The organism is Chromohalobacter sp. HP20-39 (genome assembly GCF_033052815.1).
In the GTDB taxonomy this organism is placed as follows: domain Bacteria; phylum Pseudomonadota; class Gammaproteobacteria; order Pseudomonadales; family Halomonadaceae; genus Chromohalobacter.
Genome location: NZ_JAWHTP010000006.1, coordinates 1 through 57,671, shown reverse-complemented (window position 1 = coordinate 57,671; position 57,671 = coordinate 1). Strand labels below are relative to the sequence as shown.

49 protein-coding genes and 4 tRNA genes (1 of these 53 running past the window's edge) are annotated in these 57,671 nt (G+C 60.8%); 22 read left to right on the top strand and 31 right to left on the bottom strand.

What is annotated here, in order from left to right; translation table 11 throughout:
- Together mfd and RVY79_RS12930 are read left to right on the top strand one after the other, a co-directional pair.
- Positions 1 to 2,595, top strand: the 3' portion of a protein-coding gene (mfd, locus tag RVY79_RS12935) for a transcription-repair coupling factor (RefSeq protein ID WP_317464663.1). Its footprint begins 858 nt before the window's first position; the window shows 2,595 of its 3,453 coding nt (coding positions 859-3,453); its start codon lies beyond the left edge, outside the window; it ends in the stop codon at positions 2,593 to 2,595.
- A gap of 159 nt (positions 2,596 to 2,754) precedes the next feature.
- A complete protein-coding gene (locus RVY79_RS12930; RefSeq protein WP_317464661.1) occupies positions 2,755 to 3,867 on the top strand; it encodes a L,D-transpeptidase family protein in 1,113 nt (370 codons plus the stop codon).
- Here the strand turns inward: RVY79_RS12930 and RVY79_RS12925 are convergent.
- The 6 genes from RVY79_RS12925 to topA all read right to left on the bottom strand — a co-directional run bounded on the left by RVY79_RS12925 (position 3,849) and on the right by topA (position 10,035).
- Entirely contained in the window at positions 3,849 to 4,490 is a 642-nt protein-coding gene (locus RVY79_RS12925) for a L,D-transpeptidase (protein WP_317464659.1), read from the bottom strand. The genes RVY79_RS12930 and RVY79_RS12925 overlap by 19 nt on opposite strands.
- Positions 4,491 to 4,662: 172 nt before the next feature.
- The gene (locus RVY79_RS12920; RefSeq protein WP_317464656.1) at positions 4,663 to 4,926 is read right to left on the bottom strand and encodes an Lpp/OprI family alanine-zipper lipoprotein; all 264 of its coding nucleotides are present in this window, start codon (positions 4,924 to 4,926) and stop codon (positions 4,663 to 4,665) included.
- Between the two features lie 377 nt (positions 4,927 to 5,303).
- Positions 5,304 to 6,416, bottom strand: coding sequence for a cobalamin-independent methionine synthase II family protein (locus tag RVY79_RS12915; protein ID WP_317464654.1), 1,113 nt, complete (start codon positions 6,414 to 6,416; stop codon positions 5,304 to 5,306).
- A 189-nt stretch (positions 6,417 to 6,605) separates the two neighbouring features.
- On the bottom strand, positions 6,606 to 6,845 hold the full coding sequence (locus RVY79_RS12910; protein ID WP_317464653.1) for a hypothetical protein: 240 nt from the start codon (positions 6,843 to 6,845) through the stop codon (positions 6,606 to 6,608).
- 98 nt (positions 6,846 to 6,943) lie between these two features.
- On the bottom strand, positions 6,944 to 7,405 hold the full coding sequence (locus RVY79_RS12905; protein ID WP_317464651.1) for a DUF6586 family protein: 462 nt from the start codon (positions 7,403 to 7,405) through the stop codon (positions 6,944 to 6,946).
- Positions 7,402 to 10,035 carry a type I DNA topoisomerase gene (gene topA, locus RVY79_RS12900; RefSeq protein WP_317464647.1) on the bottom strand — a complete coding sequence of 878 codons (2,634 nt, stop codon included), beginning with the start codon at positions 10,033 to 10,035 and terminating at the stop codon, positions 7,402 to 7,404. The genes RVY79_RS12905 and topA overlap by 4 nt, the downstream gene beginning before the upstream one ends.
- A 420-nt stretch (positions 10,036 to 10,455) precedes the next feature.
- Between topA and pyk the strand changes: the two genes are divergently transcribed.
- Positions 10,456 to 11,925 (top strand): pyruvate kinase, encoded by a 1,470-nt coding sequence (pyk, locus tag RVY79_RS12895; protein ID WP_317464646.1) that lies wholly within the window; start codon positions 10,456 to 10,458, stop codon positions 11,923 to 11,925.
- Between the two features lie 159 nt (positions 11,926 to 12,084).
- Positions 12,085 to 14,280, top strand: coding sequence for a DUF3141 domain-containing protein (locus tag RVY79_RS12890; protein WP_317464645.1), 2,196 nt, complete (start codon positions 12,085 to 12,087; stop codon positions 14,278 to 14,280).
- 27 nt (positions 14,281 to 14,307) lie between these two features.
- On the opposite strand, the gene oadA is transcribed toward RVY79_RS12890, so the two are convergent.
- Both oadA and RVY79_RS12880 read right to left on the bottom strand, forming a co-directional pair.
- Positions 14,308 to 16,122, bottom strand: a complete 1,815-nt coding sequence (oadA, locus tag RVY79_RS12885; RefSeq protein WP_317464643.1) for a sodium-extruding oxaloacetate decarboxylase subunit alpha — start codon at positions 16,120 to 16,122, stop codon at positions 14,308 to 14,310.
- A gap of 13 nt (positions 16,123 to 16,135) precedes the next feature.
- Positions 16,136 to 17,551 carry an acetyl-CoA carboxylase biotin carboxylase subunit gene (locus RVY79_RS12880; protein WP_317464641.1) on the bottom strand — a complete coding sequence of 472 codons (1,416 nt, stop codon included), beginning with the start codon at positions 17,549 to 17,551 and terminating at the stop codon, positions 16,136 to 16,138.
- Between the two features lie 175 nt (positions 17,552 to 17,726).
- Here RVY79_RS12880 and RVY79_RS12875 point away from each other — a divergent pair, with 175 nt between their 5' ends.
- The 3 genes from RVY79_RS12875 (at position 17,727) to lipA (ending at position 21,128) form a co-directional block, all read left to right on the top strand.
- Positions 17,727 to 18,701 carry a LysR family transcriptional regulator gene (locus RVY79_RS12875; RefSeq protein ID WP_317464639.1) on the top strand — a complete coding sequence of 325 codons (975 nt, stop codon included), beginning with the start codon at positions 17,727 to 17,729 and terminating at the stop codon, positions 18,699 to 18,701.
- 88 nt (positions 18,702 to 18,789) lie between these two features.
- On the top strand, positions 18,790 to 19,812 hold the full coding sequence (locus tag RVY79_RS12870) for a zinc-binding alcohol dehydrogenase family protein (RefSeq protein WP_317464637.1): 1,023 nt from the start codon (positions 18,790 to 18,792) through the stop codon (positions 19,810 to 19,812).
- 266 nt (positions 19,813 to 20,078) lie between these two features.
- Positions 20,079 to 21,128, top strand: coding sequence for a lipoyl synthase (gene lipA / locus RVY79_RS12865; protein ID WP_317464635.1), 1,050 nt, complete (start codon positions 20,079 to 20,081; stop codon positions 21,126 to 21,128).
- 117 nt (positions 21,129 to 21,245) lie between these two features.
- Here lipA and lipB read toward each other — a convergent pair whose 3' ends face one another.
- From lipB to RVY79_RS12810, 11 genes are all read right to left on the bottom strand, one after another.
- The gene (lipB, locus tag RVY79_RS12860; RefSeq protein ID WP_317464633.1) at positions 21,246 to 21,902 is read right to left on the bottom strand and encodes a lipoyl(octanoyl) transferase LipB; all 657 of its coding nucleotides are present in this window, start codon (positions 21,900 to 21,902) and stop codon (positions 21,246 to 21,248) included.
- 6 nt (positions 21,903 to 21,908) lie between these two features.
- On the bottom strand, positions 21,909 to 22,205 hold the full coding sequence (locus RVY79_RS12855; protein ID WP_317464632.1) for a DUF493 domain-containing protein: 297 nt from the start codon (positions 22,203 to 22,205) through the stop codon (positions 21,909 to 21,911).
- A 118-nt stretch (positions 22,206 to 22,323) separates the two neighbouring features.
- The gene (locus RVY79_RS12850; RefSeq protein WP_317464630.1) at positions 22,324 to 23,526 is read right to left on the bottom strand and encodes a D-alanyl-D-alanine carboxypeptidase family protein; all 1,203 of its coding nucleotides are present in this window, start codon (positions 23,524 to 23,526) and stop codon (positions 22,324 to 22,326) included.
- A 24-nt stretch (positions 23,527 to 23,550) separates the two neighbouring features.
- Entirely contained in the window at positions 23,551 to 24,465 is a 915-nt protein-coding gene (locus RVY79_RS12845) for a septal ring lytic transglycosylase RlpA family protein (protein ID WP_317464628.1), read from the bottom strand.
- The gene (gene mltB / locus RVY79_RS12840; RefSeq protein WP_317464782.1) at positions 24,465 to 25,490 is read right to left on the bottom strand and encodes a lytic murein transglycosylase B; all 1,026 of its coding nucleotides are present in this window, start codon (positions 25,488 to 25,490) and stop codon (positions 24,465 to 24,467) included. The genes RVY79_RS12845 and mltB overlap by 1 nt, the downstream gene beginning before the upstream one ends.
- A gap of 57 nt (positions 25,491 to 25,547) precedes the next feature.
- Positions 25,548 to 26,666 carry a rod shape-determining protein RodA gene (gene rodA / locus RVY79_RS12835; protein WP_317464627.1) on the bottom strand — a complete coding sequence of 373 codons (1,119 nt, stop codon included), beginning with the start codon at positions 26,664 to 26,666 and terminating at the stop codon, positions 25,548 to 25,550.
- 13 nt (positions 26,667 to 26,679) lie between these two features.
- The gene (gene mrdA / locus RVY79_RS12830) at positions 26,680 to 28,581 is read right to left on the bottom strand and encodes a penicillin-binding protein 2 (RefSeq protein ID WP_317464626.1); all 1,902 of its coding nucleotides are present in this window, start codon (positions 28,579 to 28,581) and stop codon (positions 26,680 to 26,682) included.
- Between the two features lie 63 nt (positions 28,582 to 28,644).
- Positions 28,645 to 29,112: a 23S rRNA (pseudouridine(1915)-N(3))-methyltransferase RlmH gene (gene rlmH, locus RVY79_RS12825; RefSeq protein ID WP_317464625.1), complete on the bottom strand. Its 468-nt coding sequence runs from the start codon at positions 29,110 to 29,112 to the stop codon at positions 28,645 to 28,647.
- Positions 29,109 to 29,480 carry a ribosome silencing factor gene (gene rsfS / locus RVY79_RS12820; protein ID WP_317464624.1) on the bottom strand — a complete coding sequence of 124 codons (372 nt, stop codon included), beginning with the start codon at positions 29,478 to 29,480 and terminating at the stop codon, positions 29,109 to 29,111. Before rsfS ends, rlmH begins: the two co-directional genes overlap by 4 nt.
- Positions 29,481 to 29,620: 140 nt before the next feature.
- Positions 29,621 to 30,277, bottom strand: coding sequence for a nicotinate-nucleotide adenylyltransferase (nadD, locus tag RVY79_RS12815; protein ID WP_317464623.1), 657 nt, complete (start codon positions 30,275 to 30,277; stop codon positions 29,621 to 29,623).
- Positions 30,264 to 31,550, bottom strand: a complete 1,287-nt coding sequence (locus RVY79_RS12810; RefSeq protein ID WP_317464622.1) for a glutamate-5-semialdehyde dehydrogenase — start codon at positions 31,548 to 31,550, stop codon at positions 30,264 to 30,266. The genes nadD and RVY79_RS12810 overlap by 14 nt, the downstream gene beginning before the upstream one ends.
- Before the next feature lie 126 nt (positions 31,551 to 31,676).
- Here RVY79_RS12810 and RVY79_RS12805 point away from each other — a divergent pair, with 126 nt between their 5' ends.
- From RVY79_RS12805 to RVY79_RS12795, 3 genes are read left to right on the top strand one after another with little or no spacing between them, the layout of a single operon-like run.
- Positions 31,677 to 32,546 carry a hypothetical protein gene (locus tag RVY79_RS12805; protein WP_317464621.1) on the top strand — a complete coding sequence of 290 codons (870 nt, stop codon included), beginning with the start codon at positions 31,677 to 31,679 and terminating at the stop codon, positions 32,544 to 32,546.
- Complete coding sequence (locus tag RVY79_RS12800; protein ID WP_317464619.1) at positions 32,539 to 33,474, top strand: GGDEF domain-containing protein; 936 nt, start codon at positions 32,539 to 32,541, stop codon at positions 33,472 to 33,474. Before RVY79_RS12805 ends, RVY79_RS12800 begins: the two co-directional genes overlap by 8 nt.
- A gap of 2 nt (positions 33,475 to 33,476) precedes the next feature.
- On the top strand, positions 33,477 to 34,880 hold the full coding sequence (locus RVY79_RS12795; RefSeq protein WP_317464781.1) for a bifunctional DedA family/phosphatase PAP2 family protein: 1,404 nt from the start codon (positions 33,477 to 33,479) through the stop codon (positions 34,878 to 34,880).
- 22 nt (positions 34,881 to 34,902) lie between these two features.
- Here the strand turns inward: RVY79_RS12795 and RVY79_RS12790 are convergent, their stop codons facing one another.
- The 3 genes from RVY79_RS12790 to mpl are packed head-to-tail and all read right to left on the bottom strand — an operon-like array spanning position 34,903 to position 37,509.
- On the bottom strand, positions 34,903 to 35,526 hold the full coding sequence (locus RVY79_RS12790; RefSeq protein ID WP_317464618.1) for a LysE family translocator: 624 nt from the start codon (positions 35,524 to 35,526) through the stop codon (positions 34,903 to 34,905).
- On the bottom strand, positions 35,523 to 36,149 hold the full coding sequence (locus tag RVY79_RS12785; protein ID WP_317464616.1) for a flavin prenyltransferase UbiX: 627 nt from the start codon (positions 36,147 to 36,149) through the stop codon (positions 35,523 to 35,525). The genes RVY79_RS12790 and RVY79_RS12785 overlap by 4 nt, the downstream gene beginning before the upstream one ends.
- Positions 36,139 to 37,509, bottom strand: coding sequence for a UDP-N-acetylmuramate:L-alanyl-gamma-D-glutamyl-meso-diaminopimelate ligase (gene mpl, locus RVY79_RS12780; protein ID WP_317464615.1), 1,371 nt, complete (start codon positions 37,507 to 37,509; stop codon positions 36,139 to 36,141). Before mpl ends, RVY79_RS12785 begins: the two co-directional genes overlap by 11 nt.
- Before the next feature lie 142 nt (positions 37,510 to 37,651).
- Between mpl and RVY79_RS12775 the strand changes: the two genes are divergently transcribed.
- Positions 37,652 to 38,911 (top strand): 6-phosphofructokinase, encoded by a 1,260-nt coding sequence (locus RVY79_RS12775; protein ID WP_317464613.1) that lies wholly within the window; start codon positions 37,652 to 37,654, stop codon positions 38,909 to 38,911.
- A gap of 95 nt (positions 38,912 to 39,006) precedes the next feature.
- Here RVY79_RS12775 and RVY79_RS12770 read toward each other — a convergent pair whose 3' ends face one another.
- The 6 genes from RVY79_RS12770 to hemA form a co-directional block, all read right to left on the bottom strand.
- Entirely contained in the window at positions 39,007 to 39,552 is a 546-nt protein-coding gene (locus RVY79_RS12770) for a glycine zipper 2TM domain-containing protein (RefSeq protein WP_317464611.1), read from the bottom strand.
- A 267-nt stretch (positions 39,553 to 39,819) separates the two neighbouring features.
- Positions 39,820 to 40,578 (bottom strand): HesA/MoeB/ThiF family protein, encoded by a 759-nt coding sequence (locus RVY79_RS12765; protein ID WP_411161729.1) that lies wholly within the window; start codon positions 40,576 to 40,578, stop codon positions 39,820 to 39,822.
- 48 nt (positions 40,579 to 40,626) lie between these two features.
- On the bottom strand, positions 40,627 to 41,124 hold the full coding sequence (locus RVY79_RS12760; protein ID WP_317464610.1) for an Lrp/AsnC ligand binding domain-containing protein: 498 nt from the start codon (positions 41,122 to 41,124) through the stop codon (positions 40,627 to 40,629).
- Positions 41,125 to 41,263: 139 nt separating this feature from the next.
- Entirely contained in the window at positions 41,264 to 42,130 is an 867-nt protein-coding gene (gene prmC / locus RVY79_RS12755) for a peptide chain release factor N(5)-glutamine methyltransferase (protein ID WP_317464608.1), read from the bottom strand.
- The gene (gene prfA / locus RVY79_RS12750) at positions 42,130 to 43,215 is read right to left on the bottom strand and encodes a peptide chain release factor 1 (protein WP_317464606.1); all 1,086 of its coding nucleotides are present in this window, start codon (positions 43,213 to 43,215) and stop codon (positions 42,130 to 42,132) included. Before prfA ends, prmC begins: the two co-directional genes overlap by 1 nt.
- Complete coding sequence (gene hemA, locus RVY79_RS12745) at positions 43,212 to 44,486, bottom strand: glutamyl-tRNA reductase (RefSeq protein WP_317464605.1); 1,275 nt, start codon at positions 44,484 to 44,486, stop codon at positions 43,212 to 43,214. Before hemA ends, prfA begins: the two co-directional genes overlap by 4 nt.
- 257 nt (positions 44,487 to 44,743) lie before the next feature.
- Here hemA and RVY79_RS12740 point away from each other — a divergent pair, with 257 nt between their 5' ends.
- The 9 genes from RVY79_RS12740 to RVY79_RS12700 all read left to right on the top strand — a co-directional run bounded on the left by RVY79_RS12740 (position 44,744) and on the right by RVY79_RS12700 (position 51,982).
- Complete coding sequence (locus RVY79_RS12740; protein ID WP_317464604.1) at positions 44,744 to 46,519, top strand: tetratricopeptide repeat protein; 1,776 nt, start codon at positions 44,744 to 44,746, stop codon at positions 46,517 to 46,519.
- Complete coding sequence (gene lolB / locus RVY79_RS12735; protein ID WP_317464602.1) at positions 46,516 to 47,160, top strand: lipoprotein insertase outer membrane protein LolB; 645 nt, start codon at positions 46,516 to 46,518, stop codon at positions 47,158 to 47,160. The genes RVY79_RS12740 and lolB overlap by 4 nt, the downstream gene beginning before the upstream one ends.
- Complete coding sequence (ispE, locus tag RVY79_RS12730) at positions 47,157 to 48,041, top strand: 4-(cytidine 5'-diphospho)-2-C-methyl-D-erythritol kinase (RefSeq protein ID WP_317464601.1); 885 nt, start codon at positions 47,157 to 47,159, stop codon at positions 48,039 to 48,041. Before lolB ends, ispE begins: the two co-directional genes overlap by 4 nt.
- Positions 48,042 to 48,116: 75 nt before the next feature.
- A tRNA-Gln gene (locus RVY79_RS12725) sits at positions 48,117 to 48,191 on the top strand.
- Positions 48,192 to 48,255: 64 nt separating this feature from the next.
- The gene (locus RVY79_RS12720; protein ID WP_317464600.1) at positions 48,256 to 49,197 is read left to right on the top strand and encodes a ribose-phosphate pyrophosphokinase; all 942 of its coding nucleotides are present in this window, start codon (positions 48,256 to 48,258) and stop codon (positions 49,195 to 49,197) included.
- 117 nt (positions 49,198 to 49,314) lie between these two features.
- Complete coding sequence (locus RVY79_RS12715) at positions 49,315 to 49,971, top strand: 50S ribosomal protein L25/general stress protein Ctc (RefSeq protein WP_317464598.1); 657 nt, start codon at positions 49,315 to 49,317, stop codon at positions 49,969 to 49,971.
- A gap of 20 nt (positions 49,972 to 49,991) precedes the next feature.
- A complete protein-coding gene (pth, locus tag RVY79_RS12710) occupies positions 49,992 to 50,576 on the top strand; it encodes an aminoacyl-tRNA hydrolase (RefSeq protein WP_317464596.1) in 585 nt (194 codons plus the stop codon).
- Positions 50,577 to 50,729: 153 nt separating this feature from the next.
- Positions 50,730 to 51,821, top strand: a complete 1,092-nt coding sequence (gene ychF / locus RVY79_RS12705) for a redox-regulated ATPase YchF (RefSeq protein ID WP_317464595.1) — start codon at positions 50,730 to 50,732, stop codon at positions 51,819 to 51,821.
- 84 nt (positions 51,822 to 51,905) lie between these two features.
- A tRNA-Met gene (locus RVY79_RS12700) sits at positions 51,906 to 51,982 on the top strand.
- 70 nt (positions 51,983 to 52,052) lie between these two features.
- Here the strand turns inward: RVY79_RS12700 and RVY79_RS12695 are convergent.
- Positions 52,053 to 53,351, bottom strand: a complete 1,299-nt coding sequence (locus tag RVY79_RS12695; protein WP_317464593.1) for a M18 family aminopeptidase — start codon at positions 53,349 to 53,351, stop codon at positions 52,053 to 52,055.
- Between the two features lie 132 nt (positions 53,352 to 53,483).
- Here RVY79_RS12695 and RVY79_RS12690 point away from each other — a divergent pair, with 132 nt between their 5' ends.
- Both RVY79_RS12690 and ligB read left to right on the top strand, forming a co-directional pair.
- Positions 53,484 to 55,550, top strand: a complete 2,067-nt coding sequence (locus RVY79_RS12690) for a carboxy terminal-processing peptidase (RefSeq protein WP_317464592.1) — start codon at positions 53,484 to 53,486, stop codon at positions 55,548 to 55,550.
- A 167-nt stretch (positions 55,551 to 55,717) separates the two neighbouring features.
- Positions 55,718 to 57,472 carry an NAD-dependent DNA ligase LigB gene (ligB, locus tag RVY79_RS12685; protein WP_317464590.1) on the top strand — a complete coding sequence of 585 codons (1,755 nt, stop codon included), beginning with the start codon at positions 55,718 to 55,720 and terminating at the stop codon, positions 57,470 to 57,472.
- 19 nt (positions 57,473 to 57,491) lie between these two features.
- Here the strand turns inward: ligB and RVY79_RS12680 are convergent.
- Both RVY79_RS12680 and RVY79_RS12675 read right to left on the bottom strand, forming a co-directional pair.
- A tRNA-Asn gene (locus tag RVY79_RS12680) sits at positions 57,492 to 57,567 on the bottom strand.
- A gap of 28 nt (positions 57,568 to 57,595) precedes the next feature.
- Positions 57,596 to 57,671, bottom strand: a tRNA-Asn gene (locus RVY79_RS12675).

Below are 57,671 nucleotides of genomic sequence, written 5' to 3'. Positions count from 1 at the left end.
GTCCACGAGGCGGCCGAGCACCACTGGAGCGCCATCGAAAGTCGCTACGACAATCTGGGGGTCGACCCTACGCGGCCCTTGCTGCCACCGGCACATGCCTTCATCCCCGTACCCGAGGTGTTCGCTTCCATCAAGCAGCACCCGCGCGTGGCACTGGTTGACGACGACGAACCGCATCCGCATGCCAAGATACCGGCCACGCGCCCCCTCCCGGATGTGGCCATCCATGCACGTGGCCATCATCCCCTCGCCAAACTGGAGGCGTTTCTCGGTGCCCCCGACGCCCCGCGCGTGTTGCTGGTCGCTGAGTCGAGTGGACGCCGCGAAGCACTGGAAGAAACCCTCGCCCCGCTGGAGCGCCCTCTGGCCGTGGCCGATGGCTGGCAACATTTCCTGGATGGCAGTGCGCCGCTGGCGATTTGCGCGGGCAGCCTCGATGAAGGGCTATGGCTCGACAGCCCCGCCACCTGTGTCATCACCGAAACCGAGCTGTACGGCGATGTCGTTCGCCAGGCACGCCGCCGTGGTCGGGTGACCGATGACAACGAGCTCGCCGTACGCCATCTGGCGGAATTGCGACCCGGCTCTCCGGTGGTTCACCAGAGCCACGGCGTAGGCCGTTACCAAGGACTCGAGACGCTGGAAGCCGGTGGTCAGGCCGCCGAATTTCTGGCCCTGGAATACGCTGGCGGCGCCAAGCTCTACGTACCGGTGGACAGCCTGCACCTCATCTCGCGTTACGCGGGAGCCACCGATGAATTGGCTCCGCTGCATAAACTCGGCTCGGAAACCTGGGACAAGGCCAAGCGCAAGGCGGCCGAGAAGGTACGCGATACCGCCGCCGAGCTGCTGGACACCTACGCTCGACGCGAAGCGCGTGAAGGCTTCGCCTGCGACGCACCCGGCGAGGAATACGCACGCTTCACGGCCAGCTTCCCCTTCGAGGAAACACCCGATCAACACGCCGCCATCGATGCGGTGATCGATGACATGACCGCGCCACGCCCGATGGATCGTGTGGTCTGCGGCGACGTAGGTTTCGGCAAGACCGAGGTCGCCATGCGCGCGGCCTTTCTCGCCGTGCATTCCGGTCGTCAAGTAGTGGTGCTGGTGCCCACTACCCTGCTCGCCCAACAGCACTACGATAATTTTCGCGACCGCTTCGCGGATACTGCGGTCCAGATCGAACTGCTCTCGCGTTTCACCGCCGGCAAGGGACAACAAGCGTCGCTGGATCGCATCACCGAAGGCCGTGCCGATATCGTCATCGGCACCCACAAGCTGCTTTCCAAGTCGATGTCGCTTCCCAACATGGGACTGTTGATCATCGACGAGGAACACCGCTTCGGCGTCTCTCAGAAGGAAAAGCTCAAGAGCCTGCGGGCCGAGATCGACATCCTCACGCTCACCGCGACCCCGATCCCTCGTACCCTAAACATGGCGATGAGTGGCATTCGCGATCTCTCGATCATCGCTACCCCCCCGGCACGCCGCCTATCGGTCAAGACCTTCGTGCAACAGCGCAACGAGGGCGTCCTGAAGGAAGCCCTGCTACGCGAGATCCTGCGCGGTGGTCAGGTGTACTTCCTGCACAACGAAGTCAAGACGATAGAGACCACCGCCGAACGGGTCGCCGAGTTAGTGCCCGAGGCGCGCGTGGCCGTCGCCCACGGCCAGCTACCCGAGCGGGCGCTGGAACGCGTGATGTCGGACTTCTATCACAAGCGTTTCAACGTACTGGTGTGCTCGACGATCATCGAAACCGGCATCGACGTGCCCAGCGCCAATACCATCATCATCGAGCGCGCTGACAAGTTCGGGCTTGCCCAACTGCACCAGCTACGTGGTCGTGTCGGTCGCAGCCACCACCAGGCATATGCCTACCTGCTCACGCCCCCGCCCAAGGCCATGACCCAGGATGCTCTCAAGCGCCTCGACGCCATTAGCCAGGCGGAAGACCTTGGGGCCGGCTTCACCCTCGCCAGCCACGATATGGAAATTCGCGGTGCCGGTGAGCTGCTGGGTGATGAGCAAAGCGGGCAAATGGAGACGGTCGGTTATAGCCTTTACATGCAAATGCTCGACCGCGCGGTCAAGGCCATCAAGAGCGGCAAGACGCCCAATATCGAATCGCCGCTGGACGATGGTGTTGAAATCAGCCTCAACCTACCGGCATTGATCCCCAATGATTACCTGCCCGACGTGCAGCAGCGTCTGATCATGTACAAGCGCATCGCCAACGCCGAGAGCGAGGCCGAACTCAAGGAATTGCAGGTCGAAATGATCGACCGCTTCGGCCTGCTACCAGGGCCGCTCAAGACGCTTTTCCGCCAGACCCGGCTGCGCCAACGCGCCGAACGCCTGGGCATCGTGCGTCTTGAAGCCGGCGCCGAGCGTGGCCGTCTCACCTTTGGCACGCACACCGCCGTCGACCCCATGACGCTGGTCCAAATGATTCAGCAGGACCCGGCGCACTATCGACTGGATGGCGCGGACACGCTGCGCTTTGAAGGTGACATGAACGACGAGGAGCAACGCTTTGCCCTGCTCGAAGCGCTACTCGGACAACTCAATCGCAAGACGGAAGCGGCGTAACAGGTAACGCTCGCCATGCGGGCGCCCTATCAACGCTTGCAGAGACGCACGGATGCGCGCCACAAAGCCCGCTGGAGGCTTGTGTCGGCATGAAAATACGCCAGAATGCAGGTGACCGTGGCATCCGCCACGCGCCTGATCGAAAAAGAGTCCCTCTCCATGCCGGTTACTTCCCGCGGCCTAGCGCCCTTCTTGCTGGCCTCATTGCTCTCTCTTTCCACGATGGGATGGGCCGACCCCGCGCCAGGGCCCGTCATCAATCCCGAAGTGGCCGGCTTGCCGCCAACCACGGCGGCGCCTCACGACCAGCGTGTCACGCACTTCGAGATCCCCGAGAACGGAAACATCGTCGGCAAGGCACGCGTCATCGAAACCGAAAAGGAAGACACGCTACTCGACATCGGTCGTCAGTATGGCATTGGCTATGAAGCCATGCAGCGTGCGAACCCGGACACCAGCGTCTGGTATCCCGGTGAAGGCACCGAGATCACGGTTCCCACCCGTTTCATCTTGCCTGATGCCGAGCATGAAGGGGTTGTCGTCAATATTCCCGAAATGCGCCTCTATTACTACCCGCCGCGTGAAAAGGGCAAACCGGCCCAAGTGACGACGTATGCCATCAGCGTCGGGCGCATGGATTGGTCGACTCCCCTGGGCGAGACGCGGATCACCGCCAAGCAGAAAAATCCGGCCTGGTATCCGCCCCAGTCAATCATTGAAGAACATGCCGCAGATGGCCGGGAGCTGGCGAGCGTAGTGCCCCCAGGTCCCGACAACCCACTGGGCCAATACAAGATGCGTCTCGACATTCCCGGTTACCTGATTCATGGCACCAACCGACCGCAGGGTATCGGCATGCGCGTGACCCATGGCTGCATTCGCATGTATCCAGAAGACGTGGAGCACCTTTTCGGCAAGCTTCCCGTGGGCACCAAAGTGAACCTGATCAGCGAACCTACCAAATTCGGTTGGCGCGACGGGACGCTCTACGTGCAATCCTTCCCGCTGCTGGAGGAGGACCGGCAGTCCCCGGTGCTCAAACGCGTCCTGGACGCTAGTGAAGCACTCGTCGCGACCTTGAAACATCACGACATTAAGAATGCTATCGATCACCAGCGCCTGACGAGCGCTGTCCTGATATCCAGTGGCGCCCTGGTGGCACTGAATGTCGAACCGAAGAAAGAACAGGCACCGCAGGTTCCCATGCCAGGCAGCCTGTACGATGCCTTACCGACACCGCCACAGCTGCTTTATCAATCCATCGAGGTCTGAATACTGGTTTGCAGCTTGTCACGAGGGGGGACGACCGATGCATCGTCATCCCCCCGAATCACGACGCGTGTACCGATCGACACCAGGCGCGTCAATTCTTCGATTTGAGCGTTAGTGACCGCCACACATCCTTCCGTCCAGTTAAAGAGCCGATGAACCTCAGGATCGCCGGCCCCCAGACCATGAATGCCGATATAGCCACCCAATACCGTATCCTGTGGCGGTGTTCCATTACGATAATAGGCATCCTGAAAATCAGCATACTCGGTCGGTGACATCAGCCCAGCCCGCATCGCTCGGAGTGCGGTCTCAAGCTTGGGATAATTCAATCCCAGGAAGATATTGAACTTGCTGTCGAGGTTGATGCGATTGATGTGAAACTCCCCCGTCGGGGTCATCTCGCTCCCTTTCTGCCGCATGCGCGCAGCGCCTCCACGCCCCAGCGAGACAGGCTCGAAACGCTCGATACGCGTATCACCGCGATAGATATCAAGCGTAGAGGTATTCTCGTCGATCAAGACCCAGACTTCTTCATCGCCGGCCGCCAGTGCATATACCCCACCTGACACCATCAACGACAACCCTGCCAGGGCCATCACCAAGGCTCGCATCCATCGCCTCATGTTCCACTCCGAATAATCGTGACAAGGCGCTAGCCTACACCGAACCCCCCAGGTTGCGTCATCCTCGTCGTCGATAGTTGGTGCTCCATCTATAAAAAAAGGCCCCACCGAATAGTGAGGCCCTTTTCCAGGGCGGACGCATAGCGCCGCCCATGCTCATGCTACCTAGCCATTACTTACGCATGGACTTCTCGAACATGCGGTCCATCGCGGCACGGTTACGCTGAGCCGCTTCAAGCGCAGCCTGCGCATCACGCTGAGCCTGTTGCGCAGCATTCATTGCCTGCTGAGACATGCTCTTGGCTTCAGACGCATCGGCCTGCGCCTGCGCGATGTCGCTCTTCATCTCTTCCTGATGAGAAGCACAGCCTGCCAGCACGACCAGAGAGCCAGCGGCAACCAGAAGCTTGAGCGTGTTCTTACTGTTGGACAACATCTGCGTTCTCCTTGAAAGCCTTTCTGTGAATGGTGATGAAGCCCTGATACATCAGGTCCCTTCATGTACCGCTCACAGGATAATACGAATACCGCTAATATCGCCAACATCAATTGCCTGAGAGGCGTTAAATTTACCCACACTGACCATGATGACGCGCTCCTGATGCTTCCATTCGTCGCCGAATCGTCACACCGATGAGACTAAGCAGCATCATAATTCCCCGCACAAAAAAGGTAACCTTTGGTTACATGGCACGAGAAGACAGCAAGAAATACCGCATCAACAACGTTTCGGCCGCATGGAGTCTCTATACGATAAAGCGCCCCCACATGCGAGCATGCGGAGGCGCACAGTATCAACGAGCAAGATTGGACTCAGTCTTGCCAAACCGCCTTGGCAATATCCACGACATGGCGCAGCTTATCCCATTGCTGCGCTTCGCTGAGCAAATTGCCTTCCTCGGTGGAGGCAAAGCCGCACTGCGGACTCAGACAAAGCTGGGAAAGCGGTGCATAACGCGATGCTTCGGCGATGCGAGCACTGACCGTATCGGCGGGCTCGAGCTCACCGCTCTTGCTGGTAATCAGTCCCAGGACGGCCTGCTTGCGGCCTTCAGGCAGAAAGCGCAGCGGTTCGAAGCCGCCCGCCCGCTCGGTGTCGTATTCCAGAAAGTAGGCATCGACGTCGACACGTCCTAGCAGCGTCTCGGCCACTGGCTCGTAACCGCCTTCGCTGATCCATGTCGAGCGGAAGTTGCCGCGGCACACGTGCAGGCTGACATGCAGGTCGTCGGGACGCTCAGCCAATGCGTGGTTAAGCACCTCGGCATAGATATGTTGCAGACGATCGGCGTCCTCGCCACGCTCACGCGCCGCCGCCAGCTCCTTGTCAGAGCACAGGTACGCCCAGACCGTGTCATCGAGCTGTAGATACCGGCAACCCGCCGCGTAAAAATGCTTGACCACGTCACGGTAGGTGTCGGCCAGGTCAGCGAAGAAGGTATCAAGGGAAGGATAGACACTGCTGTCGATGTTGCGGCGACCGCCACGGAAGTGCAGCACACTTGGGCTCGGCAGCGTCATCTTGGGCGTTGCCTTGTCGACCGTATCCGCCAGGAAACGAAAATGTCCAAGCATTGGATGCTCGGGGTCAAAACCCAGCTTGTCGGTCACGCGCACACTGCGTGCCTGCGTCTGACGCCCCTGAAACTGGATCCCTTGATCCGAGCTATAACCTTCTACGCCCTTGAGGCCTTCGAGAAAATCGAAATGCCACCAGGCGCGGCGGAACTCGCCATCGGTGACTGCCTTCAGACCCAGCGCTTCCTGCTTGGCGACGACACGTCGAATCTCGGCGTCTTCAACGGCACGTAGCGCCGAGTAGTCACTCTCCCCGGCGTGGAAACGACGTCTCGCCTGCTTGAGTTCGTCACTGCGCAACAGGCTACCCACGGTGTCAGCACGAAATGGAGGCTGATACTGGCTCATAGCGTTTCTCGACTCTCGGCTCTATGATTAGGGCGCTCACTTTGCCGTGCCACAGCGTCCATGACCACTGCATATCCTTCAAGTGATCATGAAGGAAATTCATGACGGCATACACGACGACACCAGGCAACTTATCGGCAACCGGACGTCTTGGCGACAAGACCAGTGTTGATCAGTAAGCAATGTACCTCAATGCACCGTTTCGGGGACCTCCGGGGCTTCTTCTTCGTTACCTTCCCACAAGCGCGTCCGGGTGATCGCATGATCGATCATCTCGCGCGCTACCTCGAAGCGGCTCTGACGCAATAAATCCAGCGCCTCCTCCGAGAAACGAATGCTTACCAATGGCTCGCCGTCGGTTTCGGAAGGCCGTAGCACGACTTCGCCATCGGCAAGCTCGACGATTTCCAGAATCGCGGTATCGGACACGCTATATTCTCCCGTTTGTCCCAATAAAAAACGACCAAGGCAAACGCCATGGTCGTTTCTTTTCATTGTCTACAGGATACCACCGCATGCATGCGGCGTCACCACTCCTCGCTGGTCTCGCGCAGTTCGTCGAGCTGGGCCTTGAACGCCACGATGCATGCGTCGAGCTCATCGGACAAGGCCATGCCAGAGGCGCTGGCGATCATGTTCGAACCACCGGTACGTCGACGCGACGCGCCCTCGATGTCATGTACATACTCGAGATGCGCTAGCAAGCGCTCCAGCCAGCTACCTTCACGTCGCGCCAGCTCACGCAACTGCACGACACCCGCGGGTGACGGGCCTTGATCGGCCAGCAGCTCGCGCCAATCGTGACGCGAGAGTTGCGCATGCTCGGTCAGCTCACGCAGCGCCGCGTTGAGTGCCAGCTCCAGCGTGACCAGAGCGCCTTCTTCATGCGCCATGCGCTGGGCATCGCTATGCTCGTCATCGGCCCAGGCGGTATCCAATAACAACTGGGCATGATAGAGCAGTTGATTGGTACGACCTCTCGGTGTCATTTGCGCTTATCCTCGATCCGCCACTTCCCGTCTTCGAACTCGGCCCGCCAGCCGCTGGCCTTGCCATCACGCTCACTCATCACGTACTGGCTTTTGGTCTTGCGCGAGAAACGGATCTGCGCGTCACGACCATCCGGGTCTTCGCTCGGCGCATCGAGCAAGAAGTGATACTTCTCGGGCAATTCATCGCGGTGCGCCTTGAGTTCCTTGACCAAAGGAGGACGCGTTTCACGGTTCTTGGGAAATTGACTCGCCGCCAGAAACAGGCCGCTGGCGCCATCGCGCAACACGTAATGATCCTCGACCTTCTGGCAGGCCAACTCAGGCATGGGGATCGGGTCCATCTTGGGTGGTGCGACTTCGCCGCTCTTGAGCAGCTTGCGGGTATTCTTGCAGTTCTCGTTGGTACAGCCGAAGTACTTACCGAAACGCCCGGACTTGAGCTGCATCTCGCTGCCGCACTTGTCGCACTCGATGGTCGGGCCATCATAGCCTTTGATACGAAACTTGCCTTGCTCGATTTCATACCCGCTGCAATCGGGGCTGTTGCCACAGATATGCAGCTTGCGGGTCTCGTCGATCAAGTAGCTATCCATTGCCGTGCCGCATTCCGGGCAACGACGCTTGGCGCGCAAGGCTTCGGTTTCAGCTTCATCATCGGCATCCGACGCCACCGCCTCATCACCGGGGATAAGATCGATGGTCGTCTTGCACCGCTCCTTGGGGGGCAGGTTGTAGCCCGAACACCCTAGAAAGACGCCGGTCGATGCCGTTCGAATCTGCATCTTACGACCACAAGTGGGACAGTCGATATCCGTCGGCACCGGCTGATTCGGCCGCATACCCTCTTCGGCCTCGGCATGCTCGAGCTTGGCCTTGAACTCGGCGTAAAAGGCATCCAGCAGCTCACGCCATTCGCGGTTACCGGTGGCGATCTCGTCGAGATGATCTTCCATGCGTGCAGTGAAGCCGTAATCCATCAGGTCGCTGAACGATTCGGCCAGCCGGTCGGTGACGATATCGCCCAGTTTCTCGGCATAGAAACGGCGACTCTCGAGCTTGACGTAACCGCGATCCTGGATCGTGGAAATGATCGAGGCATAGGTGGAAGGCCGCCCGATGCCACGCTTTTCGAGTTCCTTGACCAGGCTCGCCTCGGTATAACGCGCCGTCGGCTTGGTAAAATGTTGCTGGGGATCGAGGGCCTGCAGGGTCATCGATTGCCCTTCCTCGAGATCCGGCAGCGCTTGATCTTCTTCTTTCTTGCCCGCCGGCTTCATCACCCGCGTGTAACCGTCGAACTTGAGCACTCGACCACGCGCCTTGAGTTCGAACTCTTCGGCCTCGACGGTAAGCGTCGTCGCCAGGTATTCCGCCGGCACCATCTGGCAGGCCACGAACTGGCGCCAGATCAACTCGTAAAGGCGCTGCGCATCGCGTTCCACCGCTAGATCGTCAGCATTTTGCGTCACCTCGGTAGGGCGAATCGCCTCGTGTGCTTCCTGCGCGCCCTCCTTGCTGGCATAACGGTTGGGCGACTCAGGCAGGTACGCCTGGCCGAAGCGCTCATCGATATACGCCCGAGCACTCTCCACCGCGTCTTGCGAGAGGTTAGTCGAGTCGGTACGCATATAGGTGATGTAACCCGCCTCGTAGAGACGCTGCGCCAGAGTCATGGTCTTCTTCACCGAGAACCCGAGGCGTCCACTGGCGGCCTGCTGCAGGGTCGAGGTGATGAACGGGGCGTTCGGCTTGGAACGTGTCGGCTTGGTGTCACGATCGGTGATGGCCAGCGCGGCCTCGCGCAGCGGCGCGATACGCTCTAGCGTTTCCTGTTCGGAGGTGGGGCGAAACGCCTGGCCCTTATGACGCGCCACCTCGAAGCGAACCGGCGCCGTATCGCCCTTTTCAGGCACGAGATCGGCGTGGACATCCCAGAATTCTTCGGGGACGAAGGCACGAATCTCACGCTCGCGCTCGACGATCAAACGCACCGCCACCGACTGCACCCGGCCCGCCGACAGTCCTCGCGCGATCTTGCCCCACAACAATGGCGACAGCATGAAGCCTACGACACGGTCCAGGAAACGCCGTGCCTGCTGCGCCTCGACGCGTGACAGGTCCAGCTCACCGGGCGTCTTGAACGCCTCCTGAATGGCATTCTTGGTGATCTCATTGAAAACCACGCGGCGATAGCGGGACGCATCGCCGCCGATGGTTTCCTGCAAGTGCCAGGCAATCGCCTCCCCTTCGCGGTCCAGGTCGGTCGCGAGATAGACGGCGTCGGCCTTTTCTGCATGCTTCTTGAGCTCGGCGACGACCTTTTCCTTGCCTGGCAGGATCTGGTAATCAGCTTCCCAACCGTGCTCGGGGTCGATCCCCATGCGCCGCACCAACTGACTCCACTGCTTGTGCTTTTTATAGGTAGCTTTTTCGTCAGGCGACATCTTGCGTGTTGCCGCTGCCTGGCGGGCCCGTTCCTTGGGATCGGTGGCATTCTTGCCGCTGCCACTCGTCGGCAAGTCGCGGATGTGCCCGACACTCGATTTCACCACGAAATCGTTGCCGAGATACTTGTTGATCGTCTTGGCCTTGGCCGGCGACTCCACGATGACCAGTGACTTGCCCATAATGCTCCGCTCGCATGGCCGACGCTCTTTAGCAAGGCGTCGGCAGTGATGTCGTGACCGGGGACCGCCCGGCGAAAAATGCGCCTACCCTACCTTAGCGCCTCGTTACGCGCCAGTCCGTCACAATGCGGGCCTGCGAACCTGACACATGACGACCTTCACTTCGCTGACTTGCCAAACACTAGACGCGACACCTGACCACCGGCAAGCAAAACCCACCGCCGCTTGGCATGCCGACCGAACCACGAGACTGGCAAGCGGCCCCCACGTCATCCAACCTATGGGCATGTCGGTCATGGATAAAGTGATACGCTGCCGCTGCACATCGCACCTGTCGAGACGATGAGGCACAATGTAGTAAAATAACGACATGGCTCGAACGGAGCCGCCATTACTTTTAATGAGGCCAAGGAGAATTCCATGCAGAATGCGTTTCACGGTCCGATTCGCCGCACCAAGATCGTTGCGACCCTGGGCCCTGCCAGCGACCGCGAAGGCGTCCTCGAGGACATGATCGCCGCAGGCGTCGACGTGGTACGACTCAATTTCTCCCACGGCTCCGCAGACGACCACCGGCGGCGGCTGAAAGCAGTACGCGACGCCGCCGCCCGCATCGGCCGCACCGTCGCCGCCCTGGGCGACCTGCAAGGCCCCAAGATCCGTATCGCACGCTTCAAGGACGAGGCAGTCACACTCGAGGAGGGCCAACCCTTTGTCATCGACGTTTCCCTCGAGCGTGATGTCGGCGATGCCCAGCAGGTAGGTTGCGATTACAAGGATCTGGCCGATGATGTCGCCCCGGGCGATGTGCTATTGCTCGACGATGGTCGCCTGGAGCTCAAGGTCGAACGCGTCGAGGCGCCGGCGATTCACACGACAGTCAAGGTCGGCGGCAAGCTGTCCAACAACAAGGGCATCAACAAGCAAGGCGGCGGCCTTTCCGCCTCGGCGTTGACCGACAAGGACCGCGAAGACCTCAAGACCGCCATCGATATCGGCGTCGACTACCTCGCCGTGTCCTTTCCACGCCACGGTGACGATATGCGCCTGGCCCGCGACTTGCTCGGCGAGGCGGGAAGCGAGATCGGCCTGGTCGCCAAGGTCGAGCGTGCCGAAGCGGTCGCCGACGACGACACATTGGATGACATCATCCGTGCCAGTGAAGCCGTCATGGTCGCGCGGGGCGATCTCGGCGTGGAAATCGGCGACGCCCAGTTGATCGGCGTGCAGAAACGCATCATCCAGCATGCACGTAGCCTTAACAAAGTGGTGATCACCGCGACGCAGATGATGGAGTCGATGATCGAATCGCCACTGCCGACCCGCGCCGAGGTATTCGACGTCGCCAATGCCGTGCTCGACGGGACCGACGCCGTCATGCTGTCCGCCGAAACCGCTGCGGGCAGTTATCCCGTGGAAACCATCAAGGCCATGGAGCGTCTCTGCCTTGGCGCCGAACGCGAACGTGCCGCACAGCAGTCGCAGCATCGCATTCACGAAGGCTTTACCCGCATCGATGAAACCCTGGCGCTATCGGCCATGTACGCTGCCAATCATCTCACCGGGGTCGCCGCCATCGTATGCATGACCGCCACCGGCTATACGCCGCTGATCGCCTCGCGCATACGTTCCGGCTTGCCGATCGTCGCCTTGGCGCACACCGAAATCGCTCAGCGTCGCATGGCATTGTATCGCGGAGTCGTGTCGCTGCCCTTCGATACACAAAATCTGGCGCCCACTGAGTTCAATCGCCACGCAGTCGACAACCTCATCTCGCTGGGCATCGTCAAGCAGGGCGATCACGTCATCCTGACACGTGGCGATCATATGAATGCGCATGGCGGCACCAACACCATGAAGATCATTCAAGTAGGCGACGCTATTGATTGATCAGCACCTTTGCCGGCGAGCCGTACGTCGCTTGCCGCTTTGAAGCACAGCGACGCATACCGCATATTTGCGGTATGCGTCGATTTCACATGCCAGACGCGCGTTTTCGGGTTACGCTCAATATTGCAGTGCAGCAATTCGTGACCAGGAGCGCCCTTCATGTTTCCCATGCACGCCGCTTGGCTGGAAGCCGCCAGCCCCGTTTTCGATCCCTTCGGCCTGATTCGTGCCACGCAGGACTACTGGCAGGATACCTTCGAACGTAGCGTGCTCTACTGGGATGTCATGCGTCAGCGTGGCAACCAGTATCTCGAGCATATGGAGCAGACCAAGCCCAACGTGCTGGGGTTCGAGGCCGAAGTGCTCATGGATGGTCGCGACCTGCCGCGCCCGGTCAACTACGAGTTGATGCGCATTCTGCCTCCACCCGACACCGCGATCGACCCGCTCAAGCGTCCTTTCGTCATCGTCGACCCGAGAGCCGGCCATGGGCCCGGCATCGGGGGCTTCAAGCCCGATAGCGAGATCGGCGTCGCCATGCGCGCCGGCCATCCGTGTTACTTCATCGGCTTTCTACCGTTTCCGGTGCCAGGACAACACGTAGAAGATGTCGTCGATGCCGAGATCGCCTTCATTCGCGAGGTCGGGGCTCGTCATGCTCAGGCCAATGAAAAACCCGTGGTCATCGGTAATTGTCAGGCAGGCTGGCAATTGATGATGGCCGCCGCCCTTGAGCCGGATGCCTTCGGGCCGATTCTCGTCGCTGGTGCACCGCTGTCCTACTGGGCCGGCGAACGCGGCCGCTACCCCATGCGCTATAGCGGCGGCCTACTCGGCGGTAGCTGGTTGACCGCCCTTGCCGGCGACCTGGGCGCAGGACTGTTCGACGGGGCCTGGCTGGTGCAGAACTTCGAACGCCTCAACCCGGCAAATACGCTGTGGAGCAAACAATACCGGCTTTACGCCGACGTCGACGGCGAAAGCGAGCGTTATCTGCAATTCGAGCGCTGGTGGGGCGGGCATATCGTGCTCAATGCCGAGGAAATACAGTACATCGTCGACAACCTCTTCATCGGCAATCGCTTGAGCACTGCCCAGTTGATCACCCGCGACGGGCGACGCATCGACCTACGCAACGTCCGCTCGCCCATCGTGGTGTTCTGCTCGCAAGGCGATAACATTACACCACCGCCCCAGGCGCTGGGCTGGGTATCCGATCTCTACGATGGCGTGGACGACATCATCGCGAACGAGCAGACCATCGTCTATTGCGTACACGACTCGACCGGGCATTTGGGCATCTTCGTATCGGGTAGTATCTCGCGCCGTGAACACACCGAATTCACCGCCAACATGGACTATATCGACGTCCTGCCGCCCGGCTTGTATGAAACCGCCATCACGCCACGCGATGCGACCGAGGACGCCACCGATGGGGACTATCTGCTCGAATTTCGCCCGCGCGGCGTCGACGACCTGCAACCGCTGGTACAGCGTCGCGATGATGACGAGCGACGCTTCGCCACCGTAGCGCGCCTGTCTGAGAGCGGACTAGCGCTGTATCAACAATACACGCAGCCGTGGATACAAGCCGTCATGACACCAGAAGCAGGACGCTGGATGCGGCGATTGCACCCCATTCGCCTGGGCTACAAGCTGCTTTCCGATCGCAATCCTTTAATGTCCACCGTGCCGGTACTGGCCGAGCATATTCGTCGCCAGCGCCAACCGCTTACACTGGGCAATCCTCTGGCGCAATGGGAACGTAGCGTGGCCACCCGGATCGAAGAAAATCTCGAAGCCTATGGCGAATGGCGCGACCGCATCAGTGAGGCGCTGTTCATGAACGTCTACGGCCAGCCCTGGCTACAGGCGCTCGCCGGCATCGCCCCGGACACGGCACGTGTGCGTCCCCACCCCGGACGTGCACCGGAGCATCAACACTTCCTGCGTACGCGACGCGCCGCCTTGCAGGAGCGCATCGCCAGCGGTGGCGCGCGCGAAGCGGTGGTGCGTGCCTTGATCTACATCCTGGGCGGCGCGCCGGCCACCGATGAGCGCAATTTCCAGCGTCTCAAGGCCACTCGTGAAGAGCTCGGCAAGAGCTTGGATCTGCATCAATTCAAGATGCTGGTCCGCGAGCAGTTCTTCATCCTCAAGCTCGACGTGCGCGCGGCGCTCGAAGCGATTCCCACGCTCATCGCCCGCAGCGATGCCACTGAGATCGACACCCACCTGGCACACATCACCCACATCCTCGACGCCAGCGGGCCACAGAGCGAGCATGTACAGAAACGTCTGGAGCGAGTGCGCACCCTGTTCGAACAAGCCCGACCCGTGGCACCTGATCGCTAGGCGCCACGGGCATGAGCAACGTGTCCGTCAGGTGATTTCGATCAATACCTCGCCGGGCGTCACGCGGTCGCCCTTGGCGACATGGACCGCCTCGACGGTGCCCGAGATCCGTGCCTGGACCTCGGTTTCCATCTTCATCGCCTCGGTGATCAAGACCGCCTGGCCTTCCTCGACACGATCGCCCTTGGCCACCAGCACATCGACGATATTGCCGGGCATGGAGGTCGTGACATGGCCGGGCTGGGAAGCACGTGCGCGACCTGAGGTCTCGCCGCCGACGAAGGCATCCTTGGCCTCGAAGACGACCTCTTCCGGCATGCCGTCGAGGGTCAGATAAACTTGACGCTTGCCGCCGCTGTTACCGCCCACGCCGGTGATCTGCACTTCGTAGGACTCGCCGTGCACATCAATGACGAACTCGGTGGGGACGCCTTCGGTCACCGGCCGGTTGGCGTCTCCCGCGTCGGGCGCGGGAATCGGCTCCGAGACCAGCGTGCCGTCGCGCCGCCCCTGCAGGTAATCGCGCCCTAGCTCGGAGAACATGGCATAGGTCAGCACGTCCTCCTCGCCTTCTGCCAGTTCACCGATGTCCTTCGTCAAGCGCGCCATCTCGGGATTCAGCCGATCGGCAGGGCGTCCTTCCTCCATCGGGGAGTTGCCGATGGCCTGACGGCGCACATCGTCGTCCACCGGCGCTGGCGGATGACCATAACCGCCCTGAAGATAGCGCTTCACCTCGTTGGTGATGGTCTTGTAGCGCTCGCCAGTGAGCACGTTCATCACTGCTTGGGTGCCAACGATCTGCGAAGTCGGCGTCACCAAGGGCGGATAACCGAGATCAGCGCGCACGCGGGGAATCTCGTTGAACACGTCGCGGATCTTGGACAACGCGTTCTGTTCCTTGAGCTGATTGGCGAGGTTGGACATCATGCCGCCCGGCACCTGGTTGATCTGCACCGAGACGTCCTCGCGGGTGAACTCGCTCTCGAAGGCGGCATACTTCTGGCGCACGCCCCGAAAATAGTCACCGATCTCCTTGAGCGCTTCGAGGTCCAAGCCGCTATCGTATTCGGTGCCCTGAAAGGCAGCGACCATGGCTTCCGTCGACGGATGGCTGGTACCGCCGGCAAACGCCGAGATGCAGGTATCGATATGCCGGCACCCCGCTTCCACGGCTTTGAGATGGCACATCGGCGCCAGCCCCGAGGTGGCGTGGGCATGCAGATGAACCGGCACATCCACGGCCTCGACCAGGGCAGCCACCAGTTCACTCGTGGCATACGGCGTCAGCAGCCCCGCCATGTCCTTGATGGCAATCGAGTCGGCGCCCATGTCGACCAGGCGCTTGGCCTGATCCACGTACATCGCCAGGGTGTGTACAGGACTCACCGTGTAGCAAATCGTGCCCTGGGCGTGCTTGCCGCTGGCCTTGACCGCGCGCATGGCGGTTTCCAGATTGCGTAGATCGTTGAGCGCATCGAAGACACGAAACACATCCACACCGTTATCCGCCGACTTGGCGACGAAACGCTCGACGACGTCATCGGCATAATGGCGATATCCCAGCAGGTTCTGGCCGCGCAGCAGCATCTGCAGCGGCGTGTTGGGCATCGCGTCCTTGAAGGCACGCAGGCGCTCCCACGGGTCTTCCTTAAGAAAACGCACGCAGGCATCGAAGGTCGCCCCGCCCCAGACTTCCAGCGAGTGATAGCCGATGGCGTCCAACTTGGCGCAAGCGGGCAGCATGTCTTCCGTGCGCAGGCGCGTAGCGATCAGCGATTGATGGCCGTCGCGCAGCACGACGTCGGTGATGTTGACCTTGGAAGATGACACGGCATTCATGATGGGTATCTCCTTATAGACCGGCGTGAGCGGCGATGGCGGCGGCAATCGCCAGGGCGACTTCTTCGGGATTGCGCTTGACCGAATAATCGAGCAATTCGGGATGATTGGGCACGAAGCCGGTATCGAAGTGCCCACTGCGGAAATCGGGGTGGCGAAGGATTTCCTGATAATAAGGCGCGGTGGTCTTGACCCCCTGCAGACGCATGTCGTTGAGGGCGCGAATTCCTCGATCGAGCGTTTCCTCCCAACTCATGCCCCACACGATCAGCTTCAAGCACATGGAGTCGAAGTACGGCGGAATGGTATAGCCGGTATAGATGGCCGTATCGGTGCGCACCCCTGGTCCGCCCGGTGCATAATAGCGCGTGATACGCCCGAACGAAGGCAAGAAGTCGTTCTTGGGGTCTTCGGCGTTGATGCGGAACTGGATGGCATAGCCATGGTGGCGGATGTCTTCCTGGCGGTAGGCGAGCTTGAGTCCTGCGGCGATGCGCAGTTGCTCGCGCACGATATCGACCCCGGTGATCGCTTCAGAAATGGTGTGCTCGACCTGCACGCGAGTATTCATCTCCATGAAGTAGACCTCGTTACCCTTGACGAGGAACTCCACGGTACCCGCGTTTTCATAGCCCACCGCGCTGGCCGCACGGACCGCCATTTCGCCGACGTAGGCACGTTGCTCGGGCGTTAGCTGGGGGCTCGGCGCTATTTCGATGAGCTTCTGGTTGCGGCGCTGGATCGAACAGTCGCGCTCGAAGAGATGGATCACGTTGCCGATACTGTCCGCCAGTATCTGCACCTCGATATGATGAGGCTCGACGACGCATTTCTCCATGAACACATCGGCGCTGCCGAACGCCTTGGTCGCCTCGGAGATCACGCGTTCCCAGGCCTGCTCGAGCTGCGCCGGCGTGTCACAACGGCGAATGCCGCGTCCACCGCCGCCCGAGGTCGCCTTGAGCATCACCGGATACCCAATCGTCTCGGCCAACGACAAGGCCTCCTCACACGTCTCGAGGTTGTTTTCCGAGCCTGGCGTGACCGGAACGCCGGCGTCGCGCATCGCTGCGCGCGCCGCCGTCTTGTCGCCCATCCGCGCGATCACATCGGCGCTCGGCCCCACGAAAGCCAGCCCCGCATCTTCGCAGATACGCGCGAAGTCGGTGTTTTCCGAGAGGAAACCATAGCCGGGGTGAATCGCGTCACAGCCGGTTTCGCGTGCCAGATCGACGATACGCCGTGGATCGAGATATCCCGCCAGCGGGTCCTCGCCGACGAAATGCGCCTCATCGGCGCGCTTGACGTGTAGCGCGAAGCGATCGGGCTCGGTGTAGATCGCTACCGAGCGGATGCCCATCTCGGCGCAGGCGCGTACAATGCGTACAGCAATTTCGCCACGATTGGCGATGAGAAGTTTCTTGAACACCGTCTGCCCTCCGGTTGCGGACGTCGCGTGACACAGCGTGCCATCGTGACGCCCTCTGGGTCGCTGAGTGCTTGTCATTATCGTACTCTCACGCTACCCACCGAAGGATCAATAGAAAAATTGATATTTTTTTGCCAAGCTATAAGCAATAGCTTATGACCACGCCGGGGGCGTCATGTCACGACCCAATCTGCTCAATCGTCTGACCTTTCGCCAATTGCAGGTTTTCCAGGCCGTGCACCGGCAGCAGTCTTATTCGCGTGCGGCCGAACAACTAGGTCTCACACAGCCCGCTGTCAGCGCTCAGATCCGTCAACTCGAGCAGGCGCTCGAGCAGCCACTCTTCAAGTATGCGGGCAAGACGCTGCACGTGCTTCCGGCTGCTGATGCGCTGGCCGCCTCGGTGCAGTCGATCTTCGGCCAGGTTTCCAGCCTACAGATGGAGCTTTCCGAACTGGCGGGGACCATTCGCGGCGAGCTCAATCTCGCTGCCGTCAGCACCGCGCAGTATGTCGTGCCGCACATCTTGGCACGCTTTCGCGCCCGCTACCCGGAGGTGCAGGTACGCCTGCGCGTCTGCAATCGCGGTCAGGCGCTGGAGCGTCTCGCCGAGCGGCGCGACGACCTGGTGATCATGGGCATGGTGCCCGAGGACGCCAACCTTGCCTTCATGCCGATCCTCGACAACGAGATGATCCCCGTAGTGTGGCCCGGACACCCGTTGCTGGCGGCCGACTCGCCCACGCTCGAGGATTTTACGCGCTATTACGTGCTGATGCGCGAACCCGGCTCAGGGACGCGCACCGCATTCGAGGACTTCGTCGCCCGTGAGCGGGTATCGCTACGTCATACCCTGGAGCTTGGCACCAACGAGGCGATCAAGCAGGGGGTCATGGCGCATCTCGGCGTCGCCGTGTTGCCGCGCCTTGCGGTCCAACTCGAACTTGCTTCAGGGCTGCTGGCGTCACCCACGCTACCCGGCTTCCCGCTGCGCCGTTCCTGGTGCACCGTGCATCCCAAGGATCGCTATCCCACGCCGGTGACCGAGCTTTTCCTGCGCTTCGTGCGCGAACTGTTGCCCGAGCTGAATGCGCACTTCAAGGCGCCGCTGGTGCCCGCGCCCGGTCCCAGCTTCGCCTGCACGCCCTGAATCAGCCACGCTTGACTTGACTCCCACCTTGACGGCCCTCATCTAGTGGGCAGCGTCATTACGTTTCGCTTTTTATAGGGAGTCAGTCATGCAAGTAGTCGCCACCACCGGGCAGCCCCAGGCAGCGCCCCAAGACGCTTTCGAGCTCCACGAACGCGAGATGCCCACTCCCGGCGAATGGGACCTCCTCGTGCGCGTCGACGCGGTATCGGTCAATCCGGTGGATACCAAGATTCGCCAGGGTGCCTTCCTGCCCAGCGACCAGCACAACGTCCTCGGCTGGGATGCCGTGGGCCGGGTGGAGCGTGTCGGCGCCAGCGTCGAGCATTTCGCCCCGGGAGATCGCGTGTACTATGCCGGCGAGGTCGAGCGCCCCGGCTGCAACGCCGAATATCAACTCGTCGATGCGCGCCTGACCGCCAAGGCACCGAGCAAATTAAGCGCCGAGGAAGCGGCCGCCATGCCGTTGACGGCACTCACCGCCTGGGAAGCTTTGTTCGACAAGCTCAAGCTCACCCAAGGCGACGATACCCACCGCGACCAGACCCTGCTGATCATCAACGGTGCTGGTGGTGTCGGCTCGATCGCGACGCAAATGGCCCGCCAGCTCACTGGCATCAAGGTCATCGCCACGGCGTCCCGCGATATGTCCATCGAATGGTGCCGGCGCATGGGCGCACATGAGGTCGTCGATCACCACGATCTGGTGGCGAACATGCAGAAGGCCGGTCACGAGCAGGTCGATTACATCTTCAATTGCCACGATATCGGCGACCACTGGGAGAACATGACCACGCTCATTCGTCCCCTGGGCCATATCGTGGCCATCGCCGAGACCCAGAAGAGCGTCGACCTCAACGCCCTGCAAGGCAAGGCGGTGACCTTTAGTTGGGAATTCATGTTCGCGCGGCCGTTGCACGGCGCTGATATCGCCCACCAGGGCAGCATCCTGGCCACCTTGGCCGAGCACTTCAATGCCGGTCATCTGCGCAGCACACTCAGCGATATCGTCGGCCCATTGACTCCGGCAAATCTCGGGGAAGCCCACCGCCGCCTCGAAACCGGCCACACCACGGGCAAGCTGGTGTTGAGTGCCATGCCCGAGGCGTGACATCCCCATCGCTGACTCACCCCTGCGCAATACGACACGCCCGGCATCGGCCGGGCGTGGTATCGCATGCGGCCAGGTACCGTCCTTGACACTGACGCGCCTTTGACAGCCTGTCCAGCACTACGCCTTTTGTGGTATGTTGGATATATCTATTCACGCATAATCAGACGTGCCAGGCCCCCGGAAACGTCGACCGACGCCCTTCCCCTCGTTCTGTGGTAGCGTCGCCTCGACGCCGTCGGCCGGCTTGCAGAGAGGCTCACGCTATGAGCGACACTCCTACCCAACGCGTCACCAGCGGCAAGAAATACCGCAACGACCAGGGCATCGCCGCCATCAAAGATGGCATGAAGTCACGCGAGCAATCCGCAGATGGCGTCGGCGGCCGTAAGCCTTCATGGCTACGCGTCCAGATGCCCGGCGGCGAACGCTTCGAGGCGGTCAAGCGCAACGTGAAGGAGCACCGGCTCAGCACCGTCTGTGCCGAGTCCCACTGTCCGAACATGGGTGAATGCTGGAGCAACGGCACTGCCACCATCATGCTGATGGGCTCGGTATGTACCCGGGCCTGCCGCTTCTGCGCCGTCGACACCGGCAACCCGCGTGGCTGGCTAGACCCCGAGGAACCGGCGAACACCGCCGAGTCGGTGGAACTGATGGGGCTGCGTTATGTGGTACTGACCTCGGTGGATCGCGACGACCTGCCCGACGCGGGCGCTAGCCACTACGCCGACTGCATTCGTGCGATCAAGGCACGCACCCCCCAGGTAGCGGTGGAAGCCTTGACACCGGACTTCGACGGCATCCCCAGTGCCGTCGAGCGAGTCGTCGATTCCGGCCTGGAAGTGTTTGCCCAGAACGTCGAGACCGTGGAGCGCCTGACCGGGCGCGTGCGCGACCCGCGTGCCGGTTATCGCAAGACCCTCGACGTACTGGCGCATGCCAAGCGTTACCGCCCCGAGGTGATCACCAAGACCAGCATCATGCTGGGACTCGGTGAAACCGAAGAAGAGATCCTCGAGACTTTCGATGACCTTCGTGCCATCGGCGTCGACATCGTGACCCTGGGTCAGTACCTGCAACCGACCCGTAACCACCTGCCGGTGGAACGCTGGGTGACGCCCGACGAATTCGAACACTATCGCCAGCAGGGCCTGGCAAAAGGGTTCATGGAAGTGCCGTCGGGGCCGTTGGTGCGCTCCAGCTATCGCGCCGACCGGGTGTTCGAGAAGAACAACCTGGGGCTGGCCGCCCCGGCTGAGGTGCCCGGTCAATCGCCCGACCCCGACCGCATCGCGGCCGTCAACGTCGGCTAGTCGCGACGCTATCCTCGCTATCCAAGACAAACGGCCCACCGTGGACTACGTACACGGTGGGCCGTTTTCATTGAGACAACGCTGGGCGATTTTGAAGAGCGCTCAACGGCGGCGCGTTCAGGCGTTCTCGGGGGCAACCGGCACGAGCGTTCGTTCCAGCGTTCGCGCCAGACGCTCGGCCAGCTCGACGGCGACCGTATCGCTCTCCGGACAGGCGTCGATCAAATCGGCAAGCCGCGTCATGCTCATGCCGGCATAGCCACAGGGATTGATGCGCTGGAAGGGGGACAAGTCGCCATCGACGTTGAGCGCAATGCCGTGAAAGCTGGCGCCGCGCCGAATACGCAAGCCTAGCGAGGCGATCTTGGCCTCGCCGACATAGACACCCGGCGCGTCAGGGCGCGCATACGCCTCCACGTCATACTCGGCCAGCAACGCGATCGTCGTGTCCTCGAGCGCCGACACCAACTCACGCACGCCCAGCTTGGCACGACGTACATCGATCAACGGATAAAGCACGACCTGGCCCGGTCCATGATACGTCACCTGCCCGCCACGATCGGTGGCGACGACAGGAATATCACCCGGCATGAGCAGGTGCTCGGGCTTGCCGGCCTGCCCCTGCGTGAATACCGGCTCGTGCTCCACCAGCCAGAATTGATCGGGCGTTGCGGCATCACGCTCGTCGGTGAGCTTGCGCATGGCCCGCCACACCGGCTCATAGGCGCGACGCCCAAGACGATGCAGCTGCACCGCCGAGCGGTCCTCGCTCATCGCCACCTACAGCACCATATGCACACGGCCCGTCGCTTTCAGCGAATGGAACAGTGCATTGAGCTGATCTTGCCCGGTGGCATGAATGACCACACGCACGGATTGAAAGCGGCCATTGCGACTATCGACCATGCGCACACTGCGACGGTCGAAGCCTGGCGAATGCTGCTCGACGATATCGACCACGCTAGCCTTGAAATCCGGAGCCGCGTCACCGACGATCTTGATGGGATACTGACAGGGAAATTCGATCTTGGGTGCTCGTTGCGACGCACCCTGCTCGATTGGTGAAGTCTGTTGCATGGAGAACGGCCTCGCATGGGCACGGCATGATATTTCCGAGTATTCTACTCAACCTTGACTTCGCGACCAAGGGCGAAGCCGCCGAACCGCTTCACCCCTGGCGAGCCCCCATCCCTGGTCAGTCGAAGAATCCATACACGAATTGCAGCACGCTATCCCAAAGCCGCTTGAAAAAACCCCCTTCAGGGACTGGTTCCAATGCGACCAGGGGCCGTTCATCGAGCACTTCTCCGTCGAGCTTGATCTTCAATGTGCCGAGCTGCTCTCCTTGCTCGACCGGCGCGTTGATGGTTTTACGGATATCCAACTGAGCATTCAGCTCATCGATACGACCACGCGGCACCGTTATAAAGACATCACTGGCCACACCCAAGCGGAGCGTATCCTGTTCGCCGCCCCAGACACGCGGCTTGTTGAGTACTGCGCCACTTTTATAGAGCTTCTGAGTCTCGAAGAAGCGAAAGCCATAACTGAGCAGCTTCTGGGTTTCTTGAGCCCGTGCCTCGTCGGAGTCGGTACCCATGACCACCGCAATCAAACGCGTGCCATCTTCTTTTGCTGACGCCACCAGACAATAGCCGGCAGCCTCAGTATGCCCCGTTTTCAAGCCATCGACGTTTGGATCACGCCATAATAGACGGTTGCGGTTGGGTTGACGGATATCGTTCCACGTAAAGTACTTTTCCGAATACATTTCATAGTGGTCGGGATAATCCTTGATGATGTGCTGCGCGATGACCGCCAGGTCATGTGCCGACGAGTAATGATCGTCGTGTGGCAAACCAGTAGGGTTCATGAAGTGCGTATGCTTGAGATTCATACGCGCGGCTTGCTGATTCATCAGGTCAGCAAAGGCTCCCTCGCTACCCGCGATATGTTCAGCCAACGCGACACTGGCATCGTTACCCGACTGAATCACTACGCCGTGCAGCAGGTCATTAATCGTCACCTTGCTGCCCGGCTTGAGAAACATCCGCGAGCCACCCGTACGCCAAGCATGCTCGCTGATCGTCGCTTTTTCGTCGCCACTGATATTGCCGGCATCGATTTCACGTTCGACGATATAGGCCGTCATCATCTTGGTAAGACTGGCAGGCGGCAATTCTTTATCGGCATTATGCTCGACGAGTATCTTGCCGCTATTGGCATCCATCAACACCCAAGCGGTTGCCGACAATTGGGGTGGCGAAGGCACCATCGAAGACGGGACCGGCGATGGCTGCGGTAGGGACTTGGCCTGCACCGTGGGAAGGAGGCCGCCAACGCATAGCGTGACCAGCAAGACGACATATAACAATAATGATCGGGCGAACACTCTCATGACAACGTTTCTCGCTAAGCGGGGTTACTCGGTAGCGGAAACCACAAACGGCTGGTCAAATCCCGCCGCTTGCAATTCCGCTTTGATGGAATCGAGTTGCGAAGTATCACGCACAGGACCTACCTGGACGCGATACAGTGACGCCTTCCTCCGTATGCGTACGGGACGCGATACTTGTGCTTGCAAGCGCATTTCCAGCGCCTTGGCTCGGGCCGCAGAACTCAGTGCCGCGACCTGAACATACTGCTGCATGCCCCCTTGGCGTTCGGTGACAGGATCTTGCCCGGGCGCTCCGGCAAACGAGGCTTTATTATCTGCGTTTTGTATTGTGTCTTGAGCAGGGACGCCGGAGGACGCGACCATATCACCTTTCGCGGTCGAGGACATAGTGCGCTTATGCTGCTCGGCCCACTGCCTGGGGTCAATAGCTTCAACGCGCACATGCCCCGTACCCGCCTTGAGAATCTTGAGGCGCGCCGCCGCCGCATAGGAGAGATCAATCAATCGATCACCATGAAACGGGCCTCGATCATTGATTCGCACGATGACGTCACGTCCGTTATCGAGATTGGTCACGCGTGCATAGGTCGGCAGCGGCAGTGTTCGGTGGGCCGCCGACATCTTGTACATATCGTAGGGCTCGCCACTGGCGGTGTCATAACCCTGGAACTTGGTGCCATACCAAGAGGCCTTGCCTTCCGCCTCATAGCCACTGGCGTCGGACAAGACATGATAGGTTTCACCCCATACTTCATAGGTGGCGCGATTACCGCTCTCGGCCAGCGGCTCGACCTTGGGAACCGCATCCGGCACCTGAGACACATCCGGTGGCGCGTCCGGATACGCATCGTTTTGCTGCGCATAGCGGCCACCACGATCACTCGCACATCCTGCCATCAACAGCATCAAGGCACACACCAACACCCCACCGACTCTCATCAGTCCACCTCGTCGAGAGATGCCTGAATACGCGACGCAAGCTCGGTGACGGCCATCGCATACAGATAGCTGTGGTTATAACGCGTGATGACATAGAAGTTCTCGTGTCCCAACGCGTAGCGATACTCGCCCGACTCGAGTGCCAAGGATAAAGGAATGACATTCGACCTCTCGAGCTTACCACGTGGATGCACACCGACATCGGCCAAACGCGCCACTTTTACGTAAGGCTCACGCGTGCGGTTGAAGTCAATCGAGTGCGGTGGCGTCTCAGGGCCATCGGCAGGCGTCACCACCGGTGCGCCCCGGCGCCACCCATGCTCGGCGAAGTAATTACCCACGCTGCCGATCGCGTCGACGGGGTCGGTCCACAGATCGCGCTTCCCATCCGCATTGAAATCGACCGCATAAGCCTGGTAACTCGTCGGGATAAACTGTGGGTAGCCCATGGCGCCGGCATAGGAGCCCTTGGGTGCTTCCGGGGAAATGCCTTGATCCAACGTAATGTCGAGAAACGCCGCCAGTTCACCACGGAAAAATTCGCCTCGTGAAGGGTGGTAAAAGGCCAGCGTGGCAAGTGAATCGAGGACGCGATGATCACCTTTATACTGCCCATAGTTCGTCTCGACACCGATGATCGCGGCAATATAAGCGGGCGGCACGCCGTATTCGCGTTCGGCACGCGCGAAGGCATCACGGTGCTCGCGAATGAACGCAACGCCTTCACGGGCACGCTCTGGTTGCACGAAGATGTCGCGATACTCATGCCAGTTCAAGCGGCGCTCGACCGCTCCCTGCATGGCATCCAACACCTCCTGGCTAAACTGGGCGTGACGCAATGCCTGCATCACCGCATCGCGGGAAACATCGGGGCCCGATACGTCATCGACCCACCGCTGGATATCCGCATGCGAAGTGGGATCGAAATCCTCGGCAGCGTATGCCACCGGGGGCAGGCTCACCCCGCATAGCAATAGCGCCAAGCCAAGCTTTTGCCAATGCAAACGTGTACCACTCCACTTCATCAAGCTCTGACTCCTTGGCCCTGAGCCGTCGTCAACTCTTTTCTCATCGCGCCATTCCTAGCGCGGCAACAACCGCCAATGGGTGTGAACGGACATGAGGATACCGAAACCAAGTAGTAAGGTCACGCTGGATGTACCGCCGAAACTGACCAACGGTAACGGCACCCCGACGATGGGCAGAATACCGCTGACCATGCCGATATTGACAAACACATAAAGGAAAAACGTCAGCACGATGCTGCCACCAACCAGGCGCCCGAACGTATCCTGAGCGGTATTGGACAAGAAGAGCCCACGCCCGACGATGAGAACGTAGAGAGCCAGGAATGTCAGCATGCCGATCAGCCCCCACTCTTCCCCCAGCACAGCGCCAATGAAGTCTGTGTGGCGCTCGGGAAGAAACTCCAGCTGAGATTGCGTCCCCAACCCCCAGCCTTTGCCGAAGACACCCCCGCTGCCGATGGCGGTTTTCGACTGGATGATATTCCAGCCTGCCCCCAACGGATCGCTTTCAGGATTGAGGAAGGTCAATACGCGTTGGCGTTGGTATTCATGCATGTTGAACCACAATAGCGGTAACGCCGACGCCACCAGCACGGCAAGCAATCCGATCACTCGCCAAGACAACCCCGCTAGAAAGATGACGAACACCGCAGAGCACGCCACCAGCAGTGATGTCCCCAGGTCAGGTTGACGCATGATCAACAGCACCGGCACACCGATAATCAGGCCACACACCAACAGATCGCGAGCATTGGGGGGTAACACACGTTTATAGAGATACGCCGCCACCATCATGGGAACCGCCAGCTTCATCAACTCGGATGGCTGAAAACGGATGACTCCAGGGATTTCCAGCCAACGCTGCGCCCCCATTCCCATGTCACCCATCACCTCAACCGCCACGAGCATAGCTACTCCCGTGATATAACCGAGGGGGGTCCAACGGCATAACGTGCTCGGCGAAAACTGAGCAATGACAAACATTGAGGCCAAGGCGACACCAAAGCGAGCCACTTGCCCTATCACCACCGATGCATTCATCCCACTCGCACTATAGAGCACGACCAACCCCGCCCCCATCAGCGTTAACAGCAGCAGCAACAACCAGGGGTCGAGATGAAGACGCGTCCATATAGAGCGTTTACGCCCCATGTCATAGGACGATCTAGTCATGATGCGGCGCCATTCAAGTCCCTTCAACTTCGACGCCCTCCTCGATCAGTTTCTCGCCTTGATGGGTATTCTCATCATCAGACAATATCCACTCATCTGCCAGAGCACGTGCCAGTCCAGCGGCGTGTGAGCTTCCGCCCCCCGCGTTCTCGACGATGACGGCGATGGCGATCTGCGGATCGTCAATCGGTGCAAACGCTATAAACAGGGCGTGGTCACGTAAGCGTTCCCGGAGTTCATCGGCGTTGTATTCCTCGTTTTTGTCCAACGAGAAGACTTGTGCCGTACCCGATTTGCCCGCCATTTTATATTTCAAGCCCACGCCGATATGACGAGCGGTCCCTTCTTGCCCACTGACCACTTTGCGCATGCCACTGAAGACGATATCCCACCAACGATCCTTGGCAAGCTCTATATCGGGCTTGGTATTGGCAAAAGGAGGTTCGATTTCCTTCTTGCCAACGCGCTTGGCCAGATGGGGACGCACCCAATGTCCGCGGTTGGCAAGCGTCGCCACGGCAGTGGCAAGTTGCAAAGGCGTGACCATCCAGTAGCCTTGTCCGATACCCGCCGACAGCGTCTCGCCGGGATACCAGACCTGGCCGTATTTCTTGCGTTTCCACTCACGCGACGGCACCACACCTGGTAAGGCACCTTGTACGTCCAGGGAAGTCACTTCTCCAAAACCAAATTTATGCATGAAATCGGAGAACGCATCGATCCCAAGGCGGTGCGCCATAGTATAGAAATAGGTGTTATTGGAAACGGCCAGAGCCCGCTCCATGTCGACACGCCCATGTCCCCAACGCAACCAATTGCGATAACGGCGTGTCCCATTAGGCAATTTGTAATACCCAGGGTCGTAGATAATTTCCTGCGGCGTTACAACCTCGTTTTGTAGCGCCGCCAAGGCTTCGAAGGGCTTGATGGTGGAGCCGATCGGATACTGGCCACGTGCGGCACGATTGAACAAGGGTAAGTCGGGGTTTTGCCGCAGCGCACGGTAATCTTCATATGAAATACCGGTCACGAACTTATTGGAATCGAAGCCCGGTGCGGACACCATCGCTAGAATATCGCCAGTTTGGGGCTGGATAGCGACGATGGAGCCACGGTGATCCCCCAGCAGTTTGTAAGCCAGTTTTTGCAAGCGCGTATCGATGGTCAGCGTCACGTCCTTGCCTGGCTCTGGTGGCGTACGCGCGAGCTCACGCAGCACGCGGCCACGGGCGTTGGTTTCCACCTTGCGCAGGCCGGCCTGCCCATGCAGCGCTTGTTCGTATTCTTTCTCGATACCGGTCTTGCCGATATAGTGCGTGCCGGCATAGTTACCGCTATCGAGCGAAGCAAGTTCTTCCTCGTTGATCCGCCCCACATAACCCAGCACGTGCGACATGATCTTGGGATTGGGGTAGTGACGCAGCCATTGCGCCTCGACCTCGATCCCCGGGAGCCGATACCGGTTGACAGCCAATCGTGCAATCTGGCGTTCGCTCAGATCGCTCATCAGCAGGGCCGGCTGATAAGGTCTCTGGCGCTGACGCGAGCGCTTGCGAAACGTCTCGACCTGCGTTTCGTCCAACTCCAGGATATCCACCAATCGCTCGAGTGTAGCGTCGATATCCCCGACCCGCTCACGCACGATGGTCAGGTTGAAGGTCGGGCGATTCTGAGCTAACGGCTTCCCCTGGCGGTCATAGATAAGCCCCCGTGTCGGGGGTAACGGCTCGACACGCACGCGGTTGTTCTCTGAACGCGTGGCGAAGACATCATGCTGGACGACCTGAAGATAAAAAAGACGAGCCCCCAGACCACCGGCCATCAGCAATACGAACAGGGCCGCCATTAGCGAGCGAGCCCGGAATAAACGGACTTCTCGGGCGGTATCCTTGATTGGATCGCGTCGTTTACGCATGAATCCCCGATAACAGGCGGGAAGGTGGCAAGTGGCGGCGGAGAAGGGAGCGAATCTCTGCGCTCATCGGTGGTAGGGATGGCCGGCCAACAAGGTCCAGGCGCGATAGAGCTGTTCGGCCAGCAGTATGCGCACCAGCGGATGCGGCAACGTCAATGCCGAGAGCGACCAGCGTTGCTCGGCGCGCGCCATCAGCCGCGGGTCGAGCCCGTCGGGCCCGCCCACCAGGCATGCTATATCGCGCCCATCTTGACGCCATTGCTCGGCGTTGGCGGCCAATCGTTCGGTACTCCAACTTCGACCCTCGACATCCAATGCGATGACACGCTCCTGATCGCGCAGCTTCGCCAGCATGGCATCGCCTTCGCCCTGGATCGCACGCGCCACATCGGCGTTCTTGCCCCGCTTGCCGGGCGCAATCTCGACGATGTCCACACTGAAATCACGCGGCAATCGCTTTAGATATTCATCGACGCCCTGCGTGACCCAGTCGGGCATGCGAGTCCCCACGGCGAGAACGCGAAGCTTCATCCACGCACCTCGCCAAGCGCGCCCTCCACGGATACCCCGTCGCTGGGCAGGTCCGACCACAAGCGCTCAAGATCGTATAGCTGACGGGTCTCGGGCAGCATGACGTGGACCACGAGATCGCCCAAATCAACCAGGACCCAATCGCTCCCCTGGTGCCCTTCGATACCCAAAGGGCGGCATCCCGCTTCCTTGACTTTCTCCACCACGCTCTCGGCCAAAGCGCCGATATGTCGGCTCGATGTACCGCTCGCGACAATCATGGTGTCGGTAACGCTAGTCAACGAGGCGACGTCGAGTTCGGCAACATCATGCGCCTTGAGTTCCTCGAGCGTTTCCATTACCAGCGTTTTGAGTGCTTCAGTCTGCATAGCTCCTCGTTCATATGTCATACCCCTTCGGGCAAGGCCCGCATTCTACCGCGCTGACACCAAACCACCAGAGGCAAGGTTAAAAAGGCCTATGGGTGGCCTCACCACTCGCCGGCCCTATGCATTGATTGATGACGACATCATCGATAAAGACGACGCGCCAGAAGATAGCGCTCCACTGCATCGGGCAGCAGGTAACGTACGCTTTCACCGCGTTGCAAGCGCGCACGAATCGCCGTGGCCGAAATCGCGATGCGCGTGGGCAGGCTCAGATGCAGCAAGCCCCCCGCAGGCGATTGCATCAACGTATCGACGTTTTTTACTTCACGACCTTCGACCAGCGCCTCGAGTGCCGCCGGAAGCCGCTGTTGGTGATCAGGACGATCGATGACGACGACGTGCGCGAGCTCGAAAAGCCGCGACGGCTCATGCCACTCGGCCAAGTGCCGATAGGCGTCGTACCCCAGCGCCATGACCAGGCGCGCCTGCGTGCCCAGTTCTTCTCGCAAGGACGCCAGGGTCGCGGTGGAATAGGAAGGCCCCTCGCGGCGAATCTCGCGGTCATCCACGTAAAGGCCCGGAGTGTCGGCGATGCCCAGCGCCAGCATGGTCATGCGCTGCTCGGCATCGACGCCAGGCGTAGCGCGATGCGGCGGCACTCGCGCCGGGACCATGTGAACGCTATCGAGTGACAAGGCTTCGCGCAGCTCGATGGCACTACGCAGATGCCCCACGTGCACAGGATCGAAGGTACCGCCCAGCATCGCGACACGCGGCGGGCGCTCAGCTACGCACATGGCCATCGCCATATACGATGTACTTCTCGCTGGTGAGGCCTTCCAGGCCGACGGGCCCGCGCGCGTGCAGCTTATCGGTGGAGATGCCGATCTCAGCCCCTAGCCCGAATTCGAAGCCGTCGGCGAAACGCGTCGAGGCATTGACCATGACCGAGCTGGAGTCGACCTCGGCCAGAAAGCGCCGCGCGTCGGTCAGGTTCTCGGTGACGATGGCATCGGTATGGTGCGAGCCATAGGTATTGATGTGCATGATCGCCTCTTCCAACGTATCGACCACACGAATCGCCACGATCGGCGCCAGATATTCGCTATGCCAATCGTCCTCGGTCACGGCGACGGTGTCCGCCACCCACGCCCGCGTCCGTTCGCATCCACGCATCTCGACACCCTTGCGGCGATAAATGTCGGCCAACTCGGGCAGGACTCGGGGCGCTGCTTCGGCATGCACCAGTAGCGTTTCCATGGCATTGCAGGGCGAGTAGCGCTGGGTCTTGGCGTTGTCGGCAATGGCTACGGCCTTGGCCGGATCGGCGGCCTGGTCAACATACACATGGCAAATGCCATCGAGATGTTTGATCACCGGCACGCGCGCGTCTCGCGAAATGCGCTCGATCAGGCCCTTTCCACCACGCGGCACGATGACATCGACGAACTCCGGCATGGCGATCAATGCGCCGACCGCTGCACGGTCGGTCGTCGCCACGACTTGCACGCAGGCCTCGTCGAGCTCTGCTATCCTGAGCCCCTGCCGAATACAGGCGGCAATGGCCCGGTTGGAGTGAATTGCCTCGGAGCCGCCGCGCAGGATCGTGGCATTACCTGATTTCAAGCACAGACTCGCGGCATCCACGGTCACGTTGGGGCGCGATTCGTAGACGATGCCCACCACGCCCAGCGCGACGCGCATCTTGCCCACTTGCAACCCCGAAGGCAGATAGCGCATATCACGAATTTCCCCGACCGGATCAGGTAAGGCGGCCACTTGACGCAAGCCTTCGATCATCGCGTCGATACGCGTCGAGGTCAGCGCCAAGCGGTCCAGCAGCGCCTCGTCAAGCCCGTTGTTGCGGCCCGCCTCCAGATCACGGCGATTGGCGGTTTCCAATTCATCGCGCGCCTCGTCCAGAGCCGTCGCAATGGCGAGTAGCGCACGGTTCTTTTGCGCGGTAGTGGCTCGGGCCAGTACGCGTGACGCACTACGCGCTCGTTCGCCCACCCCATGCATGTAAGCATCGACGTCGGCGATCTCGGACTCGGAAATTTCAAGGGCCATGCGAGCAATTTTCTCCTGGGTATCCGCCGGGAAGCATATGATAATCGGTGCTTTCCGAAGCATGACGTCAGAGGTGCAACGGCTATACTGCCGGCACCGTTGGGAAAGGAATCACTATACGGCACCATGCAGAGCAAATACAAAACACCTCTCACCGGGCTTTTCCTGCTGGGCGCGGGACTGATGACCATCATCGCCTGGACAGAAGACGACCCGATCACGCAAGGCCTTCTCATCGCCGCCATTATCGTGTTGACGACGCTTGTATGGCATCACTTGTCACGCCGTGTCTGGGCATTGGCGGTCCCCTTGTGTGCCTTGCTCCTGCTGACGCTGCTCTGGCATGCGCCCATGAAGTACGCCATCGGCGTATGGCTATGGCCGATCATGCTGCTCGCACCGCAACCCCGGGCCATGCGCTATACGCTCCTGTTGGCCGCCGCACTCAGCTGGTGGCACATTCAAGCCCCCCTTGGCGTGGCACAAGCCGCCTTGAGCGGCGCGCTGCTTGCTGCCCTCATGGCATTGGGGCTTGCCAAGGCCATCGAACACAACCGCTTACGCCAGGAGCTGGAACGCCGCCACCGTCTCACTCCGGGAGATCCGCTGTGGTCGCTCAACCGCCTTCGTCAGGACTTGGTCATCGAATCGTCGCGGCACCAACGTGAAAACGTCTACGCTGAACTGCTCGTAATACGCCCCCATCAACGTAGTCGCAACGTTCGGCGACACCTTAAAGACCGCCTGGCCGCGCTTACCCACGCCTTCGAGGGATGTTACCGCGTAGATGCGCAGACCTTCGCGGTATTGCTGATTTCGAAGGACGAGCAACACGCCGCCTCACGTCGTGACGCGGTCTCGACCGAGCTTCAGGGGCACTGCCGTATACGCATCGCGCCCGTTGCCCCCGATCTCGACCCGGTCACACTAGGCCATGAGCTCTCGATGCAAACCAGCGGCCTGGATTTCCGACAGGAGACAACCGACCATGCCTGAGCGTCTCGCGTCGTCACGCCTGCACGCCATGGCCTATGCCTGCGGGGCGCTCGTGCTCGCCAGCCTTGCGGCCTGGCACTACCTGTTGGGCCATTACCCACGCATCCTGCCGATCACGATATTGACGATCATGGCCTCTATCGCTGCCCTGATGGCGGAAAACGCATACACCCGTCGATGGCCGGCCTATCTGGTGCTGATCAGCGGCTACTTGGCGATTGCCGTGGAAGCGCCTTACCTCGAGGCGTCCAGCGCGCTTTGGATGGGGGTCCCTCCGATACTCGCTACGCTGCTATTACCGCCTGGTGCTGCGCTACTCCTCAATGTATTGCTCGCCCCCATGTGGCTGTTCCTGATCAACCCTGTGCTATCGACGCCAGCCGGCGGTCTGCAGTACTTCACGCTAGTCATCATCTCGATACTGCCTCTAGGGTGGTACATGCAACAGGCCCGCCTGCTCAAGAACACCGACCAGCTCGATACGCAAAGTGGCATACTATCGCGCGATGCCCTCAGCGGACGACTTATCGCCGAGGTCGCTCGCGCCCGCGCGTTGAACCAATCGCTCAGTGCACTGGTCATTCATCTACCCCAACTCGACATGGCCAACGAGCAGTTCGGCCAAACGGCACAAGACACGCTCTTGACGAACTTCTGTCAGGTGGTACAACGCAACTCTCGCCGTGGTGATGCCCTGGGTCGGTATCGCCATAGCGTCTTTTGGCTGCTGCTTGCCGACGCGGGGGACGCTGGCGCCTTGATCGTCCGCGAGCGCTTGACGCATGCGCTCGGGGAAACCCCGCTTCCCGAGATCGGCGTTATCGAAGCCCAGATCCGCATCTGCCGTCTGACGGATGACGAGGGCGCCGAACGCTTCGAGCAACGACTAATCAGGCGCGGATTCAACTTGCAGGAACCGGATACTTGAACGTGACCGAGTGGCTCTACCAACTCGCGCCATCCCCGACATTGCTGTTATTGATTGTCTTGCTCGTCGCACTCTGCGAGTCGCTCGCCGTGATCGGCCTTTTGGTGCCGGGCGTTGTCTTGCTCACTGCCACCGCATCACTGGCCGGCCACCAGCACCTGTCCCTGCCCTTATTGCTGGCAGCGGCTTTCGTGGGCGCGGTCATCGGCGATGGGCTGAGCTTCTGGCTGGGTCATCGTCAACGCGAACGCGTGCATCGGCTATGGCCATTTACGCGACATCCCGAATGGTTGGCGCGGGGTATCATGTTCTTCAAGCGCTATGGGGACTTTTCCATCCTTATCGGCCGTTTCGTGGGGCCGGTACGTCCCATCGTCCCGATGGTAGCTGGCATGCTGAACATGCCGGCATGGCGTTTTGCCGCCGTCAATATCGCCTCTGCCCTGCTATGGGCCCCGGTCTACCTGCTGCCCGGCTATCTACTCGGCCATTCCTGGGACAAGTTGCTCGCCCTGCCCTCGAGCGGTGAACGGTGGCTCATCGCACTAGGGCTCATGCTGATTATCCTGGGAGTGGGATTTTCCTGGTTGCGCCATCAACTCGGGCGCGGTGGCTGGGTTTACATGCGCCTGGCCCGATTGTCCCGTGAAACGCCACGTCGCCGACGCCTATGGCTCGCTTTGAGCGGCGCCCACCCACGCAACGAAATCCCTCTGGCCTCTCTCGCCCTTCTCGTCGGCAGCTTGGTCGCCCTATGCGGGTGGACGCTCTGGGTGCTCGAGCATGGCAATCCTTCCTTGCCGATGGACCGACAAATCCGGACATTGCTGGCCTCTCTGACAAACAGCTGGTTGCAGACTGCCAGCAATATCATGGCGCTGATCGGCGATATGCTGGGCATCATCGCACTAACCCTGCCATGGCTGGCGTGGCTGTTATTTTCGCGGCGTATCGCGGCCTTCCTGCATATCAGTAGCGCACTGGTGGGGGGCGGATTTGCCAACCTGATCTTCAAGCATCTTGCCGGTCGCATTCGCCCCGACACACCGGACTATCTCACGGGCTCATTTTCCTACCCCAGCGCCCACACTTCGACGAGTATCGTGCTAATTGGCCTCGCAGCGGCGTTCACCGCCGAGGCACTGCCCGCGAAACGGCGAATGTGGGTATACTGGGGAGCAACGCTGGCGTGTCTTCCGATGGCCTTATCACGCCTTGTTCTGGGTGTGCATTGGACCAGTGACCTGATCGGCGGTGCTCTACTCGGATTGGTCGTATGCGCTATAACACGGCTCAGCTATCAACGCTTCGAGCATAGGCCTCTGACCCCCTGCCCGTGGGGATGGCTTACAGTAGCCTCTCTGGCGCTACTGACCACGCGCATCATATGGCTCCCCCATATCTAAGTGCCGCTTATCGACACCCGACTCAGCCGATCGCCAGCCACACGCCGACGCCCATCATCAGGCTCCCCGCCACCCGATTCAGCAAGCGCACATTGCCGTCGCGACGCAGGAAGCGGCTGGCGGTGCGGCCGCCACCGGCATAGATCAACAAGCAGGTCAGTTCCAGGGTGAGAATGATTCCCACCAGCAAGACCAGTTGCGGTGCCATCGGCCGGCCAGCGTCCAGGAAGGGCGGCAGCAGTGCGATGAAGAACGCCCAGCCCTTGGGGTTGGCGACCGCCGTGACGAAGCCCTGAACCACCAATTGCAGCGGCATCACGCTGGGCGTGGCATCGCTGGCGTCGGGAATCGCCATGCGCCCCTTGGAGCGCCACATCATCACGCCGAGATAGATCAGGTAAGCGCCTCCGAGCCACTTGAAGGCCGCGAATATCTCGGGATAACGCAGCATTAGCGTCGCCACGCCGACCACCGCCGAGACCGCCACCAGGCCGACACCCACCAATTCGCCGAGCATCATCCACATGGCACGGCGCACGCCTATCGTCATGCCCAGCGTCATGGAAAGCGTCATGCACATGCCCGGCGTCAACGAGACCATGAAAAATGTCGGCACGAACACCGACAGTACCGACAGGTTGATCATGTCGACTCCCCCCAGCGCGGCATCAGCGTGTGAGCGATGCCCAGTTGATTGAGAATCCGCGCCACGATGAAGTCGATCATGTCATCGAGTGTCTGCGGACGGTGATAGAACCCCGGTGCTGCGGGGAGTATCACCGCGCCCATGCGGGTCAGCGTCAGCATGTGCTCGAGATGGATGGCCGAAAACGGCGTCTCGCGAGGCACGAGAATGAGCTGGCGACGCTCCTTGAGTGCCACGTCTGCGGCACGCTCGATCAGGTTGTTGCTCGCGCCCGTGGCGACCGCTGACAGGGTGCCGGTCGAACAGGGGCAGATCACCATGGCGCTCGGCGCGCCGGACCCCGAGGCCACGGGGGCCATCCAGTCCTCACGGCCGAAGCAGCGAATCTGGCCCGGTGCGGCGCCGCTTCGCTCTGTCAACGCCACGCTCAGACGTTCGGGATTCGACGGCAAGCTCACATCGGTCTCGGTGGCGATCACCATCTGCGCCGCCTTGGAGATCAACACCAGGACCTGATGGCGAGCCGCCACCAGGCAATCGATGAGTCGCAATCCGTATTGCGCGCCGGAAGCCCCCGTCAACGCCACCGTCACGGGTTTCTCGAACGCCGCCTCATCCGCCATGCCGAACCTCCAGAGCCGCAAGCAATTTCTCGTGGATGCCCTCGAAAGCGCCGTTCGACATCACCACGACACGATCCCCCGGCATGGCATCGGCGATCACCGCAGCTACTAGTGTGTCGATGTCATCGCATACCGCCGCGGGCACGGGGCAGGCGTCGGCCAAGACGTCCAACGACCATGACAGCGTCGGCGGCTGGTACCACCAGACGCGATCCGCCGCCGCGACACTTGTCGGCAAACGTTCGCGCATGGCCCCTAGACGCATGGTATTGGAGCGTGGCTCGATCACCGCCAGCAAACGCCCCGGGTGCGTTCCTGCCCCCAGGCCTTCGAGCGTGGCGGCGATAGCCGTGGGATGGTGGGCGAAGTCATCAATCACCTGAATACCGCCGATCTCACCGCGCACTTCCTGACGCCGCCGGGGCGACTCGAAACGCGATAACGCCGCTGCGCCCTCTTCCAGCCCTACACCGCAGGCCGCTGCCGCTGCCAGAGCCGCCACCGCATTGGCAACGTTATGACGCCCGCTCAGCGACCAGTCGACACGCGCGGCACACTCGCCGTGGCGTACCTCGAAGCACCTTCCGTCGGCGCTCTCCAATCGCCACTGCCAGTGCGCTCTGTCGGTATCACCGAAGCGCACAACGGGGCTCCAGCAGCCTTGCGCCAGCACACGCTCGAGCGCCGGTTCCCCAGCCGCCACGACCAACTGTCCATTACCGGGCACGGTGCGCACCAGATGATGAAACTGACGCTCGATAGCCGCCAGGTCGGGAAAAATATCCGCGTGATCGAACTCGAGATTGCCCAGCACCGCGATATCCGGGCGGTAGTGGACGAACTTGGAGCGCTTGTCGAAGAATGCCGTATCGTATTCATCCGCCTCGACCACGAAAGGCGCTCCCGCCTCCCCCAGCCGTGAAGACACGCCCAGGTTGCGGGGCACGCCGCCGATCAAGAAGCCCGGCGCGTGTCCGGTCGCTTCCATGATCCACGTCAACAAACTGGCAGTCGTGGTCTTCCCATGGGTGCCCGCCACCGCCACCACTTGCCGCCCAGGCAAGACGTGCTCGGCCAGCCATTGCGGCCCCGACACATAGGGCAATTTGGCGTCCAGCACCGCCTCTACCTCGGGGTTACCGCGCGACAGGGCATTACCGATGATCACCACATCGGGGCGCGGCACCAAGTTGTCGGCAGCATAGCCTTCACAGAGCGCGATCCCCGCTTCCTCGAGCTGCGTGCTCATCGGTGGATATACATTGGCATCCGAGCCGCTGACATGATGACCAAGGGCATTGGCCAAGCGCGCCAGACTGCCCATGAACGTACCGCAAACCCCTAAAATATGGACGTGCATCTAAGCCTCCTGCCATGATGCCGCGAGACTAGCATGGCGCCGCGCGACCCACCAGCCGAACGCCTTGGCATAGGCATCACAGGCCGATGTCCGCTATCATTCGCCCATTCATGCGCCCAGACTCAGGAGCACGAGAAGCCCCATGGCCCAGCACAATGCCTTTTACGCCCAATCCGGTGGCGTCACCGCCGTCATCAACGCCAGCGCCTGCGGCGTCATCGAAACCTGCCGTCGTCACTCGGACCGTATCGGCAAGGTCTACGCCGGCCATAACGGCATCATCGGTGCCTTGACCGAGGATTTGATCGATGTCTCCCAGGAAAGCGACGACGCCATCGCTGCGCTGCGCCACACGCCGGGCGGCGCGTTCGGCTCCTGCCGCTACAAACTCAAGGACATCGAGACCCACCGCACGCAATACGAGCGTCTCATCGAAGTCTTCAAGGCGCATGACATCCGCTACTTCTTCTACAATGGCGGCGGCGACAGCGCCGACACCTGCCTCAAGGTCTCGCAGCTCTCCGAGAAGATGGGCTACCCATTAACCGCGATTCACGTGCCCAAGACCGTCGATAACGACCTGCCGATCACCGACAACTCGCCGGGCTTCGGCAGCGTCGCCAAATACATCGCCACCTCGACCCTCGAAACCTCACTGGACATCGCCTCGATGTGCGCCACTTCCACCAAGGTCTTCGTGCTCGAGGTCATGGGGCGCCATGCCGGCTGGATCGCTGCGGCCGGCGCGCTGGCAGGCAATGGTGAAGGCGAGCCGCCCCATCTGGTCATCTTCCCCGAGCTGCCCTTCCAGCGCGCGCAGGTCATGCAACGCGTCGATGAGGCCGTCAAGCAATACGGCTACTGCGTCATCGTCGTCTCCGAGGGTGCGCGCTACGAAGATGGTACCTTCCTCGCCGACGCCGGCAATACCGACGCCTTCGGCCATCGCCAGCTAGGCGGCGTGGCGCCGACGCTCGCGGGAATGGTCAAGCAGGATCTGGGCTACAAGTATCACTGGGCGGTCGCCGACTACCTGCAGCGCGCAGCTCGCCACTTGGCTTCCAAGACCGATGTCGAGCAAGCTTATGCCGTGGGCCAAAAGGCCGTCGAGCTAGCCTTGGACGGCAAGAACGCCATGATGCCGACCATCAAGCGCGTCAGCGAAACGCCTTACGAATGGCGAATCGAGGCGGCGCCGCTGGCGGAAGTCGCCAACAAGGAAAAGTTCATGCCTCGCGAGTACATTCGCGAGGACGGGTTTGGCATTACGGAGGCGGGCCGGCGTTATCTTTCACCGTTGATCCAGGGCGAAGATTTCCCACCGTTCGAGAACGGTCTGCCCAAGGTAGCCAAGCTCGAGAAGGTCAAGGTAGCGCGCAAGCTGCCCACCTTCGAACTCTGAAGAAACACGTTCTAACGGCTTCTCACGCTACGCACGACAGCGCCCGGCTTGGCATCAAGCCGGGCGCATTACATACCGCGACTAGCATCGGCGCCTCATGACGCTGACACTTCTCCCCAGCGTGGCTTTCCATCGCGCATCAAGACACGCTCACCGCCGGGCCTTTCGTCAAGCTTGGCTTCATGCACCTGGCCATTCGTCCGGTACTGAACCTTAAAGCCCACGGTTTCTTTTTGCGTATCGGTCACGGTCTCGCATCGCTGCTGCGTGGTCGTGTAGGTGTCACCATTTTGCAAGCGTTCCTGCACCTTGTTTCCGGCGTAGCCACCGCCAAGTGCACCGGCCACGGTCGCCAATGTCTTGCCGCTACCACCCCCGATTTGGTTGCCGACCACGCCTCCCACCAGCCCGCCGATAGCCGATCCCACCAACTGGTTCTCATCCTCAACGGGCCGGCGCTTGGTGACGGTCACATCGCGGCAGACCTCACGTGGCACTTGCCGTGTTTCGACGATAGGTTCGACATTGACGATATCGGCGTACTTGGGACCGTTGTCACTGCCTTGATAAGCTCCGATCGCGACGCCTCCCGCAACGCCCATTATCGCAATTGCACCGCCAATGATGATGGATTTATTCATTTCTCGCCTCCTTGTTTACGCGCGACAATCGAGACACCCCGCCGACCTCCTGTCAGTGGCTTGGTGCATCGAACCATGGCTATCGCGTCTACTCGGTGAGCGATGTGTGACTAAGACGTAATGAATGTTACCCGAAGTATAGGATGAGCGAGAGCTCAGCGGGCATTAACGAACAGCGTTTCCACATTGCCTGCGCATTTATGCCCACCCGTTGCCATTCGCCGACGACATACGCATTGTCAAGACTCAAGTCAGAGCTGACGGCACCTATACCGAGGAACCGCAAACGGGACAACCCGGATCGCGCCCGACCTTGAATCGACGCCATTCGCCGCTCAGTGCGTCGAAAGTCGCCAGCCCGCGATGCGCTCTCCCAACACCGGCGAGCAACTTGAGTGCTTCGAGCGCCTGAAACGTACCGATGACGCCCACCAATGGCGCAACCACCCCGTTTTCGGCGCAGCGTAGCGCATCGTCGTCGCCATCCTCGCCATACACGCAGGCGTAGCAGGGCGAATTGGCATCACGCGTATCGAAGACCGCCAACTGCCCCGAGAAGCGAATCGCCGCGCCCGAGACCAGTGGTGTCTGTGCCGCAACGCAAGCACGATTGATGGCATAGCGACTGGAAAAGCGGTCCGTGCAGTCAAGCACGACCTCCGCCGCCGTTACCGAACGCGCGAGTGCATCTCCCTCGAGACGCGAGGCGATGACCTCTACCTCGCAGCCGGTATTGAGGCGCCGCGCCGCCGCTGCCGCCGATTCCGCCTTGGCATGTCCCAGGTCGTTCTCGCCATGCGCGATCTGGCGCTGCAGATTGGAAAGCTCGACGACATCGTCATCGGCGATCGACAATCGTCCTACCCCCGCAGCGGCCAGGTACAGTGCCGCCGGCGAGCCCAGCCCACCGGCACCGATGATCAGCGCATGACCATCCAGCAGGCACTGCTGGCCGTCGACATCGAGCTGCTCAAGCATGATCTGGCGGCTATAGCGCAGCAGTGCGGTATCGTCCATTTCCTTCATTTGCGTCCATCGCCTCCCGAGTGGAGAGTGCCTCTCGACATGTGCCCATCAGGTGTCGAGCTGCTCGGTGTCAGGCACATGCAACGAGACATCCTCCTTGACCTCTTCCATTACCACGTAGCTCTTGGATTCCTTGACGCCGGGTAATGTCAGCACGACGTCGCCGAGCAGTTGACGATAGGCCGACATCTCCGGAATCCGGCACTTGAGGATGTAATCGAACTGTCCCGATACCAGATGACATTCCTGAATCTGCGGTAGCTTGGCCACGGCTCGGCGAAATTCATCGAACACCGCCGGCGACTGCGTCTCCAGGCTGATCTCGACGAATACCAGCAGGTTGGCCTTGAGCGCCTTGGGGTCGAGCAGCGCCTTGTAACCGCGAATGATCCCAGCCTTTTCCAGACGCTTGACGCGCTCCAGACAAGGCGTGGTGGACAAGCCGACCTGAGATGCCAGATCGACATAGGAAATGCGCGCGTTGTTCTGCAGGCAACGCAAGATATTGAGATCGATACGATCCAACGAACGGGTCTTGGCTTTCATTATATTGTTGTTCCGAGACGATGAATGACAGAGAATGCAACCAGGCCCTATGACGAGTGAGGCTTACCCAGGGGCCATCGATGCGAGACGTATTACTACCATAACCACCGCCCGCGCCTCCAGGCAGCCGAGGGATTGTTCATGGCGGTCGATGTTGGCCATCCTGCATGACTGGCGCACGCCCAAGCGTGAGACGTTCACGTGCGCCAAGATCGGTCTCGCTGACGACGGCCTCATACCCAGCCCGCGTCAGCAAATCACGAACGCGAGAGGCCTGCTCCCAGCCATGCTCCAGGACTAGCCAGCCTCCCGCCATGAGATGACCACGCGCCGCCGCCACCAGATGACGCAAATCGGCCAACCCGGCATCGTTCGCTACCAGCGCCGAACGTGGCTCGAAACGCACATCGCCCTGCCCGAGATGTGGATCGTCCTCGGCGATATAAGGCGGATTGGCAGCAATTACATCGAAAATCGCCCCCTCCAGCGCAGCAAACCAGTCGCTGACGAGGAAAGTGGTGTTGGCGATCCCCAGACGCCGGGCATTATCTTCGGCCACGGCCACGGCAGCCACTTCCCGGTCGACGCCGGTGACATGCCATGCCGGCCGCTCGGCGGCAAGCGCCAGGGCAATGGCCCCCGTTCCCGCCCCCAGATCGAGCGCTCTCCCGGGGCCAGGCGGCATCTTCGCCAACAGTGTCTCGACCAGGCACTCGGTATCGGGCCGCGGGATCAGGGTCGACTCATCGACACGCAGACGTAGTCCCCAGAACTCGCGTTCGCCGATGAGATACGCCACGGGATGGCCCAGCGACCGCGCGGCCACCAACGCCTCGAAACGCGCCCGGGGCACGCCTGCGAGTTCGCGATCCCCCCACGTATAGAGCCAAGCACGCGCCACCGAGGCAGCGTGCATCATCAGCACTTCGGCATCCAGGCGTGGCGAGGCACTGCCCGCCGCCTGCAACCGCCGCGCTGCGCGCGTCAGCAAGGTATCGTAGGTCATCAAACCGTCTGCAGCGCCGAGAGCTGCTCGGCCTGGTACTCATGAATCAGGGGATTGACCACTTCATCGAGCTCGCCCGCCATCACGTCACCCAGCTTATAGAGGGTCAAGTTGATGCGATGATCGGTGATGCGCCCCTGGGGAAAGTTGTAGGTGCGGATACGTTCGCTGCGATCGCCCGAGCCGACCAGCGAGCGGCGCGTGTCGGCCTGCTCCTGGCGCTGCGCATCCACGGCGGACTGCTTGAGGCGTGCCGCCAGAAACGCCATCGCCTTGGCGCGATTCTTGTGCTGGCTACGTTCTTCCTGACACTCCACCACCACACCGGTCGGCAGGTGCGTGATGCGAATCGCCGAGTCCGTGGTATTGACGTGTTGTCCACCAGCGCCACTGGAGCGGAATGTATCCACGCGCAGGTCGTTGCTGTTGATCTCCACATCACCAACATCGGACGCCTCGGGCATGACCGCCACGGTACACGCCGAGGTATGAATACGTCCCTGGGATTCCGTCGCCGGCACCCGCTGCACGCGATGCGCGCCGGACTCGAACTTGAGCCGCGCATAGACGTTATCGCCACGCACCCGGGCGATCATTTCCTTGTAGCCGCCTTGCTCCCCGTGACTGACGTTGATCACCTCGATTCGCCAGCCCTGGTGTTCGGCGTAACGCGAATACATGCGGAATAAATCGCCGGCGAACAACGCTGCCTCGTCACCGCCGGTCCCGGCGCGGATCTCGAGAAACACGTTGCTGCCGTCATCCGGATCCTTGGGCACCAGGAGTTGCTTGACGTCCGCATCCAGCTCTTCGAGTCGCGCCTGCGCCAGACGCAGCTCTTCTTCCGCCAACTCACGCATCTCGGGGTCGCTATCTTCGCGCATCTGCTCAGCCGCCTCGATATCGCCCTCGGTACGCCGGTAGACCCGCCAGGTCTCGATCAACGGCTCGAGTTCGGCATATTCACGCGAGTAATCACGAAAGCGCGACTGATCGGCGATCACGTCGGGCTCGGCCAACAAGGCGGCGAGTTCTTCGAAGCGTTCCTGGAAACCATCGAGACGTGTGCGCAGAGTCGCTTTCATGCAGGGTCCTGTGTCGACGCGGCCGGGTCGATCAACAAAGTATCGGCCGCCTGGAGAATATCGTGCCGCGCCTCACCCGACGCTTCGCGCAAGCGCAACGTGGGGCCGTGCAGCAATTTATTGGTCAGTTGACGTGACAGCCGCTGCAGGACTTTTTCAGGGTCCTCACCACGGGCAAGTTGCGCCAGCGCCTGGCGCTCGGCCTCTTCTCGCAACGCCTCGCCTTGCTCGCGATAGCGACGGATCAAATCGCCGGCGCCACGCACACGCCGTTCATGCTGCCAATGCTGGATACCATGCTCGATGAGGGATTCGGCTTGGGCAGCGGCAACGGCCCGCTGCTTACGGTTTTCCTCAATCACTTCCTGCAAGTCATCGACGCTATATAGAAAAACATCGTCCAGCTCACCGACCTGGGACTCGATATCGCGCGGCACGGCGATATCGACCATGAACATGGGGCGGTGACGACGTTTCTTCAGGGCGCTTTCGACCATGCCCTTGCCGAGGATCGGTAGCGGGCTCGCCGTGGACGAGATGATGATATCCGCATGCGGCAGCACCTGGGGGATTTCCCCTAGCGAGATCGCCTCGGCATCGAAGGCGTTGGCCAGAGTCTCGGCACGCTCGCGGGTACGGTTGGCGACGGTCAGCCCGCGAATGCCCGCTTCACGCAGGTGGCGCGCGACCAGTTCGATGGTTTCACCCGCTCCGATCAAAAGCGCGCGGGCGCGCCCGAAATCGTCGAAGATATGGCTGGCCAGACTGACGGCGGCATAGGCTACCGAGACCGGGTTCTCGCCGATACCGGTTTCGCTGCGCACCTGCTTGGTCACGGAAAAGGTGTGCTGGAAAAGCCGCTCCAGCTCCCCCCCCAGGCCGGCATTGTCCCGCGCCAGTTGGTAAGCCTCCTTGAGCTGCCCCAGGATTTGCGGCTCGCCCAGCACCATCGAGTCGAGCCCCGCCGCCACGCGCATCAAATGACGAGCGGCCTCGCCATCCAGGTAGTGGTAGGCACTTTGCATCAGGGTCTCGGGCGGCAGCCCGTGGAAGCGCCCCAGCCAGTCGAGCACCGAGCGCTCTCCCTGAGCGTCGGTCACACAGTAGAGTTCGGTACGATTACAGGTCGACAGCACCGCCGCTTCGTTGACGCCGGGCAGCGATTTGAGTTCGGCCAACGCGCCCGCCAGCTCGGCCGGCGTAAAGGCGACCTGCTCGCGAACCTCGATGGTCGCTGTCTTATGGTTGATCCCCAGGGCGAGAAGCGTCATGAAATCACGGTCATCACATCGGTCTATCGGCAGCGTCCGGCCTTTGCGTTCGGGCGCGGCGCACAATGTGGGGTCCACGAAGCCGGAATACCAGCCCCGCACAATGCGCTGCAGGATCGATATCCTAGCATAGGACTGAGACATTTGGGCATGGGGCGGCAAGTTGCCGCGTGGCGCAAGGTTTCCCGCGCCTGACGCTTTGCCCGGCCTGACCGAGCCGGTATGCTGATACTTTCAAACGCAAACTCGAGGATGGCATGCGCACACGCTTGACCCTGGCCTCCGTCCTGGCGTTGCTGCTGACGGGCTGCCAAAACGCTCCGACATCGCCCCACGCCATCCCGCTCGATGACCCCATGGAAAACGCGCCTCCGGTCACCAGCGGCTTCGATGCCGAAGGACTCTCGTCGTTGCTGCTTGCCGAGTTCGCGGGCCAGCGTGGCGATTACCGCCGTGCCGCCAAGGGATATCTCGATGTCAACCAGCGCTACGCCTCACCCGCCCTGGCCGAGCGCGCCACCCTGGCGGCACGCTACGCCGACGACAGCGCACTGCTCGAGCGCACCGCACTGCGCTGGCAACAGCTCGACGAAGACGCCACTACGCCGCGACATGTCCTCGCCAGCCTCGCCGTGCAGCGTGGTGACTGGGAAACCGCCCTGACGCAACGCCTGAACATTGCCGATCAGGAGCCCGAGGCGGAGCTTGCCGCCCTCGCCGAGCTCGCGATCGCACACGATGCCGACATCACGCCGCTATTGAAGCGCCTGCATGCGTTCGTCGAACGCCATCCCGGACACCTCGATGCCCAGTTGGCGACCGCCCAGCTCGAAGCGGCGAACGGCGACACCGCAGCTGCCGATGCTCGACTCGCGCGCCTCGCTGAAGCACCAGAGGCGCCCGCCGAGGTGTGGCTGACCCGCAGCACGATCGCCCTGCACAACAAGGCCTTGGAGGATGCCCGACGCTACGTCCGCCAGGGGCTCGAACGATTCCCTAACGATAGCCGCCTGCGCTTGACCCAGACGCAAGTGCGTCTCGCCGAGGGCGACATCGAGGCCGCCGACGAGAACGTCGAACGCTTGCTCTCACGCTATGACGACACGGCATCGCTGCGTTTGGCACTCGCCCAGATGTACCTCGAAGCTGCGTATCCCGAGGGCGCCCGGCGCATTCTGCTTCCCCTGCTCGACCACGACAACACACCGACGGCCGCCTATTTGATGCTGGGCAGCATCGCCGAGCAGGCCGGCGACATCGACAACGCCCTGCTTTATTATCGCCAGGTCCCTAGTGGCGACGGTTTCATCGAGGCACGCGCGCAGGCCGCCAAGATGCTGATTCGAGCGGATCGTGCTCAAGACGCCAGTGCGTTCTTGCGCATCGAGCGGCTCCGCCATCCCGATCAGCGCGTTGCGCTGCTGCGCCTCGAGGTCGATCTCCTCGACGCCCAAGGCAAGCACGAGCGCGCCAACAAGTTACTCGACAAGGCCATCGCCAAGACGCCCAACGCCACCCAACTACGTTTCCAGCACGCCATGCGTGCCTATCAGCAGGGCAACCTTGATACCATGGAAGCCGATCTGCGCGCGATCATCGAGCGCGAGCCCGATAATGCCGAAGCGCTCAATGCCCTCGGCTATACGCTGAGCAACGACTTGGGGCGTCACCGGGAGGCCTTGCCGCTGATCGAAAAGGCCCATCGCCTCGAGCCCGATAGTCCCGCCATCCTCGACAGCCTCGGCTGGGTCTATTTTCATCTCGGCCGCGCACAGGAAGCGCTACCTTATTTACGCGAGGCCTATCGCGGCCAGCCTGACCAGGAAATCGCCGCCCACCTCGCCGAAGTCCTCGCCGCTGCCGGGCACGACGCCCAGGCGCGCGCCCTGGTGAAAGACGCGCTACAGCGATTTTCGCCGCACCCGCTCATCGATGACTTGTTGCGTCGACACCCCGAGCTCGTACCGACCGATGGTGCGACAGACGGCAATGTCGATACTGACGCGACCCACGACACGGAAGCCAACTCATGACCCACCAACTCTCATTCCGCCTTCACCAGGGTTACGCCACGTCTCGCGCTTGGCTCGGTTTGCTGCTCATCGTCCTGCTGGCAGGGTGTGCCAGCCAGGCCCCCGGCCCCAACCAAGCCCGCGAGCATGGCGAGTGGGACGCTCAAGCCGAGCGCCTGCAGGAGTTGGAGGCGTGGGGCCTCGCCGGCAAGGTCGGGCTGCGTACCAATGAAGGTTCAGAAAGCGCCAATATCGACTGGCAGCAGCGTCCCGACACCTACCGCATCTTGATCAGCGGCCCCTTCGGCGCCGGGCGCACCCTGCTGAGAGGGGGCCCCGAGAAAGTGACTTTGAACAGCAGCGAAGGACACTTCGAGGCGCAGACCCCGGAAGCCTTGATGGAACAACAGCTCGGTTGGTCGCTACCCATTTCCGCACTCGATTACTGGGTACGTGGCTTACCCGCCCCTGAGGCCAGCAAACGACTCAAGCATGACGACCTGGGCTTCCCCCAGCGCCTGCAGCAATTCGGCTGGACGATCGAGTACCGTGACTGGACACGCGCCGACGATCTGTGGCTACCCCGTCGGCTGGTCATGACCTACGGCGACCTACGCGCCACGCTCGTGATCACTCAATGGGACCCCATGACCGACTCATGAAGGTACGACTCAGCCTGCCCGCGCCCGCCAAGCTCAACCGCATGCTGCATATCGTCGGCCGTCGCGCCGACGGTTATCACGAACTGCAGACGCTGTTCCAGATCCTCGACCGCGGCGATACGCTGCACTTCGCGCCACGCGAGGACGGGGCCATCCAACTGCAGCCCACGATGCCTGACGTCGACCACGAGTCCAACCTCATCGTGCGTGCCGCACGCCTGCTGCAGCTTGAAAGCGGCACATCACTGGGCGCGGACATCCAGCTGGAAAAACGCCTTCCCCTGGGCGGCGGCTTGGGTGGCGGAAGCTCGGATGCGGCTACCACCCTGCTCGCACTTGACCGTCTCTGGTCACTCTCGCTGGGACTTCCCCGCCTGGCCGAGCTGGGTCTTTCACTGGGCGCCGATGTGCCGGTCTTCGTATACGGTCGGAGTGCCTGGGCAGAAGGCATTGGCGAACGCCTGACGCCTGTGACGCTCGAAACCCCGTGGTTCGTGGTCCTTCACCCGGGAGAAGAAATATCAACGCCTGCCGTGTTCGGTCACCCCGAATTGACACGCAACACCCCGCCCATTAGTATGGCGCGCGCACTGCGAGGGGAAGCCGAACAGGGACGCATCTGGCGCAATGACTGCGAAGCGGCGGTAAAATGCTTGTCGCCAAAGGTCGCGCAAGCGCTCGACTGGTTATCGGCTTTCGGCCCAGCCATGCTGACGGGGACGGGTAGCTGTCTATTCTGTCCCTTGACGAGTGAGCAGCAAGCCGATAGGATTTTGCGCCGTGTTGATAGCCATTGGCATGCATTCAAGGCACGCGGCTGCAACACTTCCCCCCTCCACGACGCTCTCGGCATTCATAATGAAATGTCACTGATGAGCTAATACGGGGACGCCTGATATCGGCATCGTATTCTATGTGGGCAATACGACACACGAAACGACGCGCCGATGTGTTGCTGGGGTATAGCCAAGTGGTAAGGCACCGGTTTCTGGTACCGACATTCCCAGGTTCGAATCCTGGTACCCCAGCCAATTTCTCAGAGCGCCCGACGAATCCCCACTCCGAGATCCCTAAAGACTCCAAAGGTGGCTGCGCGTGTCTAAATTGATGGTGTTCGCGGGAAATGCCAATCCCGAACTCGCCCGCAAGGTGGCCGAAAGCCTCGACAACCGGCTGGGCCATGCAACCGTCGGTCAATTCAGCGATGGTGAAATCGCGGTCGAGATCAATGAAAACGTTCGCGGCAAGGACGTCTTCGTCTTGCAGTCCACCTGCGCACCGACCAACGACAACCTGATGGAGTTGATTCTCATGGTGGATGCACTGCGTCGTGCTTCCGCTACGCGAATCACCGCCGTCGTACCGTACTTCGGATATGCCCGCCAGGACCGCCGCGTGCGCTCTGCACGCGTACCGATCTCGGCCAAGCTGGTCGCCGACATGATGGTCAAGGCCGGCGTCGACCGCGTCATGACCATGGACCTGCATGCCGATCAGATTCAGGGCTTTTTCGACGTCCCCGTCGACAACGTCTACGGCTCGCCGATCCTGCTCGATGATATCGAACGCCAGAACTACGACGACCTCGTTGTTGTTTCCCCGGATGTCGGCGGCGTCGTGCGTGCCCGCGCCATCGCCAAGCAGCTCAATGCCGATCTAGCGATCATCGACAAGCGTCGGCCACAGGCTAACCAGGCCCAGGTCATGCATATCATCGGCGAGATTCAGGATCGTACCTGCGTGGTAGTCGATGACATGGTCGATACCGCCGGCACCCTATGCAAGGCAGCCGAAGCGCTCAAGGGCCATGGTGCCCGTCGCGTGGTCGCCTACGCCACGCACCCCATTCTGTCAGGGCCGGCCGTCGACAATATCGTCGGCTCGGTACTTGACGAACTCGTCGTGGCCGATACCATTCCGCTTTCCGAACCGGCATCACGCAGCGGCAGAATTCGCCAGCTGTCGGTGGCCGGCCTGATCGCGGAAGCCATTCGCCGCGTCAGCAACGAAGAATCCGTCAGTGCCATGTTCCACTGAGGCGCTACGCCACTAGGAACGCGCACGGATACGCGGGCCGCGAGGCCCTCACGGAATCGGCATCGCCTGGTCGCGGGCGATGCCGCTTTCCTTACATAACCTATGAGGTGACAAGCAATGTCCCAATTCACTCTATCCGCCGAGGTTCGTCACGACCTGGGGAAAGGTGCGAGCCGCCGCCTGCGTCGTGAGAACAAGCAAGTTGCCGCCATCATCTACGGTGGCGACAAGACGCCGCAACCCATCACCCTCGAAAAGTCGGCTTTCTACAAGGCCATCGAGGATGAAGCCTTCTTCTCTTCCGTGATCAACATCGATCTCGGAGGTAAGCCGGAGCAGGTCATTATCCGTGACATCCAGCGCCACCCGTACAAGGCGCTGGTCACACATGCCGACTTCATGCGTGTCGATGCCACGCACGAAATCACTATGAACGTGCCGCTGCACGTCAACGGTGAAGAAGCGTGCAAGGGCGTCAAGGAAGAAGGCGGCGTGCTGCACGTGCTAGCCAACGACGTCGAGATCAGTTGCCTGCCCGGCAAGCTTCCCGAGTACCTGGAAGTCGATGTGGCATCCTTGGGGCTGGGCGAGACCTTGCACCTGTCAGACCTGCCGCTGCCGGAAGGCGTAACTCTAGTCGCTCTGAGCCATGGCGAAGAGCACGACTTCGGCGTGGTCAGCGTCACACATGCCGATACCGGCACTGCAGACGACGAAGAGGACGAGGAAGGCGGCGACGACACTGCCGCAGAAGACGGCGAAAAGACCGAGTAATCGGTTTTCGAGGGGCCCGCATGAGTCACGTCAAAGCGTTTATCGGCCTGGGTAATCCAGGCTCCGAATATGATGCAACGCGACACAATGCGGGCGCCTGGGCCGTTGAAGCCCTGGCGCGCGACAGCCTGATCCCGCTACGCAAAGAGCGTAAGTTCCTTGGGCAGTATGCCAAGATCCATTACGCTGGCCATGATCTTCATTTGTTGGTGCCCAGCACCTACATGAATCGCAGCGGCAAGGCTGTCGCCGCGCTTTGCCAGTTCTTCAAGCTCTCCCCTGACGAACTTCTCGTCGCCCACGACGAACTGGATATCGAACCGGGCACGGCACGCTACAAGCATGGCGGTGGCCATGGCGGTCACAACGGTTTACGTGACATCGTCAGCGCCTTGGGCAACGACAAATCCTTCCATCGCTTGCGCATTGGCATCGGCCATCCGGGCTCAGCCAAGCAAGTGACCCACTATGTCCTCGGGCGCCCCAGCAAAGAGGAACGCACCGCCATCGATGCCGCCATCGATGAATGCCTCCGCACACTCCCCGACGTTGCCGCCGGCGACTGGGCAAGCGCCATGAATCGCCTGCATAGCTTTAAGAAGTAAGATAGAAGAAGTAAGAGGAAAGGCGGGACTCGACAAACGAGACCGTTTCTGTACATCCGTATCGCCGTTCTTCCCTCTTACTTCTGTTGCAGCATCTCTTAGAATAGCGAGCACATTTTCCGCCTCTCCGGCGCATCAATTCAGGTACATCCCATGGGTTTCAATTGCGGTATCGTCGGCCTTCCCAATGTCGGCAAATCCACACTGTTCAATGCCTTGACCAAGTCGGGAATCGACGCCGAAAACTTTCCTTTCTGCACCATCGAACCCAACGTCGGCATCGTGCCCATGCCGGACCCGCGTCTGGATAAGCTTGCGGCCATCGTCAAACCGCAGAAAGTCATTCCGACGACCATGGAATTCGTGGACATCGCCGGCCTTGTCGCGGGCGCCTCGAAAGGCGAAGGGCTGGGCAACCAGTTTCTGGCCAATATCCGCGAGACCCAGGCCATCGCCCACGTGGTGCGTTGCTTCGATAACGACAACGTCATACACGTCGCCAACCAGATCGACCCTCGCGCTGACATCGAGACGATCAATCTCGAACTCGCGCTTGCCGATCTGGATACCGTAGAGCGCGCCATCCAGCGCCTCGCACGCGTGGTCAAGGGCGGTGACAAGGAAGCCATGGCCACCAAAGCTATCCTCGACCGCATCCAGCCCCATCTGGCCGAGGGCCAGCCGCTACGTAGCTTTGGCCTCGATGACGATGAGCGGCGCCAACTCAAGAGCTTCGGCCTCTTGACCCTGAAACCCACCATGTACATCGCCAACGTCAACGAGGACGGCTTCGAGAACAATCCCTATCTCGACACCGTTCACGCGATCGCCGCCGAAGAAGGTGCCGTGGTAGTACCGGTGTGTAATCAGATCGAAGCCGAGATCGCCGAACTCGATGAAGAGGAACGCAGCGCTTTCCTCGAGGAGATGGGCATGGAAGAACCCGGCCTCGACCGCGTCATCCGTGCCGGTTATGCCCTGCTCGGCCTGCAGACGTATTTCACCGCCGGCGTCAAGGAAGTCCGCGCCTGGACCACACGCGTCGGAGCCACCGCTCCGGAAGCCGCCGGCGCGATTCATACTGATTTCCAGAAGGGCTTCATCCGCGCCGAGGTGGTCGGCTATGACGACTTCGTGACACTGGGCGGCGAGCAAGGCGCCAAGGATGCAGGGAAATGGCGCCTGGAAGGCAAGGACTACATCGTCGTCGACGGTGATGTCGTGCATTTCCGTTTCAATGTCTAGTCGCATCCCAGGCACTGGACGGCCTGTTGGCCACGAACAATTGACACATCAGGGAGTTACACGTAGTATACGTCCGCACTGAACGGCTACGTAGCTCAGTTGGTTAGAGCACATCACTCATAATGATGGGGTCCCCTGTTCGAGTCAGGGCGTAGCCACCAGGATATAAAAAGCCCGCCGACACATTCGTGTCGGCGGGCTTTTTCGTGTTTGCGTTATCGAGACAAGCGCCTAGTTCAATTCTGCGCGATTGACATAGGCCGTCAACGCGCGAATCAAATAATCGGCGTCGCGGCTGCCGGCGGTTTCGCGAATCGAGTGCATGCCCCACTGCGGCACGCCGACATCCAACGTCGGCACCCCCAGCTCGGTGGCGGTGATCGGTCCGATGGTACTGCCACATCCCATGTCGGCGCGCGTGACGAACGTCTGGACCGGCACCCCGGCGACGCGGCAGATATCCCGGAACATGGCCGCCGTGGCGCTGTTGGTGGCATAACGTTGATTGGCATTGACCTTGATCACCGGACCGCCGTTGATCGTCGGGCCATGCTGGGCATCGTGCTTCTCGGGGAAGTTGGGGTGCAGAGCGTGGGCGTTGTCGCAGGACATCATGCGCGAGCCCTGAATCAGACGCACCCAACCGTCTTCACCTCCCTCACCCAATTGGGCATGTACGCGGCGCAGCACATCCCCCAGAAACGGGCCCTGAGCGCCGCTGGCACTGGCACTGCCCACTTCTTCGTGGTCATTGGCGACGAAGACCGCGCCTTGCCGACCATCACTGGACAACATCGCCTCTATCCCCATGAAACACGACAGCAGGTTGTCGAGGCGCGCACTGGCGATCAGCTCACCTTCGATCCCTACACGCGACGGCCGCTGCATATCGTAAAGCGCGAGCTCATGATCCATCAACTGAACGTTTTCCAGGCCATGCTGCTCATACAACCAACGCTTGAGCCATCTCTCCAGATCAACTTCACCACCCCCTTGCAGCATGACCGGCAACATCTGCGTCTGGGCGTTCATCGCACGCCCGTTATTGGCCTCCCGGTCGAGATGAATCGCCAGGCTGGGGATGATCGCCACGGGGCGATCAACGTGTAATAATACGCCCTGCAGTCGCCCATCCTCACGCCGTACATGGACACGTCCGGCCAGCCCCAGATCACGGTCGAACCAGGGCCCCAATAGCGCCCCCCCATAGACTTCGACGCTCAGTTGAAGCCAGTCGTTGCCAGAGACCGCCGGCTGAGGCTTGAGTCGCAGCCCGGGACTATCGGTATGCGCCCCGATCATGCGCAGTCCGCCCAAGGCCTCTTCCGGCACCTGCATCGCGATCAACGACGAATCATTGCGCGTGACGTAAAATCGCTCGCCAGGCGCCAACTGCCACGCCTCGGTTTCCTCGAGGCAGCGGTATCCCGCTTGCTCGAGTCGCCTGGCCATATTGTCGACAGCATGCCAAGGCGTAGGGGAACGTTCGAGAAAATGTAACAAACGATCAAGAGTGGGGGCGTGAGCCATGGCATTCCTCGGAGAAGTGTCTGTGACGGATGATACAGACTGCTACAATGCCAGTCCGGTCTGAGTAAACTCAACTCAAGGAACCGGCAATTTGGGAACAAGCGTGTACATGAAACCGGGAGTGCTTGATTAATGAGCCTGTTTGCAGCCGCTCGGCGCGCGGCGATCTTGTCACTGTGGCTGGTGGTGTGTGCCCCGGCATTGGCCAATGCCCCGACACCCACCGATGCACAGCGGCAAGCGGCGGCGGAAGTCGCTGAATCGCTGCGGTATGGACATTACGCCGATATCAATCTGGACGATGAGTGGTCGTCGAGAGCGTTTCAGCGCTATCTCGATGTACTCGACCCACAACGCGCCTACTTATTGGCCGACGACGTAAAGGACTTTCAAGATCTCAAGACCTCCTTCGATGAAGCGCTCGACGAAGGAAAACTGGAACGCGTATACGAACTCTATGCGCGTTACCAGTCGCGTCTCGAAGCGCGCCTGAACTGGCTTATCGACCGTCTCGATAATGGCATTGACTTCGATTATAAGAGCGACGAGCGTTTGGCACTGAATCGTGAAGACGCATCGTGGGCAAGGAGCCAGGATGCGCTTGACAAGCTCTGGGAAAAGCGCCTCAAGAATGCCGCGCTGATCCAGTCTCTCAGCGACCCGAAGAAAGATAATGCCAAAGACATCGCCAAGACCCTGCGCGATCGTTATGAAAACCAGCTGTCTCGCATCGAACAAACCAATGCCGAAGACGTACTTGTACTATTCCTGAACGCCGTCACCGGTACCATCGATCCGCATACCCAATACCTTTCGCCCAGCCAGAGCGAATCCTTCGATATCCAGATGAAGCTCTCGCTCGAAGGCATCGGCGCCCTCCTGCAGACCGAAGGCGAATACGTCAAGGTGTCCAGCCTGGTGCCCGGCGGCCCTGCCGACAAGGGCAATGCCTTGGAACCCGCCGATCGCATCGTCGCGGTAGGACAAGGCGAGGATGGCGAAATGATCAATGTCGTGGGCATGCGCCTGGATGAAGTCGTCGACCTGATTCGTGGCCCCAAGGGCTCGACCGTGCGTCTCGAAATCATTCCTGCCAAGGCCGTCGACGTGACGCGCACGCATACGGTTCGCATTACCCGCGATACCGTCAAACTCGAAGACCAAGCCGCCAGCAGCGAGGTCGTGACCGTGACCCGCAATGGCGAGAAACACAAGGTCGGCGTGATCGATGTGCCTACCTTCTATGTCGATTTCGATGCCTGGCAGGCCGGTGACAGCAACTATCGCAGCAGCACGCGGGACGTCGCCAAGGAAATCGACAAGCTCAAGCAGGAAAACGTCGAAGGCATCGTTCTGGATCTGCGCAATAATGGCGGCGGCGCCCTGCAGGAAGCCAACTCGCTGGTTGGGCTCTTCATCGACCGCGGCCCCACCGTGCAGGTGCGCGATGCCCGTGGCCGTATCAACCTCTATGGCGACTCCGACCGCGGCACACACTACGACGGCCCGCTGACCGTACTGGTCAACCGCCTTTCGGCATCCGCCTCGGAAATCTTCGCCGGCGCGATCCAGGACTACGGTCGCGGCTTAGTGGTCGGCAACCAGACCTTCGGCAAGGGCACCGTCCAGACGCTCAACGAGCTCAGCCATGGCCAAATCAAGCTGACCCGGGCCAAGTTCTATCGCATTAGTGGCGAAAGCACACAATTGCGTGGCGTCACACCCGGTATCAAGTTCCCCAGCCTGATCGACAAGGACGATATCGGGGAAAGCGCGCTCGACAACGCCCTGCCATGGGACAAGGTACGCCCGGTCCAGTATCGCCAATACGGGCATCCTCAGCGCTACCTCGACACGCTACGCAAGCGGCATGAACAACGCGCCAAGCAGAATCCCAACTTCGTCTATCTCAAGCGCGAGGCCAAGCTGGTCAAGCAGCTCAAGGAACAGCGAACAAGCATCAGCTTGAATCGCGAGCAGCGCAAGCGCGAAATGGACGCTCAGGAGGCCGAGCAACTCTCGCTGGAAAATCAACGCCGCAAGGCGCTGGGACTCGACCAGATCGAGGAATGGGCCGATGCCCGCGAGGATGATGGTGCCGGCCAGAATAAGGAAGAAGACGAGCCGATCGATCGTGCGCAAATCATTGAAGCAGCGAACATCCTGCTCGACTACGCGCAGCTGAAAAAGGAACAGTAAATGTCACGCCGCCGGCACACGTCGGCGGCAATACTTGGTAGCAGAGGGTTGGCCTTTTTCCTATCTTCCATTTAAATTAACTCTATCTAATAATGGAAGCTCTTGGATTCATCATGCCAGCCTTCTGCCATTGTTTGCGCGGCGTCTTATCCCTGCCACGCTGCAGCATGCCCCACCGCTCGGGACGCTGGTTCCTGCGGGGCCTCATTGTCTATGCCCTCATCATGGGCACGCCGGTATCGGCTTCGCCGTGCCCATCACGACCACCTCAAGACTTGCAAGCGACTTACCAGGCGCTGAACGATCAACTCGCGCGCTGGGACCGGGCCTACTATCACCTGGGACAACGTCTGGTCGACGATGGCAGCTACGACTCCGCCAAGCGCCAACTCGCCCGCTGGGCGCGCTGCTTCCCCTCCTTGATCACCTCGCGTGTCGCCTTGCATGAACCCGACGGCTCGCAACGTCACCCAATCCCACAGACGGGGATGACCAAACTACCCGGTCGCCCCGCCGTAGCACGCTGGATCAAACGGCAGGCAGGCCATCCACTGTGGATACAGCCCAAGGTCGACGGAGTCGCCGTCACGCTGGTATACCGGCAATCGCGACTGGTCGCCGCCATCAGTCGCGGCGATGGCGTCACCGGACAGGACTGGTTTACCAAAGCCAGCCACATCGCGGCTATTCCACGTCGTCTCCCCCCGGATGCACCCTCCCAGGTAACGCTGCAAGGCGAGCTCTACGCGCGACTCGAAGATCACCAGCAGTCGCAAGACGGCACCGATGGCGCACGCGCTCGGATTGCAGGACTTATGTCACGCAATGCCTTGACGATCCACCAAGGCGAGACGATCGGCTTTTTCGTCTGGGCCTGGCCCGACGGCCCCGCCACCATGCCCGTGCGTCTTGCCACGCTTACCGACTGGGGATTCGACCACGTCGCCGGCGCCACGCACGCCGTCGACACGCCGGATGACGTCGCCCGGTGGCGCGAATACTGGTACCACCACACCCTGCCCTTCGCCACCGATGGTATCGTCGTCAAGCGTGGCGACCGTCCCGACGGATACGAATGGGAAGCCGCGCCGCCCGAATGGGCGATGGCGTGGAAGTATCCTGCCCATCAGGCGATCGCACACGTCGCCGCTCTCAACTTCACGGTCGGCCGCACCGGACGCATCACCGCCGTCGCTGAATTGACGCCGGTCATGCTAGGCGACAAGCGCATCACCCACGTCAGCCTCGGTTCGCTGGCGCATTGGCGCCAGACCGACGTGCGTCCCGGCGATCAAGTCAGGTTGCGTCTAGCGGGACTGACAATCCCCCAACTCCAGGACGTGGTGATACGTAAGCGACCGCGTCTACCCGTCGAGGCACCCGACGCAGACCGTTATGATCGCCTGTCGTGTCTACGTTTGGCACCGGGCTGTCGCGATCAATTCCTGGCGCGGCTCGAGTGGCTGGGGAGCGATGAGGGTCTCGACTTCGAAGGCATCGGCCCCGCCACCTGGCGCCAATTGGTCGATGCCGGACTCGTCGAAGGACTACTCGACTGGCGCAAGCTGGATATCCAATGTCTCGAGGCATTACCCGGGGTGGGAATCCTGACCGCACAGAGTTGGCAACGTCACTTTGCTGAGGCCACTGCCCGCTCTCCACGCCGCTGGCTGCGCGCACTGGGGCTGCCCGCTATCCCGCATGACGCCCTTGAAGCCATACTGGCACGACACGACATGCGTGAGCTCATGCAATGGGCACCATCCGCTTGGCAAGATTATTCAGGTATCGGAGCAACACGCGCGAAACAGCTGGAGGACTTTTTCCACCATCCGGAAATACGGCGCTTATTGAAATCACTGCATAAAGAAAGGACACCGCGCGATGAAGGGCAAACCGAGACGGTCGACAATGCGCGTTAACGAGGCATGAAACGTCGCTTGGCTCCCCGAACAGGACTCGAACCTGTGACCCAATGATTAACAGTCATTTGCTCTACCAACTGAGCTATCGGGGAATATCAGCGATGTCACTCGGCGGGAAGTTGGCTCCCCGAGCAGGACTCGAACCTGCGACCCAATGATTAACAGTCATTTGCTCTACCAACTGAGCTATCGGGGA

Coding starts and splice junctions, on each gene's coding strand:
- nadD (WP_317464623.1), bottom strand. CDS start 30,277: ATGTGCGTAGCTGAGCGCCCGCCGCGTGTCGCGATGCTGGGCGGTACC.
- RVY79_RS12770 (WP_317464611.1), bottom strand. CDS start 39,552: ATGAATAAATCCATCATCATTGGCGGTGCAATTGCGATAATGGGCGTT.
- mltB (WP_317464782.1), bottom strand. CDS start 25,490: ATGAAGTGGAGTGGTACACGTTTGCATTGGCAAAAGCTTGGCTTGGCG.
- RVY79_RS12905 (WP_317464651.1), bottom strand. CDS start 7,405: ATGACACCGAGAGGTCGTACCAATCAACTGCTCTATCATGCCCAGTTG.
- mpl (WP_317464615.1), bottom strand. CDS start 37,509: ATGCACGTCCATATTTTAGGGGTTTGCGGTACGTTCATGGGCAGTCTG.
- ligB (WP_317464590.1), top strand. CDS start 55,718: ATGCCCCACCGCTCGGGACGCTGGTTCCTGCGGGGCCTCATTGTCTAT.
- RVY79_RS12715 (WP_317464598.1), top strand. CDS start 49,315: ATGTCCCAATTCACTCTATCCGCCGAGGTTCGTCACGACCTGGGGAAA.
- pyk (WP_317464646.1), top strand. CDS start 10,456: ATGCAGAATGCGTTTCACGGTCCGATTCGCCGCACCAAGATCGTTGCG.
- ispE (WP_317464601.1), top strand. CDS start 47,157: ATGAAGGTACGACTCAGCCTGCCCGCGCCCGCCAAGCTCAACCGCATG.
- lipB (WP_317464633.1), bottom strand. CDS start 21,902: ATGAGCGAGGACCGCTCGGCGGTGCAGCTGCATCGTCTTGGGCGTCGC.
- mrdA (WP_317464626.1), bottom strand. CDS start 28,581: ATGCGTAAACGACGCGATCCAATCAAGGATACCGCCCGAGAAGTCCGT.
- prfA (WP_317464606.1), bottom strand. CDS start 43,215: ATGAAAGCGACTCTGCGCACACGTCTCGATGGTTTCCAGGAACGCTTC.
- RVY79_RS12850 (WP_317464630.1), bottom strand. CDS start 23,526: ATGAGAGTGTTCGCCCGATCATTATTGTTATATGTCGTCTTGCTGGTC.
- RVY79_RS12805 (WP_317464621.1), top strand. CDS start 31,677: ATGCAGAGCAAATACAAAACACCTCTCACCGGGCTTTTCCTGCTGGGC.
- RVY79_RS12690 (WP_317464592.1), top strand. CDS start 53,484: ATGAGCCTGTTTGCAGCCGCTCGGCGCGCGGCGATCTTGTCACTGTGG.
- RVY79_RS12870 (WP_317464637.1), top strand. CDS start 18,790: ATGCAAGTAGTCGCCACCACCGGGCAGCCCCAGGCAGCGCCCCAAGAC.
- rsfS (WP_317464624.1), bottom strand. CDS start 29,480: ATGCAGACTGAAGCACTCAAAACGCTGGTAATGGAAACGCTCGAGGAA.
- RVY79_RS12775 (WP_317464613.1), top strand. CDS start 37,652: ATGGCCCAGCACAATGCCTTTTACGCCCAATCCGGTGGCGTCACCGCC.
- oadA (WP_317464643.1), bottom strand. CDS start 16,122: ATGAATGCCGTGTCATCTTCCAAGGTCAACATCACCGACGTCGTGCTG.
- prmC (WP_317464608.1), bottom strand. CDS start 42,130: ATGACCTACGATACCTTGCTGACGCGCGCAGCGCGGCGGTTGCAGGCG.
- RVY79_RS12920 (WP_317464656.1), bottom strand. CDS start 4,926: ATGTTGTCCAACAGTAAGAACACGCTCAAGCTTCTGGTTGCCGCTGGC.
- RVY79_RS12810 (WP_317464622.1), bottom strand. CDS start 31,550: ATGGCCCTTGAAATTTCCGAGTCCGAGATCGCCGACGTCGATGCTTAC.
- RVY79_RS12855 (WP_317464632.1), bottom strand. CDS start 22,205: ATGCAACAGACTTCACCAATCGAGCAGGGTGCGTCGCAACGAGCACCC.
- RVY79_RS12930 (WP_317464661.1), top strand. CDS start 2,755: ATGCCGGTTACTTCCCGCGGCCTAGCGCCCTTCTTGCTGGCCTCATTG.
- RVY79_RS12915 (WP_317464654.1), bottom strand. CDS start 6,416: ATGAGCCAGTATCAGCCTCCATTTCGTGCTGACACCGTGGGTAGCCTG.
- RVY79_RS12695 (WP_317464593.1), bottom strand. CDS start 53,351: ATGGCTCACGCCCCCACTCTTGATCGTTTGTTACATTTTCTCGAACGT.
- RVY79_RS12925 (WP_317464659.1), bottom strand. CDS start 4,490: ATGAGGCGATGGATGCGAGCCTTGGTGATGGCCCTGGCAGGGTTGTCG.
- lipA (WP_317464635.1), top strand. CDS start 20,079: ATGAGCGACACTCCTACCCAACGCGTCACCAGCGGCAAGAAATACCGC.
- RVY79_RS12845 (WP_317464628.1), bottom strand. CDS start 24,465: ATGAGAGTCGGTGGGGTGTTGGTGTGTGCCTTGATGCTGTTGATGGCA.
- RVY79_RS12765 (WP_411161729.1), bottom strand. CDS start 40,578: ATGAAGGAAATGGACGATACCGCACTGCTGCGCTATAGCCGCCAGATC.
- RVY79_RS12790 (WP_317464618.1), bottom strand. CDS start 35,526: ATGATCAACCTGTCGGTACTGTCGGTGTTCGTGCCGACATTTTTCATG.
- rodA (WP_317464627.1), bottom strand. CDS start 26,666: ATGACTAGATCGTCCTATGACATGGGGCGTAAACGCTCTATATGGACG.
- RVY79_RS12760 (WP_317464610.1), bottom strand. CDS start 41,124: ATGAAAGCCAAGACCCGTTCGTTGGATCGTATCGATCTCAATATCTTG.
- RVY79_RS12800 (WP_317464619.1), top strand. CDS start 32,539: ATGCCTGAGCGTCTCGCGTCGTCACGCCTGCACGCCATGGCCTATGCC.
- topA (WP_317464647.1), bottom strand. CDS start 10,035: ATGGGCAAGTCACTGGTCATCGTGGAGTCGCCGGCCAAGGCCAAGACG.
- ychF (WP_317464595.1), top strand. CDS start 50,730: ATGGGTTTCAATTGCGGTATCGTCGGCCTTCCCAATGTCGGCAAATCC.
- RVY79_RS12740 (WP_317464604.1), top strand. CDS start 44,744: ATGCGCACACGCTTGACCCTGGCCTCCGTCCTGGCGTTGCTGCTGACG.
- rlmH (WP_317464625.1), bottom strand. CDS start 29,112: ATGAAGCTTCGCGTTCTCGCCGTGGGGACTCGCATGCCCGACTGGGTC.
- pth (WP_317464596.1), top strand. CDS start 49,992: ATGAGTCACGTCAAAGCGTTTATCGGCCTGGGTAATCCAGGCTCCGAA.
- lolB (WP_317464602.1), top strand. CDS start 46,516: ATGACCCACCAACTCTCATTCCGCCTTCACCAGGGTTACGCCACGTCT.
- RVY79_RS12875 (WP_317464639.1), top strand. CDS start 17,727: ATGTCACGACCCAATCTGCTCAATCGTCTGACCTTTCGCCAATTGCAG.
- hemA (WP_317464605.1), bottom strand. CDS start 44,486: ATGACGCTTCTCGCCCTGGGGATCAACCATAAGACAGCGACCATCGAG.
- RVY79_RS12890 (WP_317464645.1), top strand. CDS start 12,085: ATGTTTCCCATGCACGCCGCTTGGCTGGAAGCCGCCAGCCCCGTTTTC.
- RVY79_RS12785 (WP_317464616.1), bottom strand. CDS start 36,149: ATGGCGGATGAGGCGGCGTTCGAGAAACCCGTGACGGTGGCGTTGACG.